Source organism: Bartonella sp. AC130YNZD, from assembly GCF_042196865.1.
GTDB lineage: Bacteria > Pseudomonadota > Alphaproteobacteria > Rhizobiales > Rhizobiaceae > Bartonella.
Genome location: NZ_JBHIQZ010000005.1, coordinates 57,672 through 115,342, shown reverse-complemented (window position 1 = coordinate 115,342; position 57,671 = coordinate 57,672). Strand labels below are relative to the sequence as shown.

The window sequence follows — 57,671 nt, the reverse complement described above, 5'->3', positions numbered from 1 at the left end:
GGGGCAGATAGTTTTGCGACGATACATCATTGGTATCGATGGCATGATATCGTCTCTATGCTTCCTATTGCGATTATTGATCGTCCTTTAGGAAATCGGTCAGCACTTTCTTCTCCTATGGCACATATTTATCGCCGTTTTCGTTTGGATGAGAGAGAAAGTAAGCGATTACCTTTTATCAAGCCACCAGTTTGGACTTATTTGCATGGACCTTTATCTTTTCAGTCTTCAACAAACCTTCGTTTGAAGAAGAATGATTTTTCTTGAACATTTCATAAGATTCTGCTTCTCTTTAGAGAAGTCTCTTTTTTAGATTCCACAACGATAAGAAAGGATATTGATCTGAAAAACGTTGCACACAAACACTCTTACAATATTATGCCTTCAAAAGAAAAAAAAGTTTTTTCTGTGAGTGAGAGTCTTGAAGTTATTCTCAAGAGTTTAGAAGATACAAAAGCAGAAGATATTGTTGCTATTGATATTCGAGGGAAGTCATCTTTGGCTGATTATATGGTCATAGCTTCAGCAAATTCGCAGCGTCATGTATCGTCTGTTGCTAATCATTTATTACATACTTGGAAAGATAGTGGGCAGGGGCTTGCGCGTGTAGAAGGGCTTGCTGGAGGTGACTGGGTATTGATTGATACAGGTGATATTATCATTCATCTTTTTCGTCCAGAAATTCGTCTTTTTTATAATTTAGAAAAAATATGGATGACGCCGGATTTAAACGATACGGCTTTGCTTCTCTTCGGAGATCATTAAAATGCAAATTTCTGTTTTTGCGGTTGGTCGTATGAAAAGTGGGGCGGAGCAAAAATTAGTTCAGCATTATTTGGATCGTTTTTCTAAAATTTCTGGAGATGTAGGCTTGCATTTAAAAAAGTTACAAGAGATACCAGAAAGTCGTGCTCAAACAGTTTGTCAACGTATGGAGGAAGAGGGGAGAAAACTTATTGAATTTTTACCTGAAAAATGTCGATTAATTGTGTTAGATGAGCGTGGAGAATCGATTTCTTCAACTTCTTTTTCTGAAAAATTGAGGTGTTATCGTGATGAGGGCATTCGAGATGTCGTCATCGCTTTGGGAGGACCTGATGGGCATAATGAACAAATAAGGAAGCGTGCTGATTTTCTTTTATCTTTTGGTTTGATGACGTGGCCACATCAAATTGCACGTATTCTTCTTACAGAACAACTTTACCGCGCTGTAACAATTGAAAATAATCATCCGTATCATCGTTTTTAATATTTTTGTTCAATTTTTAGCACTTATTTATATGTTTATTAATATTGTTTTAGCTGACACCATTTAAAGCATCTCTAATGTATACGATGAGGTGTCATGGTTTTTGCAAATGAAAAAGCTTCTTCATAGAAAGATGCTATATTTATATGAGGAGTGCGTCATATTTGTCATTCTGCTCTTGAGTATGTTTTTTTGCTTTTCTGTATCGCATGCGGAAGAAATGAGGAGTACGGAAGTACATAAAGAATTGGGAGAAATTCGCCAAAATATTTCACTTTCGCGTGAGCGTGTTACTTTTCTTATGCATCAAGTTGAGCATTTAAAAAAAGATCAACGTGTTTTGAGTGATGCACTCATAAAGGCGGCTAAAGAAGAACGTATAGTAGCAGATGATATTGCTAAAAGGGAAGAAAAGCTTAAAAAAATGATAGAAAAGCGGGTACAAGTCTATCAAAGTTTAAAAAATCGTCGTGCTGAATTTGCGGAAGTTCTTGCAATTTTGGAACGTATGGGATTGAATCCGCCTCCTGCTCTTATGATACAGCCAGAAGACGCGTTGGCTTCTATACGTAGTTCTGTTTTATTAGGTACTGTTATTCCTCAGATGCAAGAGAAAACACGAGATTTAAAAGGGGAACTCAAGGAGTTGACCAATTTGAGTAATTCCATTACTACGGAATATACCGCATTAAAGACAAAACTGCAAAATCAAGCAGAGCAGCGAAAACGTCTAGAGCTTTTATTAGACCAAAAAAACAAACTACAAAAAAAATCAGAAAAAGAACTTACAGAACAGCAACAAAAAAATATTGCTCTTGCTAAAAAAGCGCAGTCTTTGGAAGAATTGATTTTAGAGCTCGATCGTCAGTCAAAACTTAGCTCTGATGCATCAGTACAGGTACGGAAAAGTTTACAATTGTTAGAACAGTCCAATTTTGAAAGCCGAAAAGGTTCTTTACTTTTTCCTGTTTCAGGAAAAAGAATACATCACTCTAACAAAAGTTCGCAGATTACGCGCTTTGGTGAAACGATAGAAACAGAGTCAGGAGCTGTTGTTATTTCACCTGTGGATGCTTTTGTTGCTTTTGCTGGACCATTTCGTTCTTACGGATATTTAATCATTCTCAATGTTGGAAATGGTTATCATATCATTTTTACTGGAATGTCGAGAATTAATGTAAAACAGGGGCAGTTTGTTCTTTCAGGTGAGCCTCTGGGTATAATGGAGATGCAATTTATTTCAAACAGTGTTGCATTGGATATAGGAAAAACTTCTCCAATGCTTTACATTGAGTTTAGAAAGCAGGGAAAACCTGTAAATCCAACTCCTTGGTGGCAGACTGAAAAAATAAGAAGGAGCCAAAATGATTCGTAAAGTTATTCTTTTGGTCGCTGGGGTATTGCTCGGCGCCTGTTCAATGATTATGGTGCAGTCTGTTGCTGCGAATAATGAAGATAATGCATATAAAAAGCTAGCTATATTTGGCGATGTTTTTGAGCGTGTGCGTATGCAATACGTTACAGTTCCAGATGATAAAAAGCTTATTGAAAATGCTATCAATGGCATGCTCACATCACTGGACCCTCATTCATCTTATTTGAATGCTGAAGAAGCCAAGGATATGCGGGATTCTACGAAAGGAGAGTTCGGAGGTCTTGGTATTGAGGTCACTATGGAAAAAAACTTAATTAAAGTTGTTTCACCAATGGATGATACTCCCGCTTCAAAAGCAGGTATTCTAGCAGGAGACCTTATTTCAAAAATTGATGATGTACAAACGAATGGTCAAACATTGAATGAAGCTGTTAATAAGATGCGAGGTGCTCCTGGAACACCAATTACCTTAACAATTATTCGTTCTGGCGTTGATAAGCCATTTGAAGTGAAGATTGTTCGTGATATTATCAAAGTAAAAGCGGTGAAATATCGGGTTGAAGGTGATATTGGATATTTAAGAGTTATCCAGTTTTCTGAACAGACATTAAATAATCTTCTAGCGGCAATTAAAGATATCCAATCTAAAATTCCTGAAGATAAGCTAAAAGGTTACGTCCTTGATTTGCGGCTTAATCCGGGTGGGCTTTTAGATCAAGCTGTTAATGTTTCGAGTGCTTTTCTCAATAAAGGTGAAATTGTGTCGACTCGTGGGCGCAAAAAGAGTGATGTGACAAGATTTGATGCGAAGCCAGGTGATGTCATCAATGGAAAACCGCTCATTGTTCTTATTAATGGTGGTTCAGCAAGTGCTTCTGAAATTGTTGCGGGTGCATTGCAAGATCATCGTCGTGCAACAATTTTAGGGACGCAGTCTTTTGGTAAAGGATCTGTTCAAACAATTATTCCTTTGGGTGAAAATGGGGCTTTACGCTTAACAACAGCACTTTATTACACGCCATCAGGCACTTCTATTCAAGGAACAGGGATTACGCCTGATATTATTGTAGAGCAACCACTTCCTGAAAAATATAAAGGTTATGATGTAAAAGTTGGTGAGTCTGCATTAAAAGGACATATCAAAGGAAAACGAGAAAGTAATAAAGGATCTGGTTCAGCTGCGTTTGTTCCCAAAGACCCTAAAGATGATATTCAATTGAATGAGGCCTATAAACTGTTACGAGGTGAAATGGCAAATGCAGCATTTCCACCAGATCCCAATAAGGATGTGTTAAAGTGAGAATTGATATCTATAGCTTGCGATTTTGAGGAATATTAAATGGATGCAGATATTAATTTGAAGATTCTTCCATATCGCAAATGTGTTGGGATTGTTGTCTTTAATCATGAGGGGAAAGTGTGGGTTGGGCGTCGTTTAATGATGCCCATTCATGCAGATGCAGATATTGACATATCTCATCGTTGGCAGCTTCCTCAAGGAGGGATTGATGAAGATGAAAAACCATTAGATGCGGCATATCGTGAACTTTATGAAGAAACGGGTATACGATCTGTAAAGTTGATTAAAGAAGCACGAAATTGGTTCCATTATGATTTTCCACAAGAACTTATTGGGTGCACATTAACAAATAAATATCGTGGACAAATACAAAAATGGTTTGCTTTCCAGTTTACAGGAAAGCTTTCTGAAATTGCGATTAATCCGCCACCAGATGGCAATAAAGCGGAATTCGATCAATGGAAATGGATTGATCTAGAAACCCTTCCGTTGATTGCTGTTTCTTTTAAAAAGCACGTTTATACGAAAGTTGTCAGCGAATTTCGAGGTAGCCTTAGACCATTATAAAAGCTATATGATTATGAGAAAGCTTTTTTTATTAAGATGCTTTATATTATAATAAATAATAAACATGTTTATCTTTTATGTAAAGAACAGGAATATAAAATGAAAAAGTTATTTAATTTACTTATAGTTTTTACTCTCTTGAGTATTTCATCTGTTGCATTTGCAACAAGTTCAAAGCCTCCTGCATCAAAAGATGCGGCAGCGGCATTGCCAAATGGAGCTTCTTCTTTGACTGAAACCTACGGTTTGTGGACTATTAACTGTGGTATACAAGAAGGGAAAAGAATTTGTTTTATGCACCGTCAAGAAGTGAATGAGCAGGGGCGTGTTGTTGTGGCTATGGGACTTACTCTCGATGCTGAGAGTGTTGTATCTGGTAATTTAACAGTTCCTTTTGGCATTTTGGTTTCTAAGCCTGTTCGTTTACAAGTTGATGAGGGAAAAGCTGTTATCGAAACCGGTATTCGGACTTGTGTACCAGCAGGTTGTGTGGTTCCTGTCGTTTTTGACAAAAATCACGTAGCAGCTTTACGTTCTGGAAAAAAGTTAAAGTTGGCGATGACAATTGCTGCTGCAGGTGAACCAGCTTTGAATGATTTATTTGTTCAGCTAGATGGTTTTAGTAGTGCTCTTAATCGTTTGACTGCTTTGCAGAAATAATTTTAAAACTAAAAGCGGCCTTTAAAAGGCCGTTTTTAGTTTGTTTGTTTTTTATAATTAATAATTAAAACGATGAGATTTAAGATTAATCCTATAAGGGATATTCAGATTTTTTGCTGTTTCTTCTATTTTATGTGCTATTTTTAATTTTAACATTTGTTTTTTAACTGCATCGTCATTAAATAGAGAGATGAAGAATTTAGATGTCTGGTTTTTATTCAAAAAAAGAGTATTGAAATATAAAACCATTTTTTGATGCACAGACCTGCTTTAATGAAGGTTTTCTATACGCTCTTCTTTTTCCTTGATTGAAAGGGGTGACGCATGATTTATGCATTGCTTCGAACGATTGATTTGATTTTTGAGATTTATATTGATATTTTAATCGCTAGTGTCATTTTTTCTTGGCTTTATGTCTTTAATATCATAAATTCGCGCAATCGCTTTGTTGTTTTGATAGGAAGCTTTCTATATCGTCTTACAAATCCCATTCTAAGCCGTATCCGGCAAATTTTACCAAATTTTGGAACAATTGATATTTCACCTATTGTAGTTTTTATTATTATTTATTTTATTCGTACTTTCATGTGGCGCATTTACGCAAACATGTATTTATAGAAATATTACTTGAGGCGAATACATGTTTTATCAAGTTGATGAAAATAACTTGATTTTGTTTGTATATCTCATTCCTAAATCATCCGTTGACAAAATAATAGGGGTTGAATGTAGGGATGGTGAAAAACAATATCTGGTTATACGCCTTCGGGCTGTTCCTGAAGATGGAAAAGCGAATAAAGCTCTCATTAAATTTCTTGCGAAGCAGTGGAAAATCCCATCTTCTTCTATTTCTCTGAAAAGCGGCGCAATATCTCGCTACAAACAACTTTACTTTTCAACACATTTAGAAGAGCTAAAGCAGATATGGCAATCCTTTAGAGATTACATCTCGTAGAAAAAATAAATAACAAAGCCTATTTTTTTATAGGCTTTATTTTATTAAAATCGTTATACTTTTTTATTGCGCTCAACAGCTTGCTTAATTAATTCATGAGCAAAGTTTTTATCACGCCATCCTTCAATTTTAGCCCATTTTCCAGGTTCCAGATCTTTGTAATGCTTGAAGAAATGTTCAATTTGTTTGAGTGTAATCTCGGGCAGATCTGTATAGTCATGAATATTGATATAGCGTTTTGTTAATTTTGTAGTGGGAATGGCAATAATTTTTTCATCTTTACCACCATCATCTTCCATCATTAGAGCTCCGATGGGGCGAACATTGATAACACAACCAGGCATAAGTGGACGGGTATTACAGATAAGAACATCAATAGGATCACCATCATCTGAAAGCGTATGAGGGACAAAACCGTAATTTCCAGGATAAACCATTGATGTATGAAGAAAACGGTCAACAAATAATGCACCCGACTTTTTATCCATCTCATATTTTATTGGTTGATCACCAAGGGAGACTTCCACAATAACGTTAATATCTTCTGGTGGATTTTTGCCTACGGGTATTTCCTTAATATTCATAGAGACATCCTTTCTGGAATATAGTGAGGCTCAATACAATTAAATATTTTACCAAAGAGATTATGAAATTAACTTGAAATTGATGCACGTGCTTTTTCAAAACGTTTACGTTCATTAGGATCAAGATAGAGTTTGCGGAGACGAATATTTTTAGGGGTTACTTCCACAAGTTCATCATCTTGTATCCACGATAAGGCGCGTTCTAACGTCATTTTAATGGGAGGCGTTAGCTTTACGGCTTCATCTTTTCCGGAAGCGCGCATATTGGTGAGTTTTTTCCCTTTTAACACATTAACTTCTAAGTCATTATCTCGTGAGTGGATGCCAATAATCATACCTTGATAGACTTTCACACCCGCATCGATGATCATAGGTCCACGATCTTCAAGATTAAAAAGAGCATAAGCGACAGATTCACCGTTGTCATTTGAAATCATAACACCATTAACACGACCAGCAATGTCTCCTTTATAAGGTTCATAAGCATGGAAAAGGCGATTCATAATTGCTGTACCACGTGTGTCCGTTAAAAGTTCAGATTGATAACCAATGAGTCCTCGGGTTGGTGCATAAAAAACAAGGCGGACACGATTACCTCCAGAAGGACGTAATTCCACCATTTCGCCTTTACGTTCAGACATTTTTTGTACAACAGTACCGGAATATTCTTCATCAACATCGATAACAACTTCTTCGATTGGCTCAAGAGTTATTCCATTTTCATCTTTTTGCATAACAACACGTGGACGTGAAACACTAAGCTCAAATCCTTCACGGCGCATATTTTCAATGAGAACTGCAAGCTGTAATTCTCCTCGTCCTGAAACGTAGAAAGAATCTTTATCGGCTGATTCTTCAATTTTAAGAGCGACATTGCCTTCTGCTTCTTTTAACAATCGGTCACGAATGACACGACTTGTTACTTTATCGCCTTCAGTTCCAGCAAGGGGACTATCGTTGACGAGAAAACTCATAGTAACAGTAGGAGGATCAATTGGTTGGGCAGTAAGGGGGTCATTGACAGTAGGGTCACAGAAAGTATCAGCAACGGTACCTTTTTGTAGACCTGCAATCGCAACAATATCACCAGCACTTCCTTCTTCAATAGGTTGCCGTTCTAAGCCACGAAATGCTAAAATTTTTGAAATACGCCCAGTTTCTAAAAGTTTTCCATCTTGTCCAAGAACCTTGACATTTTGATTGGGTTTCAAAGAGCCAGAATGAATCCGTCCTGTAATAATTCGTCCCAAAAACGGATCCGCTTCAAGAATAGTTCCAATCATGCGAAACGGTCCTTCTGCTACACTAGGAGAAGGGACATGCTGCGTCACAAGATCAAATAAAGGACCTAATCCCTGATCTTTTGGTCCTTCAGGGGCTTCAGCCATCCATCCATCGCGTCCAGATCCATAAAGAATAGGAAAATCAAGCTGTTCATCGGTTGCATCAAGAGCAGCGAAAAGGTCAAAAACCTCATTAATGACTTCATCAACGCGTGCATCCGGTCGGTCAATTTTATTAATAGCAACAATAGGGCGCAATCCCACTTTCAATGCTTTGCCAACGACAAATTTTGTTTGTGGCATTGGTCCTTCAGCAGCATCAACAAGTACAATGGCTCCATCAACCATATTTAGGATGCGTTCAACTTCTCCACCAAAGTCGGCGTGTCCTGGTGTATCAACAATATTAATTCGAGTATCTTTCCAAACAACAGATGTCACTTTCGCTAGGATTGTAATTCCGCGTTCTTTCTCAATATCATTTGAATCCATCATACGTTCGCTTGTACGCTGATTATCACGGAAGTTTCCTGATTGCTTGAGAAGCCCGTCTACAAGCGTTGTTTTCCCATGGTCAACGTGGGCAATGATGGCAATGTTACGCAATTGCATAAATTTTCTTCTTTTCGTTTAATGAAATTTCATTTGAGGCAAAGTCTTTACATTCTTTGCCTGACTATTAGAAAACCTTTTACATGTTTTTTTATAATTTTGGAAGATGGAGGCAATATTTTTATGGCAAAACTATTTATCCAAGTCTTTAAGGCTCTATTGAGCTTCAATTTCTGAAGCTTCGTAAAAGTTTTTTATAGTACGTATGTTCTATTCTCGAGTTAAGAATTATCCCAAAAATCACAGTCAATTTGATTTTTATCAATATGACACAAGAAATTTATATGAATTCTTGTAAGAGTAAGTAAGTATAAAGCTAGCGGTATTGTTGTTGTTGTTTTGCAAAGAGATTGATAAAAATCCGGAATATCTCTCAATCCATAGCCAATTTATTGACAACTTTACAACATTTTTATTCTAAATAAAGCTTTGTCTTATTCCATAACTTGTCAATCAAAATCAGATCTAATGCAATCGTGTATTTGAGGTAGATATTGAGACGATTAAGAATTTTATAAGAAGTTCTAGCTTTTGTATGCCAGATTAGGGCAAGAGTTATATCTGTTTGATTTATTTATGAACCCGTCATACAGTCTTATTTAGAAAGAATATGAAGGCATCCAAAGAAAATTCCCATCTTTGCTGTTAATCCAATTTATGATTTCAAAAGCATCTAAAGTAATATCTTTTAAACCATGGAGATAGTGCATTGCCTTACACTTTTGTTAATTGCACTCTCTAATAGGAGTATGCTTTTTATGCCAAACAGAACACTTTAAACAGAATATACTTTTTGTTGCATATTCATGTACTTAAGAGAGATTGCTTAACGTACACTACATTCATTCCATGATAGGGCTCATAAATGATATAACATACGCGAATAGTATACTATTAACGCCTTTGTGAAGAAATATAAAGCCTGTTGAGTATCATCATTATTATTCTTTCTCAGCTGTCAATATTGCGCCAGTTTTTGATACGAGAGAGAGAGGATATAAGAAGTATTTTATTTTTTCTTGAATAGTTTTTAGCCATACACCGATCTCGTTTGTGACTGGCAAGAAGATGACTTTAATCAATTTAATATGAGAAGCTTTATGATGAGGTAAAATTACGTTATTCGGAGCTGTTATTCAAAAAAATAATAAATTATCTATAGAGCGGTGCGCTAGAAAATAAATAATAAAGCTTATTCTCTTATGGAAAGAATCTTAGGTTACATGACAAGATTTTTCCATAAGTAAGAGTTTTTACTTTACATGTTTAAAGAAGAGTTCCTGACAAAATGAGAGAAGCTACAGAAAAGTAGATTATAATGCCCATGACATCTACTAAAGTTGCCACAAAAGGAGCAGAAGCACTTGCTGGATCAAATTTTAAACCTTTAAGAATAAAAGGCAACATAGATCCAGAAAGAGAACCAAAGGTAACGATTCCAACTAAAGCTGTACCCACTGTTGTCGAAATAGCAATCCAATGTTGGCCATAGTCGTAGATACCCAGTTTTTGCCAAAGAGCAATGCGCGTAACACCAATAATTCCTAGTAAGAGACCAAGGGATAGTCCTGTTGGAATTTCACGAATGATCACTTTCCACCAGTCTTTCAACGTGAGTTCACGTAAAGCCAATGCACGGATAATAAGGGATGTAGCCTGTGAGCCGGAATTTCCTCCTGAGCTCATAATGAGAGGTATGAACAGTGTAAGAATAATCGCTTTTTCGAGTTCTGTTTCGAAATGTTGCATAGCGCTTGCTGTCAGCATTTCACCGATAAAGAGTAAAGCGAGCCATCCGCCACGTTTTTTCATCATTTCAGGAAACTTAATTTGCATATAGGGCTTATTAAGCGCTTCCATACCCCCAAATTTATAGGCATCTTCATTCATCTCATCGACCATAGTATCAAGCACATCATCAACGGTTACAATACCAATGACATGGTTACTTTCATCAACTACAGGCACAGAGAGAAGATCATGGCGCTGGAAAAGGCGTGCGATATCTTCATGATGTGTGAAGGGTGATATTGTAATGGGCGAGTCATGGGTAGGGACATTAAGAATTTGTTCATCAGGTGAGGCAAGAATAAGGTTACGCAGGGAAACAGCTTTGAGAAGAATACCTGTTTTGGGATCAATTACATAGCTGGTATAAACTGTTTCACGTGTTCGCTCGACCTCACGAATGTGATCCAAAGTTTTTTGTATGGTCCAGTTTGAAGGAACGGCTATAAACTCTGTTGTCATCAGTGCTCCTGCTGTATGATCAGGATAACTGGTGAGTTTTTTAAGTTCAGCGCGCGTTAAGGGGTTAAGCAAGGCATAAAGTCGTGTGCGGGTTTCTTTATCCATTTCTTGAAAGACGTCTGCAGCAGCATCAGCAGACATGCCATCAAGAATTTCAACAGCACGATTTATAGGGAGAAGTTCTAGGATGGCAGCAGGTTGCTCAAGCTCTGGTTTATCAAAAAGTTCGATAACATAATCAAGAGGCAGAAGACTAAGAATAGTTACACGTTCCATGATATCGAGGTCATTGATGATATCAATAGAGTCTGCAAAATGCTGGTTCTTTAAGTTTTCAGCGAGAGCTTCAGGAGAAAAATTTTTGAAGTCGAAGTCCGTTTTGATTTCAGTCATGATAAAGTACCTCCTGAAGAGTTGGAGAGTTGTAAATCTAGATAATAGATGAGATAAAAACAAAAGTTTATGGAAGATTTAAAAAACTCCCCAGCTATATTCCCAATTGTTAATATTTGAAGTAAAGTCAAGGGTAAATTATAAGTTATAAACAAGTTTCTGAATCACTAAAACGAGAATACAGCTTAATTTGAGGATAATATAAAAACGTAAATGTAAAAATCAGTTCTGATTTTACCATCATTTCTTTAATGCAGTTTGCGATTTTCAAAAGAATCTACAGCAATATTTTATAAAGAGTGGAGATTATGCTTTTCTCCAAGTGTTTTTGTTAATATGCAATTCTATTGTGATGTGCGAGCGAATAATCTTTATTGCTTCAATATAATATGGTTTGAAATGGAAGAGCTTTACGATTTTAAGGTTTTTTATTCAATAGCGTTTTGAAAGGTAGTTTTGAAACTCACGAAATAGTTTTAGTATGTTATCAATTTGTGTCGTAAAGATAATTGTTACAGTTTAAATTTATAATGGAGACATAAAGTATTATGACAAAAGCAGCAGTGCTGGACTGGAAGGGATTTTCAGGTCTTCCTGATTTTTCTTCTATAAGTGATGAAGATTTTAAACCCGCTTTTGAACAGGCACTTCAAGAAGCAGAAGAAGAACTAGAGGCAATTGCGATGGTGCAAGAACCACCAACGCTTGAGAATTTTTTGCAGCCTTTTGAGCTTTGCGGCAAAGCGCTTGATCGTGTCTGTTCAATATTTTTCTTACGCACCAGTGCTCATACGAATGTATTAATTCAACAGCTAGAGCAAGAGTTCGTTGTAAAACTTTCTTGTTATTCTTCAAAAATGATGATGGATGCGCGGATATTTGCGAAAATAGATGTGCTTTATAAACAGTCGCAGCTGGGCACATTTGAGAGTGAAACAACACGTGTTCTTGAATTATGGTGGAAAAAGTTTGTTTGTCATGGGGCAAAACTCGATGAAAAAGCTAAGAAACGGCTTTTGGAAATTAATGAAAGACTTGCTTTTTTAAATGCTACTTTTGGACAAAATGTCTTAAATGATGAAGCTGAATGGATTCTGTTTTTAAAACAAACAGACTTATCTGGTTTACCACAAGATCTCATTGCTTCAATGAAGGAAATTGCGTGTGAAAGAGGCAACGAAGAAGCGTATGCATTAACACTAGCACGTTCGATTGTTGAACCTTTTTTAAAATTCTCTGATCGTCGTGATTTGCGTGAGGTTGCATTCCAAGCTTGGGCTAAACGTGGTGAAAATAATAACAAGAATGATAATAAAACAATTATTGTAGAGATTGTTGCGCTTCGAGATGAGCAGGCTAAATTATTGGGATATAAATCTTTCGCGGATTTGAAGCTCGATAATACTATGGCTAAAAGTGTTGATTCCGTTATGGATTTGCTTATGCCTGTATGGAAGCGCGCAAGAGCGAAAGCTTCTACTGAGCAAATTGACTTACAAAATTTTGCCAACAATCAGGGCAGCAATGAATCTTTAGCTGCTTGGGATTGGCGTTATTATGCTGAAAAGCTTCGCACTGAAAAACTTTCTTTCGATAGCGCTGAGATTAAATATTATTTTCAGCTTGATCTTATGATTAAAGCGGCTTTTGGGGTAGCCGAAAAACTCTTTAGCATTACATTTGAAGAAAAAAACGCTGTTACACTTTGGCATCCTGATGCACGTTTGTGGGAAGTAAAAAAGTCTGATGGAAGTCTACTTGGGCATTTTATTGGTGATTATTTTGCGCGTTCTTCAAAACGCTCCGGTGCGTGGATGAGTAGTTTGCAATCACAACATAAATTGGATGGCGGACAAAAGCCTATTATCTACAATGTTTGTAATTTTGCTAAACCACCTAAAGGGGAAGTTGCTCTTTTATCACTTGATGATGCACGTACGCTTTTCCACGAATTTGGACATGCATTGCATGGTTTGCTTTCTGATGTCACATGGCCATCTGTGTCGGGAACATCTGTTTCACGTGATTTTGTTGAGCTACCTTCTCAACTTTACGAACATTGGTTAACAGTACCAGAGATATTAAAATCTTATGCTATACATACAAAAACAGGCCATCCTATGCCACAAGAGTTGATAGATAAAGTCTTAGTAGCACAGACATTTAATGCAGGATTTTCTGCCGTTGAATTTATCTCATCAGCTTTAGTGGATATGGCTTTTCATCAAGGCGAAACAGTCACGGATCCAACAGTGTTTGAACGCCAAGAATTAGAAAAGCTGCAAATGCCTGATACAATTATTATGCGTCATCGTCCCCCACATTTTATGCACGTGTTTGCGGGGGATGGTTATGCATCTGGTTACTATTCTTATATGTGGTCGGAAGTCCTTGATACTGATGCTTTTCAAGCTTTTGAAGAAACGGGAGATGTTTTTAATTCAGAGCTTGCTGTTAAGTTGAAACGTTTTATTTACTCCGCTGGAGGAAGTCGTGATCCAGAGGAGCTTTATAAAGCTTTTCGGGGACGAATGCCTTTGCCAGAGGCAATGATTAACAAACGTGGACTATAAGATATAACGGTATGGTTAACACCATGCCGTTTTCATATTATTCGAAAGGTGCAGTTGTGATTTATGCAAATTTTCTCTTCATTATAGCTCTGTAAACAGAGTTTTTTATCTTATTCGCTTTTTGTTTATAGAGGAAAATAGATTTTGTATTTTAAATAGACATTATGGGAAAGAAAAATTATCAGCTCGATCTTTTTGATGCCCATTTGGTGGAAACCATGATTTTTTTATAAAACTTGACTTTCGTTTGCCTAAAAGGTGAGTGTTTTTTTGTACCATATCATCGAGGTTCATTGGAGGCTGACGCATAATTTTGCTCCGCTCTTGATTCTCTGATTCTTGTATAAGTTTTTGAATAGCTTTATCGGTTGAGTATGAATTTTCATGAGAAAAGGCGTGAAAATTTAAAATATTTTTCAATGGTTTTTCTAAATAAGAGGCAAGTTTTTTCTTTCCTTCAGGGGTGAAATGCATGCCATTATTGGTGCGTAATTTGGTTGTTTTTCCATTAATATCATAGCTTGAAAAAGAAAAATTTCCTTCTTCATCACTAAAGCCGCTCCAGATATCGAGAAAATACCCTCCTGCTGTTTCTGTTTCTTGTTTATAGAGCGCATTAAAAATTTTCATTTTTTGTGTCAAAAGGTCATTTCCAAAAGAAGGCTGACCTATCCATATCCATGATTTTCCAGAGGCGTGAAGACTTTCAGTAATTTCGATAATTCTTCGTTTGTAGATGCGCATCCATTCTGACTGATCTGTGTTAATCATATTATGAGAGTCTGTGATGGGTTGATTATCATTTGCACCGATCATCATGATAATAACATCGGGGCTATTTTGGTCAATGAGTTTAGAAATATTGCTTTGCCAAGAATAATAATCCGTTCGGACTAAGCCGGAAGCTGGTATTGTGTTGTTCATGATAACGATATCGCTATTATTTATAAAAAACTTTTTAAGTGCATCGGCAACAGCAGAGGCTGCAAAATCCCCTACAACAAGAATGCGTTTTGCATTCTCATTTTTTAGCTTTTGTATGTTTTTTTGTGTTACGATCTTTTTTTGCGGCTTGTCTATTTTTTGTTCTATAATTTGCGGTGGCTGCTGTGTCTGTTTGTTTTGTTGTGATAACCATTTGAAGAAGTTCGTTGCTTTACTTGGGGATGGCTGTAAGATCCCCACAATAGAAAGTGAAAAAAGCAATAATGTCAAGTATATCAGGCGAAAATATATCAGGCGAAAAGAAGACAAAACCTTAGTCTCCATTATTGTTTGCGAAGGAGCAAAAGCACTTGAGATGATGGATATCCATTTGCTTTTAGACCGTGACGCAGTTGAAAAGCTTTAATTGCTTTGCGAGAAGCTGTTCCAATTTTTCCATCGACATTCCCTTTATAATAGCCCAGTGCACTTAAGCGAGATTGTAGTTCTTTACATTCTTGGAAAGTGAGAGGTTGAAAAGGTCTTTGCCAATCGTTCACCAATCCAGGATGTCCAGCAATGCGATCAGCAAGAAGGGCAACAGCAAACGCATAACGATCTGCATTATTATAATGTTTCAGAACAAAGAAATTTTTTGTGACTAAAAATATAGGTCCTTTTGCTCCATCTGGATATTTTAATATTGCTTGTTCAGCTAATGTAGGAAGAGGATGTCCATTTGCGTGTTTTACACCTAATTTTTTCCATTGTTCAAAGGAATACCAGCCTTCAGGAAGGTTTTTCCCCTGCGGCACTTTTACCTCTACTCCCCAAATAAGATTAGGTTGCCAGCCATTTTTGTGGAGAAGGTTAGCTGCAGTAGCCAGAGCATCTGGAACAGAGTTCCAGATATCACGCCGTCCATCTTGGTCCATATCAACTGCATAGGTGAGATAACTGCTTGGAATAAATTGTGTATGCCCCAATGCACCGGCCCAAGATCCTGTGAGTTGAGAGCGTTTAATTTCGCCACTTTGTAGAATTTTCATAGCAGCAATCAGCTGTGTATATGCATATTTTGCACGTTTTTTATCAGCATAGGCTAAAGTTGCAAGAGAGCGAATTGTATCACGCATTACACTTTTATTGGCTAAAACCTTCCCATAGTTGCTTTCCATTGACCAAATAGCAAGCAGAATATTGCGGTCAACACCAAAACGTTTTTCAATTTGAAGAAGCCATTTGTTCCATTTTTGAGTTTGGCGCCGTCCTTCCTCAATTGCAATATCATGGACACGATTATCGAAATAGTTCCAGGAAGGAGCAACAAATTCCGGTTGGTATGCGGCGCTTTTTAGAACTTCAGGATCAATGGCATTAACACCTTGAAACGTCATATGAAACGTAGAAGGGGTAATATTGTGAGCAATAGCTATTTTTTTAAATTCTTTAATCCAGTGTTTAAATCCGCTATCAGCATATGAAAGGGATATAAAAAACATAAAAAAAGCAGAAAAAATAACGGCAGAGACAGTGAAAAGAGTTCTCCAAGCTATTGACTTCTCTAAAAAAGAGAAAGTCTTCAATTCTGTTTTTTGCATTTTGAAATCCCCATTAATATTCAATTTATTAGATGTGCAATAACTTTATTTTGTATTTAGTTTAATCGATAATATGATCAAGAAGAGGAAAAAACTGAAATAAATAATTCGTTTTAATCCTTTCAATAAATTCTCAGACTCTTTTTACATTTTTGATTGCCCATTATAATGATAATCAAAACAATAAGATATCTTTTTTACCATTTCGTAAAAACATATGATAAATAAAACAAAAAAGTTATATGAATTCATTGAGGAGGGTGAGTGTGCGTAAAATCCGGAAAGCAGTATTCCCAGTAGCAGGTCTTGGTACGCGTTTCCTTCCTGCGACAAAAACGATTCCTAAAGAAATGTTAACAGTTGTTGATAAACCTGTTATTCAATATGTTGTGGATGAGGCGAGGGAAGCTGGTATTGAGCATTTTATTTTTGTGACTGGACGTAACAAAGCAGTCATTGAGGATTATTTTGATGCGCAAGTTGAATTATACACGACACTTGCTGAATGTGGAAAGAAAGAAGATCTTGCACACTTATACCGTTTACAGCCATTACCAGGGTCAACTTCTTTCACTCGGCAACAGCAACCTTTGGGATTAGGGCATGCTCTTTGGTGCGCGCGTGAATTAGTTGCAGGGGAACCTTTTGCTTTATTATTACCCGATATGTTGATACAGGCGAAAAAGGGCTGTCTTTCTGAAATGATGAGCCTTTATGAAAAGGTGGGTGGGGGAAATATTATAGCAGTTCAGGAATGCGATCCTAGAGAAACACATAAATATGGTATTGTTGGGAAAGGCAAACAGATTGCAAATGGTTTTGAAATCACAAAAATGGTAGAGAAACCGGCACAAGGAACGGCACCATCAAATTTGTACATCAATGGACGTTATATTTTGCAGCCAGAAATTTTTAATATTCTTTCCACTCAAGAACGGGGAACAGGAAATGAAATTCAATTAACAGATGCTATGATACGGCTTTCAAATGAGCAAGATTTTTGGGGTTTGCAAGTAAAAGGGCACACTTTTGATTGCGGTTCTAAAGCTGGTTTTATTGAAGCCAACGTTGCATTTTCTTTGGCACGCGCTGATATGCACAGCCACGTTTCTGCTTCATTGAAAAATTTACTGGAAACCATTAATGTTGAAAAGTGATATAGATCTCTCACTTAATTTTATTGATCGAATTTGATTATGACAATACCGTCTTCTCATATGGCTTTGCAAGGTGCAGTAGCATCAGCGCTTAAAACACTTGCTAGTGAAAAGCAGGGGCTTGAAGCTCTTGAAAAAGCTCTGCTGGAAAGTCTTTCTTCTTCTTTTGAAGCGGCTGTTCAAACTATTAGAAATGCGCCTGGACATGTGGTCATTACTGGTCTTGGAAAAAGTGGTCATATAGGGACAAAAATTGCAGCAACCTTAGCCTCAACTGGAACACCTGCCTTTTTTGTGCACGCTGCAGAAGCCAATCATGGTGATCTTGGTATGATTGGCTCTGATGACGTTATTCTTGCTTTATCATGGTCTGGTGAAACTCAAGAGTTAAGTGGTATTATGAGTTATGCGGCGCGTTTTCGTATCCCCCTTATTGCGATGACATCAAGTAAGCACTCTGTGTTAGGACGGCAAGCTGATATTGTGCTATTATTACCAAAGATAGAAGAGGCTTGCCCCCATGGTTTAGCCCCTACAACTTCAACAATTATGCAATTGGCAATGGGAGATGCATTAGCGGTTTCTCTTTTAGAAATGCGTGGTTTTACCGCAACGGATTTCAAAATATATCATCCTGGTGGTTCTCTTGGTGCAAGCCTTAAATACGTGTGTGATATTATGCATGAGGGTGATAATATTCCTTTGGTTATGCAGGGAACAGCTATGACTGAAGCGATGAATGTTTTGGTGGAAAAACATTTTGGTTGTGTTGGTGTTGTGAATCAAGAAGGTGAACTAATCGGAATTGTAACTGATGGCGATCTTGCACGTAACATTCATTTTAATTTATCAAAATTTAATGTTGACGAGGTGATGACCAAAGCTCCTAAAGTTGTAAAGCCAAATACACTTGTTGGTGCAGCAACAGCTTTTATTAATGATCATCAGATTGGTGCATTTTTTGTGGTTGAAGATAAAAAACCGATAGGAATTGTTCATTTTCATGATCTTTTGCGCATTGGCGCTGCTTAGATTAAGCTTCCCTATCAAATAAAATGTTATAGGTTGAAATAGATTGAATGATACAAAGTTACAATTTTATTGTGAGGTGGCTTTATTGATATTTTGTGGAAGAAAATGATTATTTTACGTATTTCATAATGTTTAAAAAATTCTCAGGGGCGCTAGATTACACTAGCCTCTTTGCGTATTTTAGAGAGGATTTTCTATCAGGAGGAGAAAGGATATCGCCTCCTGCTTAATGTATGTGCTCCCTCGTTCTTAAGAGAGGCTTCCCTTGTACTTTGTTAAGATTTCCGCTTAAGGAAAAACTGTGCTCCTGTATGTGAGGTGCAGAGAAGTTGTGTGGCGTCATATGACATTGTACAATTGACTCTAGAAATTGTTCCACGGAGAATAGAGCGTATTTCAATTTCTATATTTTGGGCATTGAGATAATTATATGCTCCTTCTGATAGTTTTTCTTCTGTATCTGCTGCACGCGTTTCAAAAACACCATTGTGGAAAGAAGAAATAATACCATTCTCATCAACCCATTTTCCATCAATTCCAGTTGGCATATTTGAGTTATAATATCGCGAAAAGTTACAGGCACTTAACAGCAAGGCGGTAATTGTAAGACATAAAATATGATAGGGATGTTTCATTTATTGCACTCTATTTAGATTATTTTGCTCTCTAGTTTCTATAACATTATTAAATTACCCCATGAGTCAATATGAAAAATTTGATAAAAATCAATGAAAAAGCAAAAAAATGGAAAAAAATGCCTTAATGTTGTATTTAATTGACAGCTTGATGAAGTTCGTAAGTGACACACAAGAGGTAAAATATTTCTTATGGTTTACAACAATTTTTATATTAAGCTGCTAAGTAGTCTCAAAGGAGATTATTGACATTATGGTTGGTCCCATTCTTGTTGCGAGTGAAGATTATGGAAGACGTATAGAACTTTCTTCTATGCTGCGAGGTTTTGGTTATCGTGTCATTGAAGCAGAAAATGGTCTCCGTACGATTGATCTTTTACACAGACGTAAAAACATTGTGCTTGCACTCCTTGATGTCGTTATGAGTGATTTGAGTGTGAGCGATTTGATTAAAATGATTAGAGTTGCTGGTGTTTCTGTTCCTATTGTCGTTATAGCACAACAAGAGAATCAGCATTTGCTCCAGAAAGCTTTAACAGCTGGAGCTATTGATTATTGGATCCATCCAGTAACATTATTACGCGTAAGAGTTACTTTGGATATCCTTGCTCTTATTTCTGCCTTGGAGCATGAGGTTCGAGATATTCGGCGAAAAAAAGAGAATCATTTACGGTTTTCTGATCTTTGCGTAAAAAGTAGAGCTATGCAGATAGTGTTAGAACAATCGAGACAAGCAGCAACTTCTTTACAGAATCTTTTGATAGAGGGAGAAGCTGGAACAGGACGTGAGACATTAGCTCGGATTATTCATCATGAGGGATTATTTTCGGAGGGTGTTTTTGTTCGCTTTCAATGTTCAGCCATCGTTGATCCAGAAGAAGAAAATCAGCAGTGGTTTAAAGAATTCCTACCATTGGTTTCTTCTCTTGAAAAAGGGACACTTTGCCTTTGTGATATTGATCGACTTGAGCCCATACAGCAAAAACGGTTTGCTCATTACCTTAAAGAAAGGGAAAGGGATACAAAAGGAGATTTTTTTCCTTTTCGGATCATCGCTATTTCAACATCGCGTTTAAAGGACTTGGTTAATGAGAACTTTTTTTTGCATAGTTTGTTTGAACAATTTTCTCACTTGTCTATTAGCGTTCCTGCTTTACGAGAATTAAGGGATGATTTTCCAGAGATCACACAACGTTTGATTGATCGCATTATCACAGAAACAGGGCGATCACATGTCCATGGTTTAGCAGGCTCGGCTCTTTCCTTGCTTATGCAGTATGATTGGCCTGGCAATAGAAATGAGCTTGAAACCTTTTTATTTCGTGCGATTTTACTCAGTGAAGGACCGTTATTAACTGTTCGAGATTTTCCGCAATTAATGGGAAATTCATTAATGAATGTTCCCAATATCATTGAGGGTAATATGCAAGAAGATAATGAGCAAGAATCGATAAAATTTTTGAATACTGATGGGCATGTACGTACTTTTGCAGAAATGGAGCATGATATTATAGAGAAAGCGATTAAACATTATAAAGGACATATGAGTGAGATTGCGCGTCGCCTTCATATTGGTCGCTCTACACTTTATAGAAAAATGGAAGAATTGAGAGCAATAAGAAATCAAGAACGAAAGTAAATTCATAACAAATTTCTCTTCATGACAAGCATGTGTTTCAAAAAATAGAGTGAATTTTGATAAAGTCCGTGGGGGAAAGCTGAAGAAAACAATCATTTATTGTAAAATTTATCTATAGAGGATGATTTTGTTGATTTAAATCAAATATAAATTTTATGTGACTATTTTAATCATTTGTTTCAATTTATACAATTTTAGTTAAGTTTACATTTATTAAAACAGAGAAGCATTTTTAAAAACTTTTAAATACTACCGCTAAAATTTTTGTATCATCAATATTAAATTTATACTCTCTTAAGCAAGAAGTGGCATTTTATCTGCTATACGATTAAGATAAAGTGATTAGTGTTATCGTTTGCATTACTGATGATGTGATAGTTTAAAATAGAAAGTTTGCCCTCTTTGACTCTTTTACAGATTGTTATTGGTTTTGTCCTCTTTTTTTTTATTGCATCTATGTTGACAATCTACACCTATGGGCGTTTTGTGAAAAATGCTAGGGGGCAATGTTCTTATGCGTTACCTCTTCAGAAAGATGAAACTAAGCTTGATCGTATCGTCAGTCAATTAGCTGAGAAAGAAAATGGATTGGGGATTGATAAAGATGCCCTTTCCCTCATTATCAGCAATTTGGATGCGTTTTGTGTTCGTGCAATAGGAGCTGCAGAGGCTGGGCGTAGCCTTGATCTGATGTATTATATTTGGGATGATGATTTAACGGGGCGCTTATTATTAAGCGAAATAGTTGAGGCAGCTGATCGAGGGGTTCGGGTACGGCTTCTTTTGGATGATATTAATGCTCAGGCACGTGATCCAGCTTATATTGCGCTAGATAAACATCCTCATATTGAGGTGAGAATGTTTAATCCAGGGCGATCGCGTAAAGGTGGTTTACGCCGTGGTTTAGAAATTATATTACGGGCAATTACTGTAACACGTAGAATGCATAATAAAGCTTTTATTGTTGATGGCAGGGTCGCTTTTGTAGGAGGACGTAATCTTGCAGATTCTTATTTTGATGCTGGTAAAGAATCCCATTTTCGAGATTTAGATTTGATGTTAATCGGTCCTTCTGTTAAAAAGGTAGAAAGTATCTTTGATGATTTTTGGAATAGTGCTGTTGTTTTGCCAATTCATACTTTGGTTGTTCCTAAAAGCGCAAGTGATCTTAGCTATTGGAAAGATAAATTACGAAAGTTTCGTGATTCCAAGGTTGCAAAAGTTTATTTAGATTATGTCAAAGAGCACATTAACTTTAATTGTTTTATCCAAACAGGAAAGCGGTTATTTTTAGCAGACAAAGTTGTTGTTCTTTCTGACCCTCCAGAAAAAGCATTGCGTAAAAAAGCAAGTAATTGGCTTATGAAGGCACTTTCAAAGGTTATTGGAAATGCCCAAAAAACGGTTCAGATTACGTCACCTTATTTTGTTCCTGGTAAGGTTGGCACGCAGAATTTTAGTAATTTGGTTTCAAAGGGTGTTGATGTCAAAATTCTGACAAATTCTTTAGCTGCTACTGATGTAGCATTAGTGCATGGTGGTTATGTACCTTATCGTAAGGCATTGTTGAAAAGTGGTGTTAATCTTTATGAATTAAAAGCGGAAGGCAATACTCATGGGTTACGATTGTTTCGATCGAGTAAGGCAAGTTTACATGCCAAAGCTTTTTTAATTGATCGTAAAACAGCTTTTATTGGATCTTTAAATTTTGATCCAAGATCAGCATCATTAAATACAGAAATGGGCATTCTTTTTGAATGTGCTCCCATTACAGCAAGATTAGATTTGTTGTTTTCTGAAGAAACTACAGGGGAGATGAGCTATCATCTGCGTCTTGGTGATAATAATCGTATTTATTGGGATTTTATTGAAAATGAAAAAAAATATAGCATTGACTATGAGCCAGAAAGCAATTTTTGGCGTCGCGCATTTGCAAAAATAATAAGTTGGTTACCTATTGAATCACAATTGTAAATTTTTATAAACCACACTTAAAAAAAATATTTATTTTTCTTTTCATTTTGTTTGTAGCATGGCATAATTTTTTGCCAATCTACCATGTATGAGAACCGCAGTTGTATTTTAAAGCTTCTTGCGGTGTTTTATTATAAAAGGAATTTTGATATGGCAAAGATTGTTGAAACGGGGACAGGTGCATTGGCACTGACTTTTGATGATGTACTTTTACAACCCGGTCATTCTCTTGTTATGCCTAGTCAAGTGGATCTCAGTACGCGCATTGCAGCGGATATTAAGCTCAATTTGCCATTGCTTTCTGCGGCAATGGATACGGTAACAGAATCGCGTTTGGCAATTGCTATGGCTCAAGCTGGTGGTCTTGGGGTTATTCATCGTAATATGTCTCCTGCAGAGCAGGCAGAAGAAGTTCGCCAAGTAAAAAAGTTTGAATCTGGTATGGTTGTTAATCCAGTCACCATTGGACCAGATGCAACACTTGAAGAAGCAAAATCTTTGATGCGCTCTCATGGTATTTCCGGTATTCCGGTTGTTGAAAATGGTGCTAAAGGTGAAACTGCTGGACGGCTTGTTGGCATTTTGACAAATAGGGATGTGCGTTTTGCATCGGATCCTAAACAAAAAATTTATGAATTAATGACGCATGAAAATTTAATCACAGTGCGTGAAAATGTTCAACTCAATGAAGCAAAGTATCTTTTACACCATCATCGTATTGAAAAATTATTAGTTGTGGATGAACAGAATCGCTGTGTCGGATTGATAACAGTTAAGGATATTGAAAAAGCAAAATTAAATCCAAATGCTGCCAAAGATTCACAAGGTCGCTTGCGTGTTGCAGCTGCAAGTAGTGTAGGGAACGATGGGTTTGAGCGGGCAGAACGATTAATTGATGCAGGCGTTGATATTCTTGTGATTGATACTGCACATGGACATTCTCAGCGTGTATTAGACACTGTTGAGCGTATTAAAAAAATGACGTTTTCTCCAGCTATTATTGCTGGTAATGTGGCGACTGCTCAAGCAACACAGGCTTTGATTGACAGTGGTGCGGATGCTATAAAAGTTGGAATTGGTCCTGGTTCTATTTGCACAACGCGAATTGTTGCAGGTGTTGGTGTTCCTCAGCTTGCAGCTATTATGAATGCTGCAGAAGTTGCTGAAAAAGCGGGCATTCCCGTTATTGCTGATGGGGGGATAAAAGCTTCGGGTGATTTTGCTAAAGCCTTAGCAGGTGGGGCTTGTGCTGCTATGATTGGCTCTCTTTTAGCGGGTACAGAAGAAAGTCCTGGCGAAGTTTATCTTTATCAAGGACGATCCTTTAAAGCTTATCGCGGCATGGGATCTGTTGGTGCTATGGCACGAGGATCGGCAGATCGCTATTTTCAAGATGATGTTCGTGATGAACTTAAGTTGGTTCCTGAGGGTGTGGAGGGGCAGGTGGCTTATAAAGGTCCTATAGCATCAGTTCTACATCAGCTTGCTGGTGGACTTCGTGCTTCGATGGGGTATGTTGGAGCAAAAGATCTCGTAGAGTTTCGTGAAAAAGCAACGTTTGTACGTATTACGAATGCGGGACTCCATGAAAGTCATACGCATGATGTTTCTATCACACGAGAGAGTCCAAATTATCGTGGGCCAGTTTAAAGATACAAGAGCCTAATATCATATTGCATAAATATAAAATTTTCCGAGAACAAGAAAGAGAGACTGCGCTTTTTTCTGTTTGTAATTTGGTGTAATAATCCCAAAAAGGAAAGAATTAGAGGTTAAAACTCTAATTCTTTCTGTTAAGACTATATGAAATAAGTTATATAATTAGAATTAACTTTTTGTTGTCTTCCGTCCAGTCTTTGACGCACGTTGGCGAGTGTTTGTCTGATCACTTTGGACGGATTTCTTTCCGTTGTTTGAGGGCATTGTATTATGACGGCTTTTAGACGAAGTTGTTTTTCCATTATTATAAGTCATTATTTTCTCCTTTAAAATTGTCTGGCAGTTGCCATTAGAGTAAAAACGGTCATGCCAAATAGTGGTTCCAAGCATTTTCTAAAAAGTTAATTTTTTGTTGAACGTAAGATGAACTTGTTTAATTTTATGAGAAGATTTTTTCTATTTTTTCAGAAGGATAGCCATATAAAGATGGGAGATATTTGATTTTTTTCTATTGTTCAGACAATCCTCGTAAATTTTATTTTACGCAAATAAATTAAAGAGTTTGGTTTTTTCGTAATGCATGGCGGAAATAAGTTCTTTATGGATGGCTACGTATCTTTTAGCATAAGAGGTAGAAGAATAAAAAGCGAATGGGCAGAAGATGAAAGGAAAAATTTAAATACTCTAAATTGGATCTTATAAAAAAGTATGATCAGATCATTTTAATATTGAATGTAAATTTTTTATGGCTTTGAGAAGGTTTCATTGGCAAGAAGGCGATAATATTATTTTTTTAGATGATTTAAAATTTTATTATTTTAATGGGAGAAATGAATGCGATTAGGTGGGCGTTTGCAAGCAGCAATAGATGTTCTCACAGAGATAGAAGTGAAGCATCGCCCAGTAGGAGAAGCTTTAAAGGATTGGGGTCTTTCTCATCGCTTTGCTGGAGCAGGTGATCGTGCAGCTATTGGTACAATCGTTTATGATGTTTTAAGACGACGTTATTCTTTACAATGGCGTATGGAGAGTGATGATATCCGAGATATCGTTTTTGGTGCCTTATTAGATTCTGAAAAAATGACGCTGGAGCAAATTGACGGTGAATTGGCAGAAGATCGGTTTGCACCGCAGTTATTAGGGGCTAAACAGCGTAAATCGTGGCAAGGTCAGCAATTAGTGGATGCTCCAGACTATATTCGTGGTGATATTCCGCAATGGTGTCAAGCGCATCTGCGTCCTTTATTTGGTGATAATTGGATCACTGAAGCGGCTGCGTTAGCAACACGTCCTTCTTTAGACCTACGGGTAAATAACCTAAAGGCAACACCAGAAAAGGTGCTGAAAGAATTAGCAAAAACCAAACTTAAATCTTTTCCATGGTTTGGGCAAGCTTTAAGAATTGCACCGATTGAAAAGTTTAATCGTCATCCCAATGTTCAAGTGGAACTAGCTTTTCAAAAAGGACACTTTGAAATACAGGATTTAGGATCTCAAATTGTTGCTCACCTTGTGGAAGCGCAAGAGAGCATGCAGGTATTAGATTATTGTGCAGGTGCTGGGGGCAAAACATTAGCTTTAGCTTCCGATATGAACAATCGTGGGCAAATTTATGCTTATGATTCCGATAAAGCGCGCTTAGCTCCTATTTTTGATCGTCTTCGACGCGCTGGTGTTCGTAATGTACAAACACGAGCACAAAAAGAAGAATTGAAGCCATTAATAGGCAAGATGGATAGAGTTCTACTAGATGCACCATGTAGTGGGACAGGAACATGGCGCCGTCGTCCAGATGCGAAATGGCGTTTAACATTAGAACAGGTGAAACAACGCCAAACAGAACAGAGGGATATTTTGAATGAAGCGATAGCTTATCTTAAGCCAAATGGGCGCCTAATCTATATTACCTGTTCTCTTTTTACAGATGAAAATGAGGAACAAATTTCCCATTTCCTTCAACAACATTCTCATTTTTCTCCAATAGATATGCCAGCGCTTTGGCAGAAACATTTTAGTTTTTCTCCTGTGCAACCAGTTTTTTCAAATTATGGACTTACTTTGTCGCCGGCCACAACACAAACAGATGGGTTCTTTTTATCTGTGTTGCAAAAAAAACATTGATCCATATTCTTACACTTTTTATCATAAACTTTACGAGAATAATCTTTTTCTTAAGAAAACAGGCTTGTGAAAAGAGAAAGATTGAATCATAACTCTCATGAGTTTTCTTTTACAATTGTTGATTGGTTTTCTATGAGCATATCACATCCAGACACTGTTCTTATTATTGACTTTGGTTCACAAGTTACACAACTTATTGCACGACGGGTACGAGCAATGGGAGTGTATTGTGAAATTACTCCTTTTCAATTGGCTTTAGAAGCTGTGCGCCGCATAGATCCTAAAGCTATTATTTTATCAGGGAGTCCTTATTCCGTTATTGATGAGGGCTCTCCGCGTGCTCCAATGGAAATTTTTGAGGCGGGTGTTCCGATTTTGGGTATTTGCTATGGTGAACAAGTCATGTGTGTTCAGCTTGGAGGAAAGGTTGAAGCTGGACATGAGCGTGAATTTGGGCGTGCTTTTTTGGAAGTTCAAGAAGAGAGTGCCCTTTTTAATGGAGTGTGGGAAAAAGGTTCTCGTTATCAAGTATGGATGAGCCATGGTGACCGTGTGGCAGCTTTACCAGAAGGTTTTCGTGTCATAGGAACCTCAAAAGGAGCTCCCTATGCGGCTATTGCTGATGAGAAAAGATATTTTTATGCGGTACAGTTTCATCCTGAAGTTATCCATACACCGGATGGTACAAAACTTTTGCAAAATTTTGTTCATAAGATCTCTGCTATTAAAGGCAATTGGTCAATGGCTTCTTATCGTGAGCAGGCAATTGCTACGATACGACAAAAAGTTGGGAAAAGTCGTGTGATTTGTGGTCTTTCAGGGGGAGTGGATTCATCTGTTGTAGCGGTACTCCTTCATGAAGCCATAGGAGATCAACTGACATGCATTTTGGTAGACCATGGGCTGATGCGCAAGAATGAAGCTGAAGAAGTTCTCACGCTTTTTCGTGATCATTATAATATAGAGCTTATTCACGTTAATGCTGCCGATATATTTCTTAATGCTTTAGAAGGTGAGACAGATCCAGAAAAAAAGCGCAAAACGATTGGTCGCCTTTTTATTGAAGTTTTCGAAGAAGAAACTAAAAAAATAGGAGGTGCAGAGTTTTTAGCACAAGGAACACTTTATCCAGATGTTATTGAGAGTGTGTCTGCTATTGGTGAAACGGTAACCATTAAAAGCCATCATAATGTGGGGGGGCTACCAGAACAGATGAATATGAAACTTGTAGAACCGTTGCGTGAGCTCTTTAAGGATGAGGTTCGCTTGCTAGGGCGAGAGTTAGGGCTACCGGAGCAGTTTATTGGTCGCCATCCTTTTCCAGGTCCCGGTCTTGCAATTCGCTGTCCAGGTACTGTGACCCGTGAAAAATTAGAAATTTTACGTGAAGCAGATGCTATCTACCTTGAGGAAATCCATAAAGCTGGTCTTTATGACGAAATTTGGCAAGCTTTTGCTGTTCTTCTTCCTGTTCAAACTGTTGGCGTGATGGGGGATGGTCGCACTTATGAATTTGTTTGTGCTCTTCGCGCCGTCACATCTGTAGATGGAATGACTGCTGATTTTTATCCTTATGATATGGCGTTTTTAAGTAAGACAGCAGCACGTATTATTAACGAAGTTAGAGGGATTAATCGTGTTGTATATGATGTAACCTCAAAGCCTCCTAGTACTATTGAATGGGAATAATTAAAATGAAGGATAAGTCTTTTAAGAATAAAATATGACTGAGGGTTTGATATTCGAAAAGTGTAGAAAAAATCATTTAAAAATGATTGTGTATTTTCATATGATATAAGCCTTTATCTGACAATCTGTACGTCAATATCGTTTAAAATTGAGAAGTGTGGGATTTTGCATGTCTGAGAAAAAAATTGTTGCACACCGTGGAGGAGCTCATCGTTATCCTGAAAATACCCTTTCGGCATTTAATAACGCTATAGCATTAGGTGTTGATGAAGTTGAATGCGACGTTCATTTGCTAAAAAGCGGTGAAGTGGTTGTCTTTCACGACTTCCGTCTAGACCAATTGGTTGGAAAAAAGGGGTATATTCACGACATTGATAATGAAACACGCAAACAACTCTGCGTAAAAGGAAGCCAAGAAGCACCTCCCTTATTAGAAGAAGTGCTTGATCTTTTAGCACCAACGAATGTTGCATTGCATCTTGAAATCAAAACATGTGGTGAAGTGGAGCGTGAAATAATATTATCCCAAAAAGCGCTTGCACTAATAAAAAGCCGAAATTTATTAGAACGGGTTTCTGCAATTAGTTTTGATCCTTTTATCCTTCGTCCTTTTATTGAAGCAGGAATACCATCTGGTCCATGTGTTGATAATTTTGAAGGTGATATGTACCGTCATTTTTCTGAATGGAAGCAATTAGGTTATTCTGATCTAAGTTTAGATGGTTCTATTGTTTCACAGAACTTTATTGAATCAGCTCTTGAGGCTGGTTTTACTGTAGGGGTATGGACAATTAATGGAAAAGCTCGGTTATCATATTGGCTTGATATGGCTGTACATTATATTACGACAGATCAACCTGATCTCGCATTGCAATTGCGTGCACAAAGGTAAAAATACATCAACACAAAAGGAACTATATATCTTCATAAAGCTAGCGTAATGAAAGAAGAAAAATTATCTAATATATAACAATAATACATTGATTTATAATGATAATTAATATTTTACTCATGTGAGTAAGAGACCTTAATACGTAAGATTCTCTTATTTCAAATATTTTTACAATGAATCAATCAAAATCATTCGTTTGAACATTACAAGTAGGGTTGGTGTGTGGATAAAAAATGATTGAGAAAAGAATAAAAATATTCATTTAACGTATTTCAAATGCAAGGCTTATTTAAGCATTAGGGTCTCATATGATGATGTCGTTTTGCACTTTTATGAAGTGTAAAAATGATGGCATACAAAAAGTCTTATATACTTTAATGGAGAGGCTTTAGGGCTTATTTTACAGGTTCTATCATGAAATGTAGATGTATTGAAAGATTTTTTAACAGCATGGAAATTGGTCATACAGTGTTATTTTGTTTTGTGTGAGGGGTGTGATCTTGTTACAGGGAAAGAGACTATTAAGCGCTTCAAAATGATTTTCTTAATTTTAAAAAAATTCTGTTTGTCTCTTCTTTAAATTCAGTAGCAACATCGTGTTAAAGTTATAAGACAAATAATAAAAGAATAAACAATTCTTTTTAAAAAAGTAAATCCAGATATTAAAATAGTCATTGAATGATATTTACGATCCATATCTTTTTACCAAGTGACTTTGCTTATTTAAGCCATCTCACTTTTTTCAGATAGTTACAAACGCGTATTTCGTGAATATATAAGAAAGCTTATAAAAGAAAATAAATAAATTTAAACAAATTCATTTGACCTTTAGGTGGTTCCTGTTTAAATGAGAGAATATGTTTCTGAAATAAAACTGTCATAGCATGTTCATGTGTAATACTATAAATTTAGGGGTAGTTTGTATTCCATCACTTCAGAAAGGGTGAAGCATGAGTCGTTTTTATCTTTCCATAGCGGCCACGGTTGCTATCATAATGTCCACAGCGGGGATGACAGAAAGTTTTGCACAGACAAAAATCAGCTTTTGGCATTCTATGAGTGGTGAATTAGGAAAGCAAACTGAAAGTCTCATTAACGATTTTAATGCAAGTCAATCTGAGTATAAAGTTGTTTCTTCATTTCGCGGTGAATATGAAGAGGGATTGATTTCACTCATTGCAGCATTTCGTGGAAAAAAACAGCCAGTACTTGCTCAAATTTATGACGTTGGTACTGGAACTATGATGGCTGCAAAAGGCGCAATCTACCCATTTTATCAACTTATGGCTGATACAAAACAAGAATTTGATCCTACAGATTATTTCCCTGCTATTAGTGGTTATTACTCCGATGAACAGGGACGTATCGTCTCCATGCCATTTAATATTTCAACACCCATCCTTTATTATAACAAAGATATCTTTAAAAAAGCAGGGCTTGATCCAGAACAGCCTCCTAGAACGTGGCAAGATATAGAAAACTTTTCCAAGAAGATTCTTGAGACTAAAGCGGCAACTTGTGGTTTTACAATGGCTTATGCCGCTCAATGGATTGGTATAGAAAATTTTTCAGCGTTGCATAATGTTCCTTTTGGAACGAAGGAAAATGGCTTTAAAGGACTTGATTCAGAACTTACATTTAATGGACCTTTACAAGTGCGTATGTGGACTGACCTGAAAAAGTGGTCTGATCAAGGTATTTTCCGTTATGGTGGTCCAGCAGGTGCATTAGATTCAACACCAATGTTTATGGCACAAAATTGTGCAATTTTTATGCAATCTTCAGGATCACATGCTGGAATTGTTTCTGAAGCTCAGTTTAATGTGGGGGTTGGTATGCTACCGTACTATAAGGATACAGAAGGAGCACCACAAAATTCAGTTATTGGGGGAGCTTCTATTTGGGCGTTTAAGGGCCATACTCCAAAGGAATATGCAGGGGCAGCCGCTTTTCTTAAATTTCTTTCAAAAACAGAAAATCAAGCAAAATGGCATCAGGAAACAGGTTATCTTCCAACTACAAAAGCAACTTATGAATTGAGCAAAAAACAACATTTCTATGAAAAAACGCCAGGTGCGGATATAGCTATAAAACAGATTAATCTTAATCCACCAACAGTTAACTCAAAAGGGATAAGATTTGGTAATTTACCACAAATTCGTGCCATTCTTGATCAAGAGTTGGAAGCTGTTCTTAGTGGTTCAAAAACGCCGAAAGATGGTTTAGATGAGACCGTTGAGCGTGGAAATAAACTCTTGCGTGAATTTGAAAGATCTAATCATTAATTTCGTTTTATTGGTAAACATTAAAGACTCAACAAAAACGGTTGAGTCCTTTTTGTTTATCTTTTTAAAGTCTCTACATTTAAAGAGCCCTACGAATGCAAGAAAAACATGCATATTTTAAAAATAGTCTACTTTCTTACGGACTGCTTTTTCCTCAGCTTCTTGTGACTTTTTTGTTTTTCTTTTGGCCTGCTGCTCAAGCAATAAAATCATCTTTTGAGCGTGAAGACCCTTTTGGCTTTACAACAACCTTTATTGGTTTTGAGAATTATCTAACTGTTCTTTCTGATTCTACTTATCGGCAATCGCTTCTTACAACCGCAGTATTTTCCATCTCAGTTACTGTCGCTTCAATGACAATATCACTTCTCTTAGCTATCTGTGTTGATCGTGTCATCCGTGCAAAAAAGGCTTATACAATGCTTTTGCTCTGGCCCTATGCTGTTGCTCCAGTATTGGCAGGTATATTGTGGCTGTTTATCTTTCATCCCACCATCGGAATTATCCCTTTTCTTCTCGAGAAAATAGGGGTGCTATGGAATTATCGTATTAATGGTACTCAAGCAATGATTCTTATTGTCATTGCGGCTACTTGGAAACAAATTTCTTACAATTTTCTCTTTTTTCTTACAGGTCTTCAGTCTGTTCCGCGTTCTCAAATAGAAGCAGCCGCCATTGATGGTGCTGGTCCCTTTAAACGATTTTGGACAGTGGTTTTCCCGCAAATTTCACCAACGACGTTTTTCCTTCTCATTGTCAATGTCAATTATGTTATGTTTGATACTTTTGGTATTATTGATAATACAACTTCTGGAGGTCCAGCGCGTACAACGAGCATCCTCGTCTATAAAGTATATGACGATGGCTTTAGAAATCAAATAATCGGTGCATCAGCAGCACAATCAACAATATTGATGTTGATGGTTATTGTCTTAACGTTTATCCAGTTTCGCTGGATTGAGCGCCGTGTACAATATTAGGAAACAAATTATGGTTGAAAATCGCCCTGTTTTGAAATTTCTAACCCATATTACTCTCATTGTTGGTATTATCATTATTTGCTTTCCAGTTTATGTTGCTATCATTGCATCAACTCATAGTTCAGCAGCATTTAACTCAGGAACACTTCCTCTTTTGCCCGGGAAATATGCTCTGGAAAATTATAAAACAATCTTTGGTGATGGCCTTGCACAGCTGGGTTTGCCTAACCTTTGGCCACTCTTAATGAATTCATTCATTATGGCTCTTGGGATTAGTATTGGAAAAATTATTATTTCACTTTTGTCTGCTTATGCAATTATTTACATGCGCTTTCCCTTCCGAAAAACTGCTTTTGTTCTTATTTTTATTACATTGATGCTCCCTGTCGAAGTTCGTATTCTTCCAACCTATGAGATTGTTGCAAAATTGGGGATGGTCAACACCTATAGTGGGATGATTATTCCACTTATTGCATCTGCAACCGCTACATTTTTATTTCGCCAGTTTTTTTTGACTGTTCCAGATGAACTCTTAGAGGCGGCACGTGTTGATGGTGCAGGTCCAGTTAAATTTTTTAAGGATATTCTTCTTCCTCTTAGTAAAAGCAATATCGCTGCTTTATTTATCATTATGTTCATTTATGGATGGATACAATATCTCTGGCCTCTTATCATCACAACGGATCAAAATCATCAAACGATCCTTATTATTTTAAAACAGCTTATTGTCGAATCACTTCAACATGATCCTCAATGGAATATACTCATGGCAGTATCGGTTGTTGCCATGGTTCCCCCTGTTCTTGTTGTTATCTTCATGCAGCGGCTTTTTATCAAAGGCCTTATTGAAACGGAGAAGTAATTGTGGCCATAATCCAGTTATCAAATATAAAAAAACAGTATGACAACGGCATTCTGGTCATTGATGATTTAAACTTAACTGTTGCCGATAAAGAACTTCTTGTTCTTGTCGGTCCTTCAGGGTGCGGAAAATCGACCTTATTACGTATTATAGCAGGACTTGAACAAGTTACTTCAGGTGAATTATGCATTGATAACGAATGTATCAATGATCGTGAACCAGCTGATCGTGATATCGCTATGGTTTTTCAAAATTATGCCCTTTATCCCCATATGACAGTTCGTGGAAACTTAGAATATGGTCTTAAAAATCGTAAAACTCCTAAAGAAGAAATTAAAAAACGTATCGCACATGCTGCAAAGCTTTTGGAGATAGAACCATTTCTTGATCGTAAACCACGACAATTATCAGGAGGACAACGTCAGCGTGTTGCAATGGGGCGTGTGATTGTACGTCAACCCCGTGTTTTTCTCTTTGATGAACCTCTTTCAAATCTTGATGCAAAATTACGGGCGCAAATGTGTATTGAAATAAAAACACTACAGCGTTCATTAGGAACAACGAGCCTCTATGTTACCCATGATCAACTAGAAGCTATGACATTAGCTGATAGAATAGTCGTTTTGAATAAAGGAGCTATCGAGCAAATTGGAACACCAATGGAAATTTACGATACTCCAGCAACAACATTTGTTGCTGATTTTATTGGTTCTCCTCCTATGAATTTTCTTGATCGCCATGTCTTAGAACAACATTTAGGGCATTCATTTTCTTATGGCGAAGAAACTGATCTTTTAGCATTCAGACCTGAAATAATCTTATTGGGCGAACATCCAGATAAAGGCCCTGTCTTTCACACAAAAATTGAGCTTATCAAGCTTATTGGAACAGGTTGCCATGTTTTAACGCGTTGGAATGGTATCATCTTTACGATTGAAATAAAAGAACGCTTGACACAAGACTATGGTCAAAAACTAAGTTTCACAGTTGCTCATCAGAGTTTTCATACTTTTAATAAAAATACAGGAAAGCGCACAAATAATAAGTAAGCATTACTTGATGTGATACGACTCTCTTTTATGCTGCGTCACGATAATGTTGTGTTTTGACTTTCTCGATTACATTTACAAACTTAGGTTGTAACCGATGGGATTAAAAACAAAATTTTAACAGTTTTGGTAATGATCCATTGTCCCATGGCGCTGAGAACGTCAAAACATTTATATGAAGAAATTTTGCATTTTCACGGTCTGTAAGAAGAATATCACTTTCATTATAAAAAAATATCAATATAAAATAAATCTTTATTAACCATATTTTTACTCATTTATAATTTTATTATAAAAAACAATATATTATCATATGTTTTTTGATATAATGATTTATTTATCTTTAAAAAGCAAATGAGAGGAATAGAGAAAAAAATGAGTCACAGATAAGGGAGGATACGCCCCATATCTTAGCTTCGACCCCTAACATAAGAAGTCTATTTGATCCACAAAATACGACGTTGTTTTAAATAGTCTGTACAAGAATAGGCGCGTTCTATTTTACCGCTGGCCATATGATCTAAAATGGTTTCAGAGCTCCTATAAGAAGCATTTGTTTTTTCTATCAATCACATAAATTAGAGAGAAACCTAAGCGCGCTTTATTTTTTCTCATGTAAATCACTATGCAATTCTCAGCGAGGGTATCTGATAAGTTGCAAAAAAATCACTGAGAGATAGAAGGCGTGCTTGTTTTAGAATTTTCATTACTTTTAACGATAAAAGCAGATGAAACACATCTGTAACATCTCATCGATCTTTTCTATATTCTTGAGTTAAAAATTGCCTATAGATCATCCTCAAACAGATCTTTATGAATATAACATAAGGGATCGATGCAAGCACCTATAAGAATAAGCAGAGACCAAGACAGTTATATTATTGTTTTAAAAAGCATTTTATAAAAGCTGGTATATTTTTTTCAATATATTGCCAGTCTATTAATGGTTTTATGATATTACTTTCTTATAAAGCGCGTGCTTTTTTGTTGCTTATAAATCAACCTAAACTTTATACAGCAGTATGTTTGAGACAAATATGAAGACGGTTCAGTGCTGTATTCAGTTTTGTATGCCAGAGTAGAATAAGCTTATCTGCTTGTGTAATTTTTTAAATGAGGAGACAGCTTAATTTAGGGGGAAATATGAAAGCATCAAGATAAAAAATAGATTCTGTCTTTAGCATCATCTTTTAATTTAGTATTGCAATTTTCAAAAACATCTGAGCCAGTGTCTCTTACATAATGGCGATTAAGCATTGCCGAACACATTTTTTTACGTTCTTTGAATAGAATTGCATCTCTCATACAAAACAGAATACCTAAACAGAAGGCTATTGGGTTGCCAATTTACGCACTTTTTTTAAAAAATATCTTGCAAGGTTGTTCCAACTATTTGTTCACGCAGTCGTTTATAAGTAGTATAACATAAAATCCATTGTGTATCGCCATCTTTATGCTTATAAAAATGCAAGCTGGGGCCATCATCATACTCTCTTTCAGTCCCCAACATTGCAACAATTATTGTGTTGAGACTCTTCATAAGAGGCATTTTTTCTTCAAGTGGTTTGTATTCATACACTAATTCTACTTGCATGTTATAAATGAAGTTGGATAGATAAAAATACTTTAAGAAAAAGACACCAAATTCTTCTTATGAAGCGTTTCAAGTGTCGAGAGTTATTGTAAAAGAAGCATTGAAAAATAGAATGCTATTGCTGACAGTTTGGGCACCATGAGGCAATAAATCCACTTACTTTATCTATCTTAGAATCTATAGAGTATAAATTTCTCTGTAAAAGTAACTTTATTTCATATCAATGTTATCAATTATAGCTGTTGGAGCATCATTAGTAACATAATCATAGACCTACGATTTTATGAACTCTTTTTTATCTCTTTTATAGAAGATTTTAATGTTTTGTGATAGCGTCAATGATGGTATTCACATTATGTTCCATCATATCGAGATAAGTTGCAGCAGGGCCATTTTTGTTTGACAATGCATCAGAATAAAGTGTTCCACCAATTGTTAAACCTGTTTCTTTTGCAATCTGTTTTATGAGACGGGGATTAGAGATATTTTCAACGAATAGGGCAGTTGCTTTATTCGCTTTAATTTGTTTTATAAGTTTAGCAACATCGGCTGCGGTTGCTTCAGTTTCTGTTGAAGCACTTTGAGGGGCAAGGATAGTAAAACCATATTCCTTGGCAAAATAGCCAAAGGCATCATGAGATGTGATAATGATACGTTTATCTTTAGGAATGGTAGCAATTTTTGTTTTCAGGGTATCTTGTGCTATTTTAAGTTTTTGGATGTAGGTTTCGGCATTTTTTTTGTAGCTGGTGCAGGATTGTGGATCGATTTTACAAAAAGCAGCAGCGATATTTTTCACATAAATTTTGGCATTGGGAATTGTTTGCCAAGCGTGTGGATCAATAACGCTATGGTGGTGATGGGCATTATGTTCTTGATTTTTCATTTTGAGAGAGGGAATGTTAGCGCTAACTTCGACAAGAAGTGCTTTTGTACCGCTTGCTGTAATGAGGCGATCAATGAATCCTTCTAAATGAAGCCCGTTGATGAAAATAATTTGAGCATTTCTAAGCGCTTGAGCATCATGGGGGGTAGGTTCATAAGTGTGGGTATTCGCATTTGGACCTACAAAAGTAGTCATAGAGATATGGTGGTCTCCTACATTTTTTACGAGATCTGCGAGAATAGAAAAGCTCGCAACAACTTTGATTTTATTGTATGCAGAAGCAGAAAATGGAGAAAGGGCAAGCAATAAGGCTCCAAGAAGAACAAATTTTTGAGCAAACTTAGGCACATTTTTTTCCTTAAAGTGAGGAGGTATAAAAGAGGTGGGGAAACCATGTTACAATAAAGCCACGTGGACTTATCAAACAGGAAACGAGATAAATAAATCCTGCGGCAATGATGATAGCAGGGCCGGAGGGAAGTGAAAGATGAAAAGAAAGCAGGAGACCACATACGCTAGAAATGATTCCAAAAAGAGTGGAAAGCGCGCAAATAGGGACTAGCCGTGAAAACCAAAAACGGGCTGTAATGGCTGGAATCATCATAATACCAACGGAAAGTAATGTTCCTAGTGATTGAAAGCCTCCAACCAGATTCAACACCACAAGTCCAAGCAATGAAATATGAATATATTTACTCAATGGAGAGAGTGATTTAAAAAAGAGGGGGTCAAAGCTTTCTAAAACGAGTGCACGCCAAAAAATACAAAGGCTGCATAGTGTAATCAGCATTATAGTAGCGATTAACCAAAGGGCTTGTGCATCAAGTGCAAGAACCGATCCGAATAAGAGATGAAGCAGCTCAATTGTTGAGTCTTTCAGTGAGATAATAATAACACCTGCCGCGAGTGCAATAAGATAAAAGACGGTCATGGATGCATCTTCTTTCTGAAAGCTGTTTCGTGAAATCAAAATGGTTGCTAAAGCAACAATAAGACCAGCGAAGATGCCACCAAGTGTCATAGATATGAGGGAAAAACCACAAATCAGAAAAGCAGTTGCAACACCAGGAAGAATGGCATGAGAAATAGCATCTCCTGTCAAGCTCATTCCACGGAGCATCAAAAACACACCAACAGGACAAGCGCTAATAGACAGAAAAATAGAACCGATAAGGGCGTTTTGCATAAATTGGAAATCAACAAAGGGGGCAAGAAAAAATGCATACACGTCTTATACCTAAGTAAGAAAGAGAGGATCATTGATGGGAAGATTTTGTTTTTGTGCGCTAATAGGGAAAGAATTGGATGTGAGAGGTGGCATAACGTGATGAATGGTGTTGTTTAAAAACTGTGTTGTTTCTCCATAAAAGGCGTTTTGTTGATCAATTTGAATCATTTGGGGGAAAAATTCTTGCACGATGAGAGGATTATGGAGTGCTGTGAGAATTGTGCGTCCTTGCTGTTGCCAGTATGTGATCAGTGCAAGAAGGTCTTTTTGGGTATTATGATCTACACCATTGAAAGGTTCATCAAGTAAAATAATATTGGCATCTTGTATAATGATACGTGCAAAAAGAGCGCGTTGCAATTGCCCGCCTGATAATGTTTCAAGCGAACGGGGTGCGAGTTCTGTAAGCCCAACCATTTTAAGAGCATTTTGAATCTTAGAATCATAAGGGCGCTGATTCTTCCATAATCCACAAAAAGACCACAATCCTGTTTTTACAAGCGTTTTCACATCAATTGGAAATGTTTGATCTATATTACATTGCTGAGCAAGATAAGCAATGCGGCTTTTTTTTGGTTTTGTAATTTTTCCTTTAAGAGGTTTAATCAATCCGGCGATAGCTTTTAGCAGTGTCGATTTTCCAGCGCCATTATCACCTGTTATTGCAACCAATGAACCAGCTTTTAATTTTGCTGAAAAGTTCTTTATTGCTATTCTATTCCTATAGCCTAAAGTTGTCTTATTGAAGTGCAGATCCATATTTTTTACCATCGTTGCTTATTATTTTGGAAACTATGTAATAATATAACGTTTGTCAACAAAATGTTATATTATTACATAGTTTTGAGTACTGAAAATTTTAGTGGGAAGATCGTGGAAAATTAAAAATAATAATTGAATTCACCTTGACGAAAGAGAGAGAGTATATACTATATATAGTATCAAAATGATTGGTGATTCTAAATAAGCACAAGAGAGGGTGTTAGTGTGTTTCGTTTGGTATCTAAGTTATTTCCATTATTGTAAAGAGTTTATTGGCCAAAGGTATAGCAGTATTTTTACTGAAGGGTCTCTTTTGGAAGGATTTCCTTTCGTTTTTGTAATTGATTTTTGCCGTAAAAGAGCAAACAGAGCTCTTGAAAAACGGTAGTTTAGAACATTAGTTTTTTAGACAGCAGGAGGGAATTGTAATGCAAGCAAAAGATTGTTTTATAACTAGGGGGCTTTGCCATTTAAGTTGTAGAATAATCGCTTATTCTCATCATAGTTTTTGAAGTTATTTGATGAGGAATTCTGTTATGTTCAGGAAGCTGTGTATTATTTGAAAATAATCACATGTTTTGCGTACAATTTCTGTTTTTTGTTATTCTTGAGTACCTATAAAATTATTAGATTGACCTTTCAGGGTTGATTGTTTGGAATTGTGAAAGTTGAAGAAAATGTCGATCACTATTTATAGCAAACCATCTTGTGTCCAATGTGATGCTACACGCCGCGCTTTTGATGCAAAAGGCATTCATTATCGTGTTGTTGATATTTCCTGTGATGAACAAGCATACAGTTTTGTTCAATCTCTGGGGTATCGTCAGGTTCCTGTCGTTGTTTGTGGTGAAAATCATTGGTCTGGTTTTAGACCAGATATGATTAGTGGTCTTTGTGCTTAATGGGGCTTATTGTTTATTATTCGAGTGCAACGGGTAATACAGAACATTTTGTCTCGCAGCTTGGTCAACGACTCTTCAAAATTGATAAAAGAAAGCCTTCTGCATTGGTTGGTGAACCTTATGTATTGGTTGTTCCTACATATGCAGATGGTGAAGGAAGAGGGGCCGTGCCGAAAGCCGTTGTCCAGTTTCTTAATGAAGCTGAGAACCGAAAATTAATTTGTGGTGTTATTGGCGGTGGGAATCGTAATTTTGGTCGCTATTATAATTTAGCAAGTAAAATTATTGCTGAAAAATGTTGTGTACCTTGCCTTTATCGTTTTGAGCTGCGTGGAACTGATGAAGACGTTATTTATGTAAAAAAGGGATTGGAAAGATTTTGGAAACAATTAGCATAGGACAATCGCAGAAATCGGATCAGATTACTGATTATCATGCGTTGAATGCAATGCTTAATCTTTATGATGAAAATGGTCATATTCAATTTGATATGGATCGGCTTGCTGCGCGGCAATATTTTCTTCAGCATGTTAATCAAAATACAGTTTTTTTTCATAACCTGAAGGAAAAAATAGATTACTTAATAGAAGAAGGTTATTATGAAAAAGCTTTATTTGAGCTTTATGATTTTTCTTTTATTAAAAAGCTTTTTAAACGTGCTTATGCATTTAAGTTTCGTTTTCCTACCTTTTTAGGCGCATTTAAGTATTATACCAGCTATACACTGAAGACTTTTGATGGGAAACGTTATCTTGAACGTTATGAAGATCGCGTCTGTCTTGTAGCTTTATATTTGGCACAAGGGAATAAAGCTCTTGCTGAAAGTTTTGTGGATGAAATTATTACAGGACGTTTTCAACCGGCAACACCGACATTTTTAAATGCTGGGAAAAAACAACGAGGTGAATTGGTTTCGTGTTTTTTGCTACGTGTTGAAGATAATATGGAATCGATAGGTCGTTCGGTTAATTCGGCTTTGCAGCTTTCAAAACGTGGTGGAGGTGTAGCGCTTTGTTTAACGAATTTGCGGGAAGCTGGGGCACCAATTAAGCAAATAGAAAATCAGTCCTCAGGTGTTTTACCGGTGATGAAACTCTTGGAAGATTCTTTTTCTTACGCCAATCAGCTTGGGGCACGACAGGGGGCTGGAGCTGTTTATTTGCATGCTCATCATTTAGATATTATGAAGTTTTTGGATACAAAGCGTGAAAATGCTGATGAAAAAGTTAGAATCAAAACGCTTTCGCTTGGTGTCGTTATTCCTGATATTACTTTTGAGCTTGCACGGAATAATGAGGATATGTATCTCTTCTCATCGTATGACATCGAGCGTGTGACAGGTAAGCCCTTTAGCGATATTTCTTTAACGGAGCATTATCGTTCTTTTGTTGATAATGCAAAGATTCGTAAAAAGAAAATAAGTGCACGCGTTTTTTTCCAGACATTAGCGGAAATTCAATTCGAGTCGGGTTATCCCTATATTTTATTTGAGGATACTGCTAATCGATCGAATCCGATAGCTGGGCGCATAAGTATGAGCAATTTATGTTCAGAAATTTTGCAGGTGAGTGAGGCGAGTGAACTGGAGACAGATTTAACTTATCGCACGATTGGAAGTGATATATCCTGTAATCTTGGATCCATGAATATTGCCAAAGCAATGGAAAGTCCTGATTTTGGACAGACCGTGGAATCTGCTGTTCGTGCTCTGACTGCTGTTTCGGATATGAGCAATATTGCTTGTGTGCCTTCCATTGCGAAAGGCAATGCTGAAAGTCATGCGATTGGTTTGGGACAAATGAATTTGCATGGGTTTCTAGCGCGTGAGCAGATCTATTATGGGTCTCCAGAAGCGATTGATTTTACCAATATCTATTTTTATATTGTGACATATCACGCCATACGGGCTTCCAATTTAATTGCGCACGAACGTCAAGAAATGTTTGCAGGGTTTGAAAAATCAGCTTATGCAGATGGACGTTTTTTTGAAAAATATATTGAAAAAGAATGGAAACCGCAATTTCCACTTGTGCAAGAGCTTTTTGCACGGAATAATATTGTTATTCCAGATCAAAAGGATTGGCAGGAACTCAAAAAATTAGTTATTGAGTATGGGCTTTATAACCGCAATTTGCAGGCAGTTCCACCTACGGGATCTATTTCCTATATTAATCATGCCACTTCTTCCATTCATCCAATTGCTTCAAAAATTGAAATTCGCAAAGAGGGAAAAATTGGGCGCGTTTATTATCCTGCTCCTTATATGGATAATACGAATTTGAATTTTTACCAAGATGCTTATGAGATTGGTCCTGAAAAAATTATAGATACCTATGCTGCTGCAACACAGCATGTTGATCAAGGTCTTTCATTAACATTATTTTTTCCTGATACAGCGACGACACGTGATATTAACCGCGCACAAATTTATGCTTGGAAAAAGGGTATCAAGAGTATTTACTATGTACGATTACGGCAAGTAGCATTAAGTGGAACAGAAGTTGATGGCTGTGTTTCGTGCAGTTTATAGGAGATCATCATATGACAAAGATTACAACCAAAAATCCTGTTGTGTGCGCTGTTAATTGGAATAGATTACATGATGAGAAAGATCTTGAAGTATGGAACCGCTTAACTGGGAATTTTTGGTTACCTGAGAAGGTTCCACTTTCCAATGACATTCCTTCATGGTCAAGCTTAACGGATGAAGAACGCAAGCTAACGATTCGTGTTTTTACAGGACTAACGCTTCTCGATACAATTCAAAACACTGTAGGAGCCATTTCGCTTCTGGCTGATGCGATAACAGAGCATGAGGAGGCAGTTTTGACGAATATTGCTTTTATGGAAGCTGTTCATGCACGTTCTTATTCCTCTATTTTTTCAACCCTTTGTTCGACGGTAGAAGTTGATGATGCGTTTAGATGGTCAGAAGAAAATATTCATTTGCAGAAAAAGGCTAGATTAGTACTTGAGCGTTATGAAGCAAATGATCCACTTAAGAAAAAAATTGCTTCGACTTTGCTGGAAAGCTTTTTATTTTATTCTGGTTTTTATTTGCCTATGTATTGGGCCAGTCGCGCTAAGTTGACCAATACAGCAGACCTCATTCGACTAATCATTCGTGATGAAGCAGTCCATGGTTATTATATAGGTTATAAATTCCAGTTGGGCTTTGCAAAGCTTGATGAAGCCAAAAGACAAGAAATTAAAGATTTTGCTTTTAACCTGCTCTTTGATCTTTATAACATCGAGTGCAAATATACTGAAGATCTTTATGATGCGCTTGGATTGACAGAAGATGTTAAAATTTTTCTTCATTATAATGCTAACAAGGCTTTAATGAATTTAGGTTTTGAAGCTCTTTTCCCCCCTGAGGTTTGTCGTGTTAATCCCGCTATTTTGGCAGCTTTATCACCAAACTCTGACGAAAATCATGACTTTTTTTCAGGAGCAGGTTCTTCTTATGTCATTGGCAAGGCTGTTGCTACTACGGATGATGATTGGGAATTTTAATGTTTGCATGCAAATAGAAGTGCGCGGGGTATTCCACTTAGATCTTTGCGCACTTCTAAACATTGAAAACCATTTTTTTCAAACAAATTGCAGGCTTCATTTTCTTGAGAGAAACCAATTTCAACAGCGACATAGCCGTTTTCTTTTAAGTAATTGGCTGCTTCATGGGCGAGTTTTCGATAAAAATCAAGTCCATCTTCCCCTCCTATCAGAGCGCGCAATGGGTCATGTAAGCGCACTTCTTTTGCAAGTTTTTTGATATCTTTTGCGGGAATATAAGGTGGATTGGAAACAATAAAATCAAAGCGATCTGTGACAGAATCAAACCAGTCGCTAAGAAGAGGTGTGAAGCGGTGTGCTACTTCAGCATTTTTTGCATTTTTTTTCGCTGTTTTAAGGGCATCTTCAGAAATATCGACTGCCACCGCATAGGATTGGGGAATTTGTTTAAGGAGTGCAATAGCAATGGCGCCACTTCCTGTTCCCATATCAAGGAATGTTGTTCTTCTCGAATTTTCGACCTGTTTTTGGAGAAAAGGGAGAACAAGATCTATCAGCGTTTCTGTATCAGGACGAGGTTCTAACGTCTCTTGAGACAATGTAAAAGATATACCATAAAATTCTCGTGCTCCTATAATACGGTAAACGGGTTCGCCTGCAATACGCCGTTGTAAAGCCTGTTCTATTTGTATAATATGCTCAGAAGATAGATGCATATCTGGTTTAGAAATTCTTTCAGCAGCATTTATTCCTGTTATCCATTCAACGAGTATTTTCGCATCGAGATCGGCTTCAGCAATCCCTTTCGTGCGCAATTTTTCTTGCATTTGTTGGATAACATTCTTGAAAGAATATTTGCTCAATTATTATCCATTTCCATTAGCAGTGTTGTTTGATGATCTGAGATGAGTGCATGAAGAAGCTCATCAAGATCTCCCTCTAGAATGCGATCAAGCTTATACAAGGTTAAATTAATACGGTGATCCGTGACACGTCCTTGTGGAAAATTATAGGTACGAATACGTTCTGAGCGATCACCAGAACCAACTTGGCTTTTACGAGAAGCTGAACGTTCACTTTCCGCTTTTTGTCGTTCGATATCGAATAAGCGTGCCCGTAAAATTTGAAGGGCTCGTGCTCGGTTCTGATGTTGTGATTTTTCTGCTTGTACGACCATAATTCCTGTTGGAATATGCGTGATACGAACAGCTGAATCCGTTGTATTAACATGCTGTCCTCCTGCTCCGGATGCACGCATTGTGTCGATACGAATATCTTCAGGACGAATATCAATATCAATATCTTCAGCTTCTGGAAGCACAGCAACGGTAGCAGCAGATGTATGGATACGCCCACCTGTCTCTGTTTCAGGGATGCGTTGCACACGATGAACCCCCGATTCATATTTCAATTTAGAAAAGACACCTTTTCCTGAAATGGTAGCAATAATCTCTTTATATCCGCCAACTTCCCCCTCACTAAGTGAAATAACTTCTACTTTCCAATGGTGAGCATGGGCATAACGTTCATACATGCGGAAAAGATCACCGGAAAAAAGTGCTGCTTCTGAGCCACCCGTTCCTGCTCGAATTTCAACAATAGCGTTTTTTTCATCAGCAACATCTTTAGGCAATAACAGAATTTGGAGTTCTTTTTCAAATTGCTCCACTTTTTTATATAACGATGGTAGCTCTTCTTGAGCAAGATTACGCATCTCTATATCTGTTTGTTTATCGTTGATAATCGTTTCTAATTCTGTAATCTCTTCGTAAAGAGCATTTAATGCGCGTATAGAGGTAATAACGGGTTGTAGTTCTGCATATTCAGAAGCTAATTTGACATATGTTTCAGCATTTGGATTCGTCGTCATTTGGCTTTCAATTATTTCAAAGCGTTTTTCAAGCTGTCTCATACGATCTTGTGGCAAAGAAACCATGATAATATTGGCCTAATTTTTCATAATACAATTTTTATAATATTTTGTTGCAATGATTTTTTGTTATAATATTGGCAATGAATTACCGTATAGCATCATACAAAGAGGGGTAATAAAGCAATTCTTTTTTTTGCCAATGAAAACTATTATATTTTAAAGGTAAATTTTTATAAAATTTGATTTGCCTGAGGTATTTTATCTAATGATATATGATTACTTTTTTAAGAGTTTTTTTTTCCGTAAAGTTCAAGGCGGTGATGAATAATATCATAGCCAAGGGATTTTGCAATTTCCTCTTGCAGCTTTTCAATAACATCAGAATGAAACTCGATAACTTGTCCTGTTTCTATATCAATGAGATGATCATGATGTTGCCCATCTGCTTGCTCAAAACGAGATGGACCACCACTAAAGCTATGGCGATGAATTGTTCCATTTCCTTCTAATATTTTCATGGTTCGATAAACAGTTGAGAGTGAAATATTCGAATCTATTTTGTTTGCACGCTGAAAAATTTCAAATGCATTAGGATGATCATTTGTATCAGTCAAAATATCAAGAATAACTCGTCGTTGACGTGTTACTCTTAAACCAGCTGTGCGCAATTCTTGCTCATAATTTCGCTTTTTATTCATTTGCATAATTTGCTTTTCAAACAAAGGCTCCATGACAGTGTTTGTATTTTTTTTCTGAACCGCAAGGACAACGCTCATTACGTCCAACTTTTCCCCATGTGGTTATATCGTTAGGGTCACGATCTTGTGGATTAACAAATCTATTTTCTTGTGATCGTGCCCATAAGGTGGGAGCATTTTCTTGACTTTGATCATTAAAGACAGAAGAAACAGCATCAGTTTGCTCAGGCATGGTCGGTTCTGTGGGGTGTTGAATGATTTCAAAGCGCATAAGCTTAGAAGTGACAATTCGGCGCAAATTTCTCAACATACTTTGAAAGAGTTCAAATGATTCTGTCTTATATTCATTGAGCGGATCCCGCTGCGCATAACCACGAAACCCAACAACAGAACGCAAATGGTCTAAACTCACCAGATGTTCACGCCATAACGTGTCAATAGTTTCGAGCAATACTGCTTTGTGAAAATAAGCCATAACTTCTGGAGAATATCGTTCAGTACGCTCATTTGCAAGTTTTGTAACAGCATCTGATACACGCTCTAGAATTTGCTCCTCGGCAATTCCATCTTCTTTTGCCCATTCTTCCACTGGAAGCTCAAGATTAAAGAGTTGTTGAAGCTCTTCTTCGAGAGTTTTTGCATCCCATTTTTCAGAATATGTCCCTGATGGAATATAGGACTCTACGAGATCCTCTACGACTTCATTGCGCATTTCAAGGATCATTTCTGATAAATCATCTGCGTTCATGACCTCCATACGCTGTTCAAAAATAACCTTGCGTTGATCATTCATGACATCATCATATTTTAGCAGATTTTTACGAATTTCAAAGTTTCGTGCTTCGACCTTTTTTTGCGCTTTTTCAAGGGCTTTATTAATCCATGGATGGATAATAGCTTCATTTTCTTTCAATCCAAGTTTTTGCAGCATACTATCCATACGGTTAGAGCCAAAGATACGCATAAGATCATCTTGAAGAGAGAGAAAGAATTTTGAGCGACCAGGATCGCCTTGGCGACCAGAACGTCCACGAAGCTGGTTATCAATACGACGGCTTTCATGACGTTCAGTAGCGATAACGTAAAGCCCTCCAGCTGCTAAAGCTTTTTCTTTAAGCTTCTGAACATCTTTTTTTATTTCTTCAATTTTAGCTGTCCGCTCTGGACCTTCGGGGATATCCTGTAACTCTTGTCGGATGCGCATTTCAACATTACCACCAAGCTGTATATCCGTACCGCGTCCTGCCATGTTGGTTGCAATGGTGAGAGCTCTAGGAACTCCTGCTTGCGCAATGATATATGCTTCTTGTTCGTGATAGCGAGCATTTAAGACTCTAAAATCGGTAATGCCTTCTTTTCGCAAACGCTCTGCCAATTGTTCTGACTTTTCAATAGAGGTTGTTCCAACAAGAATAGGCTGTTCTTTTTCGTGTGCTTGACGGATATCACGCACAATTGCCCGATATTTCTCTTCTGCTGTTCGATAAATCTCATCATCTTCATCAATACGTTGTATTGGCAAATTTGTAGGGACTTCGACAACGTCAAGACCATAAATATTTCTGAATTCTTCGGCTTCTGTTGTTGCAGTTCCAGTCATGCCAGATAATTTTCTATACATACGGAAGTAATTTTGGAAAGTGATGGAAGCAAGTGTCTGGTTTTCTGGTTGAATAGCAACATGCTCTTTAGCTTCTAACGCTTGATGAAGTCCTTCAGAATAACGCCGCCCAGGCATCATTCGCCCTGTAAATTCGTCAATAATAACGATTTCATCATTGCGAACAATGTAATCTTTATCACGAGCAAACAGTTTATGAGCTTTTAGAGCATTATTGACATGATGAACGATAGCGACATTTTCTATGTCATAAAGACTCTCACCTTTAAGATGCCCAGCTTGTTCGAGCATTTTTTCAATTTTTTCAGTACCAACTTCGGTAAAGGTCGTTGTTTTTTGTTTTTCGTCTATTTCATAGTCTTCTGGAGTTAAGGCAGGAATAAATGTATCAATAAGGTTATAGAAGTCAGTACGATCTTCTAGAGGACCAGAAATAATAAGGGGGGTACGGGCTTCATCAATAAGAATCGAATCAACTTCATCAACAATTGCGTAATGATGTCCACGTTGGACCATTTGACTATGATCGAAGGCCATATTATCACGCAAATAATCAAAACCTAGTTCATTATTTGTGGCATAGGTAATGTCGCATGCATAGGCCTCTCGGCGGGCATCACTATCAAGATCATGAAGAATCACTCCTGTTGTAAGCCCTAGAAAATTAAAAATTTTCCCCATTGTTTCAGCATCACGACTGGCGAGATAATCGTTTACTGTCACAACATGAACGCCTTTACCTTCCAATGCATTGAGATAAATTGGTAGAGTTGCCATTAATGTTTTACCTTCACCAGTACGCATTTCAGCTATGCCACAGTCGTGAAGGACCATTCCACCAATAAGTTGCACGTCAAAAGGACGCATGTCATAAACACGTTTTGCGGCTTCACGAACAGTCGCGAAAGCTTCTGGTAAGAGCAAATCAACACTTTCACCTTCACTAAGACGTTTACGAAAGGCATCTGTTTTTTGGCAAAGCTGCTCATCACTTAATTTTACGAATTGTTCTTCCAAAGCATTAATTTGTGCAACTTTTTGGCGGAGTGCTTTGAGATGTCGCTCATGAGCTGAACCAAAAAACTTACGGGCAAAAACACCTAAACTGACCATCTCTGGCCCTTTCTTTTAATTGTTGTCAATCTTGTTGGGTAATTCATATGCTCTCCCCATACTCTACATTTCCTTCAGGTTGTCTGATATCATTGGAGACATCATGAAATGCAGATGGTACCATTATACTTGCTGGTGTGCAATTTTTCACTCTAATTGTAAAGTAGAGATAAGAGGCTAAGCGCTTTATGTCAACTTTAAGTATGCTATTTAACTGATACAATACAAAGTAATTTAAGATACAATATGTCATTTTTCTCTATTATCATGCTTTTCATCTGCATTAGATAGGATTGGAGAAACTGAGATAAAAGGATAATTTTATACTTTTTTAAAATAAATTACTAATTTATTTCTCTATGTTTAAAGATTAAAGTGTTATGTTAAAGAAAATTGGAATCTTGAACCTGCCTTCATTTTTAAGGAGTATATTTATGAAATTTAACTTTATCACGCTTTTTTTAGCATCAACTTTATTGGCAAGTACAAGTTTAGGGGTGAGGGCCCAAGAAGGTTTGAATTCATCGTCGAATGATTTAAAGACTTTGGAGAAAGCTTCTGAAAAAGCCGTTTCTCCTTCTCATATTATGGCGGTTATTGATGGGAAAAATATTACAGCAGGCCAATTGGATGATTTAGCACTTGAAATAAATCCTAATTTAGCACGTTTTCCTGATGAACAACGTCGTATGATGGTTCTAAAAGCTTATTTAGATATGCAGGCACTTGCAAAAGCAGCAAGAAACAAAGGTCTTGATAAGACAGAAGCTTACGATAAACGTATGGCAGTCATGCGTGACAATGTTCTTCAACAGCTTTATTTTAAACAGGCGATTGTTGACAAAATATCGGATACTGATTTGGAAGCTCTTTATAAGCAAGAAGTTGCTGCTTTACCTAAAGAGGATGAGGTTAAAGCGCGTCATATTTTGGTCAAAACGAGAAAAGAAGCAGAAGCTATCATTAAGCATTTAAATAAAGGCGAAAATTTTGAAGAGATTGCAAAGAAAAGTTCAACAGATGGTTCTGCTGCCGTTGGGGGTGATCTTGGTTATTTTAGCCATGGTCAAATGGTCAAGCCTTTTGAAGATGCTGCATTTGGTTTGAAAGTTGGCGAATACACTAAACAGCCTGTTGAAAGTCCTTTTGGTTGGCATATTATTAAATTAGAAGATCGTCGTGTAAAACAACCGCCTGCATTTGATGATGTTAAAGAGGTGTTGCGGACACAGCTGATAAAAAAGCGCTATCAAGAACTAATTGTTGATTTACGTAGCAAGATAGATGTGAAATACCCTGATCCTAATGTTACAAAAATCATGGAATCGCTTCATCAAAATGGGACGCTGCTTCCCGATGAAACATCTGATGAAGAAGATACGGAATAGCTAGGAAAAATAGGTGGATAGCCTCTTTAATAGATAATTTGCTAGGTTAGTTTTGTTCAAAAAGCCTAGCAGTTTTCTATGAGAGGTTATTGATCCGCAATCGTTTTATTTGTTTTTATAGAAAGCATATTGTGGTTTTGAAAATTTCTCCTTTGTCGCCTCAAAAGATCCAGGAGCTTTCTCCATTATCTGGTGTACGGATAGCAACAGCTAAAGCTGGGATTAAATATAAAGATCGTACAGATCTTCTTTTCATCATATTTGATAAGCCAGTGAGTGTGGCCGGTGTTTTTACTCGTTCAAAATGTCCATCTGCCCCTGTAGAGCATTGTCGTGCATCGCTTCCTCATGGGGTTGCGAGGGGTGTTGTTGTGAATTCTGGAAATGCAAATGCTTTTACAGGAAGCAAAGGAAAGCACACAGCCAATGCAATTATTTGTGCAGCAGCGAACGCTTTAAAGGTTAGAGAAGATGAAATTTTTATAGCTTCTACGGGCGTTATTGGTGAGCCAATGGATGCAGCGGGTATTGTCAATCTTTTACCAAGTATGACAAAGATAGCAGAAGAGGGAAATTGGTTGGAAGCTGCAAAAGCCATAATGACAACGGACACATTTCCAAAACTTGCAACGCGCACTTTTGACTGTGGGGGAGAGCGTGTTACCATTAATGGAATTGCAAAAGGCGCTGGTATGATTGCACCCGATATGGCGACAATGCTGTCATTTGTGGTTAGTGATGCTACCATTTCTTCGGATGCACTCCAATCCATGTTATCAGAGGCAGTTGAGGGTTCTTTCAATTCAATTACTGTTGATAGCGATACCTCAACTTCAGATACGCTTATGTTGTTTGCGACAGGGAAAGAACATTTTCCATGTCTTACAAGTAAATCTGATCCGCGTTATGGGGTTTTTATGAAACAATTGAGTGCACTTCTTCATGAACTTGCACTACAAGTTGTTTGTGATGGTGAAGGTGCTCGTCATTTAATTGAGGTTAATGTGGTGGGTGCTACAACAAATAATGCAGCTAAAACTATTGCTTTATCAATTGCAAATTCACCGCTCGTAAAAACGGCTATTGCCGGTGAAGATGCGAATTGGGGGCGGGTCGTTATGGCAGTTGGGAAGGCCGGTGTTGAAGTCGATCGTGATCTATTGACGATTTGGTTTGGTGAGCATCGTGTGGCTGTGAATGGCGTACGAGATCCTGAGTATTGTGAAGAGACAATAGGTACTTATATGCAAGGTAAGCACATCACGATTCGTGTTGATATCGGTTTGGGTAAGAGCACGGCGACGGTTTGGTCTTGCGATTTAACAAAAGAGTACGTTATGATCAATAGCGATTACAGAAGTTAATGGATGCACTTTATATTTAACAGTTTATTATTTTTCAGAGCAAATGGGGTATGTGAGCTCTTTTAGGAGCAGAGGGGATATGATAGAAAAGTCAGTTATCTTTATGTTCCCTATTGGGGAGTGATATGTGTATGAAAAGTTCCATTCTTCTTGTTGTTGCATGTGCACTGTTAGATCAGAATAATTGTGTTTTGCTTACACAGCGTCCTGAAGGAAAATCGCTGGCTGGTTTATGGGAGTTTCCTGGTGGCAAGGTTGAGCAAGGTGAAACTCCGGAAGCATCATTGATTCGTGAACTAGAGGAAGAGCTTGGTATTTATGTTCAACCAAATAATTTACACCCTTTAACATTTGCAAGTCATAGCTATAAAACATTTCATCTCTTAATGCCATTGTATCTTTGTGACCATTATGAGGGCGTTGCGCAAGGACGAGAAGGGCAAAATTTAGAATGGTTTTTTATTAATGATCTTGATAAATACCCTATGCCTGATGCTGATAAACCATTGGTTCAGGTATTGAAAAATCACCTTCTTTAATGTGTTAAAAGAAGGAAATATTGTTTAAATATAAATCAATATATTGAGTTATAATAATAATTTATAATTTTTTTATGTTGAATGGGGAAGTCCAGGGTCATAAAAAATTTTCTCATTTCAAATCTGTTTTATGTTAAATTAATCAAAATCATTCTTTTGCACGTTCCAAGCGGGGCGGGTCATGTGGATAAAATTATGTAAGACAGAAATAAATAAAATACGTGCTGAAAGAACACTCTTCAATAGCCAAGGGTTATCGCAACATTGAGAATTGGCAAAGTGTATAATGATGCCTTTGCGCGCTTCATAAGCATAAAAATGGTGCTAGATAATGGATTTATACTTTTCGCGATTATTATTGAGAGATTGTTTTGGATGCATCGAGAGATATTAGGAGTATTTATTTCATAAGATATCGATAATAGAAAAAATTTCAAAAAATGTTGCTTTTGATTAAGAGGGGCATATCCCTTACGTAATATAGAACGCCATTGTGTTGCATATTTACGGGGTTGTTTAAAAGAGACATCTCGCAATATTCCAAAGCCCATTTCGTGCTGGCACTCGTGAATGGTATAATGGTAAAGCCTTATAAGATAAAATCTATTGAGCGCCACTATCTTTACGCTTATGAAGGAGTAAGCTGGTTCCAATGTTAGTTATGATAGCTCTTGGCATTTGAGAGCATTCAGAAGGGATATTTTTCTTTTCGTAATCATTTTTACTTATACATCAAAATCGCTTGTGATGAACAAGCAAGCGATTTTGATTGATTCAACATAAAAACAGATTTGAAATAAGAGAATTTTACGATATTTAGAATGCTTGATGCAGAGCGAATGATGGATAGTTATCCTTATAAATCAATCTATTGTATAATAAAAACATTCAATTAACTTTTTATAGGAGGCATGTATTAAGTTTCTTGAATTGGACGGCGTTTTGCGATGGGATATTGATTTTTTTTAGCGATACGCGTAATTGTTTTTTCCAATGGCTCAATCATAACGTCCATAGAAAAACCATTTGCGTGAATAATATTTGCGTGATCGATCATAATAGCAACATGATCTTTCCAAAAAATTAAATCACCTCGTTGAAGTTTATCAGTATCTGTAAGAGGACTGCCTATAGTTTTTTGCTGCATATCGGTGTCACGTAAAACTATTTGATCAGTCATCATCATAGAGAGCTGAATGAGTCCCGAACAATCAATTCCAAAACCGCTGACACCACCCCAAAGATAAGGTGTACGGATAAAGGTTTCTGCAACTGTGACATAATCTTCATATACGCGTCCAATGGGGCTGAGATGGCTCGTAATGATTGCTGTTCCATTTTCAAGAATAGAATACATTGTGTCACGGACTTCAATTTCATCAAAAACACTGACTTTGCTTCCCATAGATAATGGGGATACTATTGGTCCACGTAAGTCAGCGTGTAAATATTTAAATGTGCGTGGTACTGAAACCACATGCGTTTGTTTTATGGTTGATGTACAAAGAACTTTTGTATCAATATAACCGACATAACCATCTTTGAGTGATTGTCCCCACGACAATGTTTCCCCTTGTTCAAAAATGAGAAGTTCTTCTCCCAATAAACATTCTGTTTGTCTTTCACTTTTTTTACTATTTTCTTTAAAAAGTCCAGCGACCGCTGTATTAACACGTCTTTTTTCACCTTGAACAAAGCGCTGAGCTGTAATTTCTGTTTCAAGACGTTGATCTGCTAGATCATCTCTGAATGCATGAAGTCTTGGGTCTTTAGAGATCATCTTTTTGCTGTCCATTTTGTTACTCCTTACCTTTAAACAAACTCATGAAAACTGTATTGGTAAGGTTTTTATCCTCAAACAAAACTAAGAACACAGTGTAAGACCAATTATTCTTTAAGCTGCAAAATTGTCCATTTTTGTGGATATTTGTGTCAAAATTCATTTTTAAAAATATTATAAAGGGCACGAATAGTTTGTGCTGATCCACCAATAGGGTATCCTGGTTTTTCTTTTGGAACCCATCCATAAAGGTCAAAATGCGCAAAATGTTCAGCTTTTTCAACAAAAGAATTAAGAAATAAAGCAGCCGTTATAGAACCAGCAAAGCTATTTCCAGTTACATTGTTAAGATCGGCAATTGGTGATGATAACATCTCTTGGTAAGGTTTCCAAAGGGGCATTTGCCAAAGAGGATCAAAGACAGCGTGAGCAGATTCAGAAATTTGTTGTGCCCATATTGAATCATTACAATAAAATGCGGGAAGATCCGGTCCTAATGCTATACGCGCTGCCCCTGTTAAAGTAGCCATACAAAGCATGAATTGTGGACTTTCTTCATCACCATAGGCAAGTGCATCGGCAAGGACAAGTCGCCCTTCAGCATCTGTATTACCTACTTCAACACTTAAACCTTTACGACTTTTGAGAATATCACCTGGTCGGTAAGCATTCCCAGAAATTGCATTTTCTACAGCTGGAATCAAAACGCGTAAACGGAAAGGCAATTTTGCATCCATGATAAGTTTAGCCAATCCCAAAACGTTTGCTCCACCCCCCATGTCTTTTTTCATAAGCAACATGTTATTGGCTGATTTAATATCGAGTCCTCCAGTATCAAAAGTTACGCCTTTGCCCACCAACGTTATTTTAGGATGATGTTCTTGCCCCCAGAGTAACTCAATCAGTCGTGGTGCAGTGCTGCCTGCTCGTCCTACAGCATGAATCATCGGAAAGTTATGGGTTAAGAGATCGTCTCCACAAATACTTTTGATATGAGCACCGTAGGTTTTTCCTAGTTTTCGAGCTTCTTTTTCGAGAGTATCAGGGTTCATATCATTGGCTGGAATATTAATGAGATCACGGACGAAAAAGACAGCTTCATAAATTCGTTGGAGCTCATTAAGATCAATAGCCTCATTGACATGGATAGATAATGATTTGAAAGAAGAATTTTGACGATAGCGATTAAATTGATAGCTACCAAATGCCAATCCAAGATAGGTATTTATTTCATCAGAGGTTGTACCTTCTAAATGCCATTGACCAGCAGGAAGCTTTTGAGCAAGCAGTCCTGTGATAAAAGGATCGTTACCATTGCCAATTCCAAATAAAACTTTTTTTAAATGCCCCGTTTCGTGAGGAATAAAGAGTATTTGTCCTGCTTTACCAGTAAAGTCATTAACTTTTATCCATGCTGTTGTTGACGCATCAAGTGATAAGTTGGCAAGAGTTCTTTGGTTTACCAAGATGATAGGGCAACTGTTATCGATACGCGTTGAGGTAAAATAAATGTGGTGGTGCTGCATAGTTATGAGATCCTTATAGTCGTCTAAGTGCGACATATTCAACCAAATGATTTTTTCCCTTTCGTAGAATGAGATTGGACCGTGGTCGTGTTGGCAATATATTTTCCTGTAAATTTTTTAAATTAATCGTTTGCCAAAGATCCTCAGCGATTTTTGAAGCTTCTTTTTCATTGAGGTGGGCATAACGATGAAAATAGGATTCAGGATTTTGAAAAGCTGTTTTACGCAAACGTTTAAAGCGTTCCAAATACCAGTGACGAATGACTTCTGTTTCGGCATCGACATAGATTGAAAAATCAAAAAAATCTGATACGAAAGGAATAGCTTTCCCATCTTTAGGAAGATCACTGACCTGTAATACATTAATCCCTTCAACAATTAAAATATCAGGACGATCAATGGTAATAGTCTGATTTTCTAGAACATCATAGATCATATGTGAGTAAAGCGGGGCACGGACATTTCCGATACCTGCTTTTATAGCCGAAAGAAAGCACAGCAACTTTTTAATGTCATAGGAATCAGGAAATCCTTTGCGATTCATTCGATTTTTTTGCTGTAAGATTGCGTTAGGATAGAGAAAACCATCCGTCGTTATCAGATCAACTTTAAGGCTAGATGTCCATCTTTTCAACAGTTCTTGAAGAATGCGAGCCGTGGTTGATTTTCCTACAGCTACAGAACCAGCAATTCCAATAATAAAGGGCGTTTTTCTACTCTCTTCTTGATGGAGAAACTGCTGACGTTTGTGAAAAAGTTCCTGTACTGCTTCAACATGGCATGATAATAGACGCGATAAAGAAAGATAAATGCGTTGGACTTCTTTAAGATCAATAGGATCATCAATAGAGCGTAAACGCTTAATTTCATCAAAAGTCAAAGTAAGAGGTGTGTTTGCACGAAACTCTGACCATTCTTGTGCAGTAAAAACGCGATAGGGTGAATATCGGTCAGAAACGGATTTGACCAGATTATCTTTCTGATTAATTTTTTGTATAGTCGTATCAATCATTTGTATTGGTCGAGAATTTTTTGCAGCAGCAATTGATTAAGAGTAGACAGATGAGCGGCTTTATTTTCAAGTAAATTTTGTTTTGCATGCTCTCTTCTTTTAAGATAATAGATCATTTTTCATTAACTTATAGTCCAGTCATTCCAGTTTGCACGGATTTGTGCTAATGAGTGCCCTTGCGCCAAAAAAGTCCATAAAAGTAGACGCGCTTTTACAGCTGATAAATAACCAGACATGAGAGCACCAGAAGCAATCATATCGATTTCGGAGCCTTTATAACCATAAGTTATACGAGTTGTTGAGCCATTACAACAACGACTAGCAATAATGATTGGTATTTTTTGTGCATATTGTTGTACAAGGTCTGCTTCTTGAAAACTACAGTGTCCTGCACCAAAACCAGCAATAACAACTCCAGCATAATACCCACTTTCAAGGCATAGTTTCATTAATTTTGCATCAGATGATAAAGAGGAATAGAGGAGTGCAATTTGATGATCATGGTTTTGGGGAAGATCAAACGTTTTTGGGAAAAATTTTCGATCATTGAAATAAATAAGTTTTCCCTCTAAAATAGTTCCTAAAACACCTGCAAGACCTGATTGAAATGTTTCGACTTTGATGGTATGGCTTTTATAGAGCCAATAAGGTGAATGAATTGCATCATTTATGACAACGAGAACGCCCCTGTTACGACTTTGTGTGGCTGCTGCGACACGAGTGGCTGCTAAAATGTTGGCGGGGCCATCGGTGCCTGCTTCATGAGGCATGCGCATAGCACCGGTTATGATGAGTGGTTCGGCTTCTTTCCAATAAAGAGAAAGAAAAAAAGCTGTTTCTTCCAGAGTATCAGTCCCTTGTGTTAAAACAATACCTTCTGCACCAGCGTTTATTTGTTGTTTTGCCCACTTAATTATTTCAAAAAGCATTTGAAACGATAAAGATCCACTTGGTATTTGCATTAATGTTTGTGCATGAATATCAGCAACGTTATTTAAAACAGGAACACTTTTTATGAGGTTATCTGAAGTTAAAGTCGGTTGCATGTGACCAAAACTATCAGCAGTCATTGCAATTGTTCCACCTAAGGTCCCTATGGCTATTTTTTTCATAATTTTCCTCTAAAAAGCACAAACTGTTTATATAAAGCTGTTTAGCAGTAATTTACATTGACAACAATGATATCATTTTTCCATTTTCAACAAATTGAGTTATGCTGAATCATTGTGTTTTGCTGTATATGTTCTTAAATAGGACAATAGTAATTGAGTTTTACATTGTATGAAAAGAAATCAATATTAAAAAGTAAAGTTAATATTAAGGAGTTTCCTTATGACAGAACATAAGCCAGACATAATGTATGGTACAACAATTATTACGGTACGAAAAGGTGGAAAAGTCGTGATGGCCGGGGATGGTCAGGTCTCTCTTGGACAGACAATTATGAAAGGTAATGCACGTAAAGTGCGTCGTCTTGGAAAGAACGGAGTGGTTATTGCTGGTTTTGCTGGTGCTACGGCAGATGCTTTTACATTACTGGAGAGATTGGAAACAAAGCTTGAGCAATAT

49 protein-coding genes (2 of these 49 cut by a window edge) are annotated in these 57,671 nt (G+C 37.1%); 30 read left to right on the top strand and 19 right to left on the bottom strand.

From position 1 onward, the window contains the following. From ACFINU_RS03555 to ACFINU_RS03515, 9 genes are all read left to right on the top strand, one after another. Positions 1–267, top strand: the 3' portion of a protein-coding gene (locus ACFINU_RS03555; protein WP_375618098.1) for a nicotinate-nucleotide adenylyltransferase. 327 nt of this gene lie to the left of the window's left edge; 267 of the gene's 594 nt are visible here — the last part of the coding sequence; the start codon falls outside the window, past its left edge; its stop codon occupies positions 265–267. A gap of 111 nt (positions 268–378) precedes the next feature. Further along, complete coding sequence (gene rsfS, locus ACFINU_RS03550; protein WP_375618084.1) at positions 379–765, top strand: ribosome silencing factor; 387 nt, start codon at positions 379–381, stop codon at positions 763–765. Position 766: 1 nt separating this feature from the next. Beyond that, a complete protein-coding gene (gene rlmH / locus ACFINU_RS03545) occupies positions 767–1,249 on the top strand; it encodes a 23S rRNA (pseudouridine(1915)-N(3))-methyltransferase RlmH (RefSeq protein ID WP_375618083.1) in 483 nt (160 codons plus the stop codon). Between the two features lie 133 nt (positions 1,250–1,382). Beyond that, on the top strand, positions 1,383–2,624 hold the full coding sequence (locus ACFINU_RS03540; protein WP_375618097.1) for a murein hydrolase activator EnvC family protein: 1,242 nt from the start codon (positions 1,383–1,385) through the stop codon (positions 2,622–2,624). Continuing rightward, positions 2,614–3,924 carry a S41 family peptidase gene (locus ACFINU_RS03535; protein ID WP_273790634.1) on the top strand — a complete coding sequence of 437 codons (1,311 nt, stop codon included), beginning with the start codon at positions 2,614–2,616 and terminating at the stop codon, positions 3,922–3,924. Before ACFINU_RS03540 ends, ACFINU_RS03535 begins: the two co-directional genes overlap by 11 nt. Before the next feature lie 39 nt (positions 3,925–3,963). Continuing rightward, entirely contained in the window at positions 3,964–4,491 is a 528-nt protein-coding gene (locus ACFINU_RS03530) for an RNA pyrophosphohydrolase (protein WP_375618082.1), read from the top strand. A gap of 99 nt (positions 4,492–4,590) precedes the next feature. Beyond that, a complete protein-coding gene (locus tag ACFINU_RS03525) occupies positions 4,591–5,151 on the top strand; it encodes an invasion associated locus B family protein (RefSeq protein WP_375618081.1) in 561 nt (186 codons plus the stop codon). A gap of 324 nt (positions 5,152–5,475) precedes the next feature. Next, complete coding sequence (locus ACFINU_RS03520) at positions 5,476–5,769, top strand: YggT family protein (RefSeq protein WP_375618080.1); 294 nt, start codon at positions 5,476–5,478, stop codon at positions 5,767–5,769. A gap of 22 nt (positions 5,770–5,791) precedes the next feature. After that, the gene (locus ACFINU_RS03515; RefSeq protein WP_375618079.1) at positions 5,792–6,106 is read left to right on the top strand and encodes a DUF167 domain-containing protein; all 315 of its coding nucleotides are present in this window, start codon (positions 5,792–5,794) and stop codon (positions 6,104–6,106) included. Positions 6,107–6,159: 53 nt separating this feature from the next. Here ACFINU_RS03515 and ppa read toward each other — a convergent pair whose 3' ends face one another. From ppa to mgtE, 3 genes are all read right to left on the bottom strand, one after another. Continuing rightward, entirely contained in the window at positions 6,160–6,690 is a 531-nt protein-coding gene (gene ppa / locus ACFINU_RS03510) for an inorganic diphosphatase (RefSeq protein WP_375618078.1), read from the bottom strand. A 68-nt stretch (positions 6,691–6,758) separates the two neighbouring features. After that, on the bottom strand, positions 6,759–8,585 hold the full coding sequence (typA, locus tag ACFINU_RS03505) for a translational GTPase TypA (RefSeq protein ID WP_375618077.1): 1,827 nt from the start codon (positions 8,583–8,585) through the stop codon (positions 6,759–6,761). Between the two features lie 1,266 nt (positions 8,586–9,851). Beyond that, positions 9,852–11,228, bottom strand: coding sequence for a magnesium transporter (gene mgtE / locus ACFINU_RS03500; protein WP_375618076.1), 1,377 nt, complete (start codon positions 11,226–11,228; stop codon positions 9,852–9,854). A gap of 548 nt (positions 11,229–11,776) precedes the next feature. On the opposite strand from mgtE, the gene ACFINU_RS03495 reads away from it, so the two are divergent. After that, positions 11,777–13,801, top strand: coding sequence for a M3 family metallopeptidase (locus ACFINU_RS03495; RefSeq protein WP_375618075.1), 2,025 nt, complete (start codon positions 11,777–11,779; stop codon positions 13,799–13,801). Positions 13,802–13,963: 162 nt separating this feature from the next. On the opposite strand, the gene ACFINU_RS03490 is transcribed toward ACFINU_RS03495, so the two are convergent. Together ACFINU_RS03490 and ACFINU_RS03485 are read right to left on the bottom strand one after the other, a co-directional pair. Continuing rightward, positions 13,964–15,040: an SGNH family hydrolase gene (locus ACFINU_RS03490; protein ID WP_375618096.1), complete on the bottom strand. Its 1,077-nt coding sequence runs from the start codon at positions 15,038–15,040 to the stop codon at positions 13,964–13,966. A 29-nt stretch (positions 15,041–15,069) separates the two neighbouring features. Beyond that, positions 15,070–16,326 carry a lytic murein transglycosylase gene (locus tag ACFINU_RS03485; protein ID WP_375618074.1) on the bottom strand — a complete coding sequence of 419 codons (1,257 nt, stop codon included), beginning with the start codon at positions 16,324–16,326 and terminating at the stop codon, positions 15,070–15,072. 266 nt (positions 16,327–16,592) lie between these two features. Between ACFINU_RS03485 and ACFINU_RS03480 the strand changes: the two genes are divergently transcribed. Together ACFINU_RS03480 and ACFINU_RS03475 are read left to right on the top strand one after the other, a co-directional pair. Continuing rightward, the gene (locus ACFINU_RS03480; RefSeq protein ID WP_375618073.1) at positions 16,593–17,483 is read left to right on the top strand and encodes a UTP--glucose-1-phosphate uridylyltransferase; all 891 of its coding nucleotides are present in this window, start codon (positions 16,593–16,595) and stop codon (positions 17,481–17,483) included. A gap of 39 nt (positions 17,484–17,522) precedes the next feature. After that, complete coding sequence (locus tag ACFINU_RS03475) at positions 17,523–18,515, top strand: SIS domain-containing protein (RefSeq protein ID WP_375618072.1); 993 nt, start codon at positions 17,523–17,525, stop codon at positions 18,513–18,515. A gap of 275 nt (positions 18,516–18,790) precedes the next feature. Here ACFINU_RS03475 and ACFINU_RS03470 read toward each other — a convergent pair whose 3' ends face one another. Beyond that, positions 18,791–19,150: a hypothetical protein gene (locus ACFINU_RS03470; protein WP_375618071.1), complete on the bottom strand. Its 360-nt coding sequence runs from the start codon at positions 19,148–19,150 to the stop codon at positions 18,791–18,793. Between the two features lie 253 nt (positions 19,151–19,403). Between ACFINU_RS03470 and ACFINU_RS03465 the strand changes: the two genes are divergently transcribed. The 3 genes from ACFINU_RS03465 to guaB all read left to right on the top strand — a co-directional run bounded on the left by ACFINU_RS03465 (position 19,404) and on the right by guaB (position 24,413). Further along, on the top strand, positions 19,404–20,789 hold the full coding sequence (locus ACFINU_RS03465; protein ID WP_375611848.1) for a sigma-54-dependent transcriptional regulator: 1,386 nt from the start codon (positions 19,404–19,406) through the stop codon (positions 20,787–20,789). A 402-nt stretch (positions 20,790–21,191) separates the two neighbouring features. Beyond that, the gene (locus tag ACFINU_RS03460; protein WP_375618070.1) at positions 21,192–22,763 is read left to right on the top strand and encodes a phospholipase D family protein; all 1,572 of its coding nucleotides are present in this window, start codon (positions 21,192–21,194) and stop codon (positions 22,761–22,763) included. A gap of 150 nt (positions 22,764–22,913) precedes the next feature. Next, positions 22,914–24,413, top strand: coding sequence for an IMP dehydrogenase (gene guaB / locus ACFINU_RS03455; protein WP_375613284.1), 1,500 nt, complete (start codon positions 22,914–22,916; stop codon positions 24,411–24,413). 177 nt (positions 24,414–24,590) lie between these two features. Here guaB and ACFINU_RS03450 read toward each other — a convergent pair whose 3' ends face one another. Then, the gene (locus ACFINU_RS03450; RefSeq protein ID WP_273722522.1) at positions 24,591–24,737 is read right to left on the bottom strand and encodes a hypothetical protein; all 147 of its coding nucleotides are present in this window, start codon (positions 24,735–24,737) and stop codon (positions 24,591–24,593) included. A 519-nt stretch (positions 24,738–25,256) separates the two neighbouring features. Here ACFINU_RS03450 and ACFINU_RS03445 point away from each other — a divergent pair. From ACFINU_RS03445 to ACFINU_RS03415, 7 genes are all read left to right on the top strand, one after another. Then, positions 25,257–26,543 carry an RsmB/NOP family class I SAM-dependent RNA methyltransferase gene (locus ACFINU_RS03445; RefSeq protein WP_375618069.1) on the top strand — a complete coding sequence of 429 codons (1,287 nt, stop codon included), beginning with the start codon at positions 25,257–25,259 and terminating at the stop codon, positions 26,541–26,543. Positions 26,544–26,675: 132 nt separating this feature from the next. Next, a complete protein-coding gene (gene guaA, locus ACFINU_RS03440; protein ID WP_375618095.1) occupies positions 26,676–28,232 on the top strand; it encodes a glutamine-hydrolyzing GMP synthase in 1,557 nt (518 codons plus the stop codon). A 169-nt stretch (positions 28,233–28,401) separates the two neighbouring features. Beyond that, complete coding sequence (locus tag ACFINU_RS03435; RefSeq protein WP_375618068.1) at positions 28,402–29,124, top strand: glycerophosphodiester phosphodiesterase; 723 nt, start codon at positions 28,402–28,404, stop codon at positions 29,122–29,124. A 950-nt stretch (positions 29,125–30,074) separates the two neighbouring features. Then, positions 30,075–31,409 carry a sn-glycerol-3-phosphate ABC transporter substrate-binding protein UgpB gene (ugpB, locus tag ACFINU_RS03430; protein WP_375618067.1) on the top strand — a complete coding sequence of 445 codons (1,335 nt, stop codon included), beginning with the start codon at positions 30,075–30,077 and terminating at the stop codon, positions 31,407–31,409. A 95-nt stretch (positions 31,410–31,504) separates the two neighbouring features. After that, complete coding sequence (gene ugpA, locus ACFINU_RS03425; RefSeq protein WP_375618066.1) at positions 31,505–32,389, top strand: sn-glycerol-3-phosphate ABC transporter permease UgpA; 885 nt, start codon at positions 31,505–31,507, stop codon at positions 32,387–32,389. A 10-nt stretch (positions 32,390–32,399) separates the two neighbouring features. Further along, complete coding sequence (ugpE, locus tag ACFINU_RS03420) at positions 32,400–33,251, top strand: sn-glycerol-3-phosphate ABC transporter permease UgpE (protein ID WP_375618065.1); 852 nt, start codon at positions 32,400–32,402, stop codon at positions 33,249–33,251. 2 nt (positions 33,252–33,253) lie between these two features. After that, complete coding sequence (locus ACFINU_RS03415) at positions 33,254–34,300, top strand: sn-glycerol-3-phosphate import ATP-binding protein UgpC (protein ID WP_375618064.1); 1,047 nt, start codon at positions 33,254–33,256, stop codon at positions 34,298–34,300. Between the two features lie 1,360 nt (positions 34,301–35,660). On the opposite strand, the gene ACFINU_RS03410 is transcribed toward ACFINU_RS03415, so the two are convergent. The 4 genes from ACFINU_RS03410 to ACFINU_RS03395 form a co-directional block, all read right to left on the bottom strand. After that, positions 35,661–35,840 (bottom strand): DUF4102 domain-containing protein, encoded by a 180-nt coding sequence (locus ACFINU_RS03410; protein ID WP_375618063.1) that lies wholly within the window; start codon positions 35,838–35,840, stop codon positions 35,661–35,663. Positions 35,841–36,210: 370 nt separating this feature from the next. Next, positions 36,211–37,128: a metal ABC transporter solute-binding protein, Zn/Mn family gene (locus ACFINU_RS03405; protein ID WP_375618062.1), complete on the bottom strand. Its 918-nt coding sequence runs from the start codon at positions 37,126–37,128 to the stop codon at positions 36,211–36,213. 10 nt (positions 37,129–37,138) lie between these two features. Further along, positions 37,139–38,008 carry a metal ABC transporter permease gene (locus tag ACFINU_RS03400; protein WP_375618061.1) on the bottom strand — a complete coding sequence of 290 codons (870 nt, stop codon included), beginning with the start codon at positions 38,006–38,008 and terminating at the stop codon, positions 37,139–37,141. Between the two features lie 9 nt (positions 38,009–38,017). Beyond that, the gene (locus ACFINU_RS03395) at positions 38,018–38,767 is read right to left on the bottom strand and encodes an ABC transporter ATP-binding protein (RefSeq protein WP_375618060.1); all 750 of its coding nucleotides are present in this window, start codon (positions 38,765–38,767) and stop codon (positions 38,018–38,020) included. Between the two features lie 680 nt (positions 38,768–39,447). Between ACFINU_RS03395 and nrdH the strand changes: the two genes are divergently transcribed. The 4 genes from nrdH to nrdF are packed head-to-tail and all read left to right on the top strand — an operon-like array spanning position 39,448 to position 43,188. Next, on the top strand, positions 39,448–39,672 hold the full coding sequence (gene nrdH / locus ACFINU_RS03390) for a glutaredoxin-like protein NrdH (protein ID WP_005774163.1): 225 nt from the start codon (positions 39,448–39,450) through the stop codon (positions 39,670–39,672). Then, positions 39,672–40,070 carry a class Ib ribonucleoside-diphosphate reductase assembly flavoprotein NrdI gene (gene nrdI / locus ACFINU_RS03385; RefSeq protein ID WP_375618059.1) on the top strand — a complete coding sequence of 133 codons (399 nt, stop codon included), beginning with the start codon at positions 39,672–39,674 and terminating at the stop codon, positions 40,068–40,070. Before nrdH ends, nrdI begins: the two co-directional genes overlap by 1 nt. Continuing rightward, on the top strand, positions 40,052–42,202 hold the full coding sequence (gene nrdE, locus ACFINU_RS03380; protein ID WP_375618058.1) for a class 1b ribonucleoside-diphosphate reductase subunit alpha: 2,151 nt from the start codon (positions 40,052–40,054) through the stop codon (positions 42,200–42,202). The genes nrdI and nrdE overlap by 19 nt, the downstream gene beginning before the upstream one ends. Before the next feature lie 11 nt (positions 42,203–42,213). Next, complete coding sequence (gene nrdF, locus ACFINU_RS03375) at positions 42,214–43,188, top strand: class 1b ribonucleoside-diphosphate reductase subunit beta (RefSeq protein WP_273722534.1); 975 nt, start codon at positions 42,214–42,216, stop codon at positions 43,186–43,188. Here the strand turns inward: nrdF and prmC are convergent. The 4 genes from prmC to secA all read right to left on the bottom strand — a co-directional run bounded on the left by prmC (position 43,185) and on the right by secA (position 48,493). Continuing rightward, complete coding sequence (gene prmC, locus ACFINU_RS03370; protein WP_375618057.1) at positions 43,185–44,051, bottom strand: peptide chain release factor N(5)-glutamine methyltransferase; 867 nt, start codon at positions 44,049–44,051, stop codon at positions 43,185–43,187. The genes nrdF and prmC overlap by 4 nt on opposite strands. After that, a complete protein-coding gene (prfA, locus tag ACFINU_RS03365) occupies positions 44,048–45,124 on the bottom strand; it encodes a peptide chain release factor 1 (protein ID WP_375618056.1) in 1,077 nt (358 codons plus the stop codon). The genes prmC and prfA overlap by 4 nt, the downstream gene beginning before the upstream one ends. A 221-nt stretch (positions 45,125–45,345) precedes the next feature. Continuing rightward, positions 45,346–45,837 carry a Fur family transcriptional regulator gene (locus tag ACFINU_RS03360; RefSeq protein ID WP_375618055.1) on the bottom strand — a complete coding sequence of 164 codons (492 nt, stop codon included), beginning with the start codon at positions 45,835–45,837 and terminating at the stop codon, positions 45,346–45,348. Then, positions 45,776–48,493, bottom strand: coding sequence for a preprotein translocase subunit SecA (gene secA, locus ACFINU_RS03355; RefSeq protein ID WP_375618054.1), 2,718 nt, complete (start codon positions 48,491–48,493; stop codon positions 45,776–45,778). The genes ACFINU_RS03360 and secA overlap by 62 nt, the downstream gene beginning before the upstream one ends. Before the next feature lie 434 nt (positions 48,494–48,927). On the opposite strand from secA, the gene ACFINU_RS03350 reads away from it, so the two are divergent. The 3 genes from ACFINU_RS03350 (at position 48,928) to mutT (ending at position 51,784) form a co-directional block, all read left to right on the top strand. Further along, complete coding sequence (locus tag ACFINU_RS03350) at positions 48,928–49,881, top strand: peptidylprolyl isomerase (RefSeq protein WP_375618053.1); 954 nt, start codon at positions 48,928–48,930, stop codon at positions 49,879–49,881. 131 nt (positions 49,882–50,012) lie between these two features. Continuing rightward, on the top strand, positions 50,013–51,245 hold the full coding sequence (gene argJ, locus ACFINU_RS03345) for a bifunctional glutamate N-acetyltransferase/amino-acid acetyltransferase ArgJ (RefSeq protein ID WP_375618052.1): 1,233 nt from the start codon (positions 50,013–50,015) through the stop codon (positions 51,243–51,245). Positions 51,246–51,370: 125 nt separating this feature from the next. Continuing rightward, positions 51,371–51,784 (top strand): 8-oxo-dGTP diphosphatase MutT, encoded by a 414-nt coding sequence (mutT, locus tag ACFINU_RS03340; protein WP_375618051.1) that lies wholly within the window; start codon positions 51,371–51,373, stop codon positions 51,782–51,784. Positions 51,785–52,700: 916 nt separating this feature from the next. Here mutT and ACFINU_RS03335 read toward each other — a convergent pair. From ACFINU_RS03335 to ACFINU_RS03320, 4 genes are all read right to left on the bottom strand, one after another. Next, positions 52,701–53,564 carry an NlpC/P60 family protein gene (locus ACFINU_RS03335; RefSeq protein ID WP_375618094.1) on the bottom strand — a complete coding sequence of 288 codons (864 nt, stop codon included), beginning with the start codon at positions 53,562–53,564 and terminating at the stop codon, positions 52,701–52,703. Between the two features lie 152 nt (positions 53,565–53,716). Next, positions 53,717–55,090, bottom strand: a complete 1,374-nt coding sequence (locus tag ACFINU_RS03330) for a M17 family metallopeptidase (protein ID WP_375618050.1) — start codon at positions 55,088–55,090, stop codon at positions 53,717–53,719. A 13-nt stretch (positions 55,091–55,103) separates the two neighbouring features. Continuing rightward, a complete protein-coding gene (gene coaA, locus ACFINU_RS03325) occupies positions 55,104–56,102 on the bottom strand; it encodes a type I pantothenate kinase (protein WP_375618049.1) in 999 nt (332 codons plus the stop codon). Positions 56,103–56,224: 122 nt separating this feature from the next. Further along, on the bottom strand, positions 56,225–57,214 hold the full coding sequence (locus tag ACFINU_RS03320) for an asparaginase (RefSeq protein WP_375618048.1): 990 nt from the start codon (positions 57,212–57,214) through the stop codon (positions 56,225–56,227). 220 nt (positions 57,215–57,434) lie between these two features. Between ACFINU_RS03320 and hslV the strand changes: the two genes are divergently transcribed. Next, on the top strand, positions 57,435–57,671 hold the start of the coding sequence (hslV, locus tag ACFINU_RS03315) for an ATP-dependent protease subunit HslV (protein WP_012754621.1). The gene runs 345 nt beyond the window's last position; only the first 237 of its 582 coding nucleotides appear in the window; its start codon is at positions 57,435–57,437; its stop codon lies off the right edge, out of view.

Coding starts and splice junctions, on each gene's coding strand:
- rsfS (WP_375618084.1), top strand. CDS start 379: ATGCCTTCAAAAGAAAAAAAAGTTTTTTCTGTGAGTGAGAGTCTTGAA.
- rlmH (WP_375618083.1), top strand. CDS start 767: ATGCAAATTTCTGTTTTTGCGGTTGGTCGTATGAAAAGTGGGGCGGAG.
- ACFINU_RS03540 (WP_375618097.1), top strand. CDS start 1,383: ATGCTATATTTATATGAGGAGTGCGTCATATTTGTCATTCTGCTCTTG.
- ACFINU_RS03535 (WP_273790634.1), top strand. CDS start 2,614: ATGATTCGTAAAGTTATTCTTTTGGTCGCTGGGGTATTGCTCGGCGCC.
- ACFINU_RS03530 (WP_375618082.1), top strand. CDS start 3,964: ATGGATGCAGATATTAATTTGAAGATTCTTCCATATCGCAAATGTGTT.
- ACFINU_RS03525 (WP_375618081.1), top strand. CDS start 4,591: ATGAAAAAGTTATTTAATTTACTTATAGTTTTTACTCTCTTGAGTATT.
- ACFINU_RS03520 (WP_375618080.1), top strand. CDS start 5,476: ATGATTTATGCATTGCTTCGAACGATTGATTTGATTTTTGAGATTTAT.
- ACFINU_RS03515 (WP_375618079.1), top strand. CDS start 5,792: ATGTTTTATCAAGTTGATGAAAATAACTTGATTTTGTTTGTATATCTC.
- ppa (WP_375618078.1), bottom strand. CDS start 6,690: ATGAATATTAAGGAAATACCCGTAGGCAAAAATCCACCAGAAGATATT.
- typA (WP_375618077.1), bottom strand. CDS start 8,585: ATGCAATTGCGTAACATTGCCATCATTGCCCACGTTGACCATGGGAAA.
- mgtE (WP_375618076.1), bottom strand. CDS start 11,228: ATGACTGAAATCAAAACGGACTTCGACTTCAAAAATTTTTCTCCTGAA.
- ACFINU_RS03495 (WP_375618075.1), top strand. CDS start 11,777: ATGACAAAAGCAGCAGTGCTGGACTGGAAGGGATTTTCAGGTCTTCCT.
- ACFINU_RS03485 (WP_375618074.1), bottom strand. CDS start 16,326: ATGCAAAAAACAGAATTGAAGACTTTCTCTTTTTTAGAGAAGTCAATA.
- ACFINU_RS03475 (WP_375618072.1), top strand. CDS start 17,523: ATGACAATACCGTCTTCTCATATGGCTTTGCAAGGTGCAGTAGCATCA.
- ACFINU_RS03470 (WP_375618071.1), bottom strand. CDS start 19,150: ATGAAACATCCCTATCATATTTTATGTCTTACAATTACCGCCTTGCTG.
- ACFINU_RS03465 (WP_375611848.1), top strand. CDS start 19,404: ATGGTTGGTCCCATTCTTGTTGCGAGTGAAGATTATGGAAGACGTATA.
- guaB (WP_375613284.1), top strand. CDS start 22,914: ATGGCAAAGATTGTTGAAACGGGGACAGGTGCATTGGCACTGACTTTT.
- ACFINU_RS03450 (WP_273722522.1), bottom strand. CDS start 24,737: ATGACTTATAATAATGGAAAAACAACTTCGTCTAAAAGCCGTCATAAT.
- ACFINU_RS03445 (WP_375618069.1), top strand. CDS start 25,257: ATGCGATTAGGTGGGCGTTTGCAAGCAGCAATAGATGTTCTCACAGAG.
- guaA (WP_375618095.1), top strand. CDS start 26,676: ATGAGCATATCACATCCAGACACTGTTCTTATTATTGACTTTGGTTCA.
- ACFINU_RS03435 (WP_375618068.1), top strand. CDS start 28,402: ATGTCTGAGAAAAAAATTGTTGCACACCGTGGAGGAGCTCATCGTTAT.
- ugpB (WP_375618067.1), top strand. CDS start 30,075: ATGAGTCGTTTTTATCTTTCCATAGCGGCCACGGTTGCTATCATAATG.
- ugpA (WP_375618066.1), top strand. CDS start 31,505: ATGCAAGAAAAACATGCATATTTTAAAAATAGTCTACTTTCTTACGGA.
- ugpE (WP_375618065.1), top strand. CDS start 32,400: ATGGTTGAAAATCGCCCTGTTTTGAAATTTCTAACCCATATTACTCTC.
- ACFINU_RS03410 (WP_375618063.1), bottom strand. CDS start 35,840: ATGAAGAGTCTCAACACAATAATTGTTGCAATGTTGGGGACTGAAAGA.
- ACFINU_RS03395 (WP_375618060.1), bottom strand. CDS start 38,767: ATGGATCTGCACTTCAATAAGACAACTTTAGGCTATAGGAATAGAATA.
- nrdH (WP_005774163.1), top strand. CDS start 39,448: ATGTCGATCACTATTTATAGCAAACCATCTTGTGTCCAATGTGATGCT.
- nrdI (WP_375618059.1), top strand. CDS start 39,672: ATGGGGCTTATTGTTTATTATTCGAGTGCAACGGGTAATACAGAACAT.
- nrdF (WP_273722534.1), top strand. CDS start 42,214: ATGACAAAGATTACAACCAAAAATCCTGTTGTGTGCGCTGTTAATTGG.
- prfA (WP_375618056.1), bottom strand. CDS start 45,124: ATGGTTTCTTTGCCACAAGATCGTATGAGACAGCTTGAAAAACGCTTT.
- ACFINU_RS03360 (WP_375618055.1), bottom strand. CDS start 45,837: ATGAGCGTTGTCCTTGCGGTTCAGAAAAAAAATACAAACACTGTCATG.
- secA (WP_375618054.1), bottom strand. CDS start 48,493: ATGGTCAGTTTAGGTGTTTTTGCCCGTAAGTTTTTTGGTTCAGCTCAT.
- ACFINU_RS03350 (WP_375618053.1), top strand. CDS start 48,928: ATGAAATTTAACTTTATCACGCTTTTTTTAGCATCAACTTTATTGGCA.
- mutT (WP_375618051.1), top strand. CDS start 51,371: ATGTGTATGAAAAGTTCCATTCTTCTTGTTGTTGCATGTGCACTGTTA.
- ACFINU_RS03335 (WP_375618094.1), bottom strand. CDS start 53,564: ATGATCTCTAAAGACCCAAGACTTCATGCATTCAGAGATGATCTAGCA.
- ACFINU_RS03330 (WP_375618050.1), bottom strand. CDS start 55,090: ATGCAGCACCACCACATTTATTTTACCTCAACGCGTATCGATAACAGT.
- coaA (WP_375618049.1), bottom strand. CDS start 56,102: ATGATTGATACGACTATACAAAAAATTAATCAGAAAGATAATCTGGTC.
- ACFINU_RS03320 (WP_375618048.1), bottom strand. CDS start 57,214: ATGAAAAAAATAGCCATAGGGACCTTAGGTGGAACAATTGCAATGACT.